This is a genomic window from Ruminococcus sp. AF17-1AC (assembly GCF_003461385.1).
Classification (GTDB): Bacteria; Bacillota; Clostridia; order Oscillospirales; family Ruminococcaceae; genus Hominimerdicola; species Hominimerdicola aceti.
Genome location: NZ_QTWZ01000008.1, coordinates 57,672 through 115,342, shown reverse-complemented (window position 1 = coordinate 115,342; position 57,671 = coordinate 57,672). Strand labels below are relative to the sequence as shown.

Sequence of the window (57,671 nt, the reverse complement as noted above, 5' to 3'; positions counted from 1 at the left end):
CAAGGGGAGGAGCGACTTTTTGTGGCTATGCCCAGCCGCCGTGACGACAACGGGGTTTTCCGTGATATCGTTCACCCCATCGACAGCGAGCTTCGCAATGAGATAGAGGAGGAGATACTTTCTGCTTATCGCATGGAGCTTGACAGGCAGGCAGCGGAACAGCAGGATCTAAGCTGAAAACGACAAAAAAAGCCGATAAAACAGGCACAAAAACCGGGCGAACAATGTGAAATGTTCGCCCTATTATTTTTTCGGCTTTTAGCCCCAAATTTTATCGCCCATGTTTGAGAGATAAGCTGTAAGATCCTCCGCCATTTCATACTGTTCAGGCAGTCTTGGGTGACCTGGGGTCGCCTTGCCTGTTCTTGTGAACATGAAATGTGTTATCTTCTGGTCATTAAGCTCGTTTGCTATCTCGTCAACGGCTTTATCCCACTCCTCACCGTGGCAGAGAACTGTCAGCAGAAGCACGAATGTTGCGTTTGGATACTTGCTTCTAAGGTCAAGGATAATGCTCTTGTAGGCATTTTTCCACTTTGCTCTGTAATCGGGGTCGGTGATATCGAAATCCTCGTGGCCCTCGTTATGCGGGTCGTTCTGACCCACTGCAAAAAGCACAACGTCAGGTGTATAAAGGTCAAAATCCCAAGGCGTTACGCCCTTTGCGCCCTCCGGGAAATAGCAAAGCTTGTCATAGACTGACTCCATGCCGATATAATTCGGGGCATGATAATAGCCTGTGTTGTCGAAAATTGCGATACCGCCCTGTGCGATATTATGGATCTGTGCACCGAGATTTCTTGATGTTATCATTGCATAGCTATGCCATGCGTTATCGTAAACTCCCTGATGATCCTCAGGGTCACAGCTTGCAACAAAGTCAACTGCCTCGCACACTGCGCCTGCAGAAACAGAGTCGCCATAGCATTCTATTTTTCTTGCAGGGGGAGGAGGATTTTCAAGAACTTCTCCGTCGGGGTCTATTTCAAAGCCCACGAACTCAAAGTAATGGGAAGCGTCCTGCCTTTTAAAAAGAGTAACGGTATGAGTGCCTTTTTCAAGGTCACAAGCGATATCAAGGGTGATATCCTCGTCATTTTTATCGAATGTCACCTTGCCCTCTTTGCCGTCCATAACAAAGCCAAGCTCCTGAATGTTGAAATACTTATGGTTTTTTATCACGGCGGATACGCTTGTGCCTGTGAAAGTCATTTTTACATTTGAGCCTGCGTAATAAAACTCAGGGCGTGTTTTTTCGGAAAAGTCTATTCTGCCCATATAAGTAAGAAAGCTGTTGTCTGCTGTTATAAGCTTTTTATTCTCTGCCATTTTTTCATATCCTTTCGATACTATGATTTTTTTGCATATGTTTATTTTAGCTTTTCAAGGCGTTTTTGTCAAGGATATAAAACGTTTTCAGAGAAATATTTTTACACGGAGCGAATATACATAGATAAGAAAAATATCAGGGGGTGCTTTTATGAATGATACTCAGGGCAGGCACAATGCCATTCTTGAAAACAGACAGCGTTTACAGCTTTCGGGCGTAACGGACGTTGACAGCTTTGACGAGGATGAGATAAGGCTTTTCACACAGCTTGGAGAGCTGACGATAAAAGGCAAAGACCTGCACATAAACGAAATAAGCGTTGAGTCGGGAGATGTTTCCGTGGAGGGGGATATCTGGGCTTTGGTTTATGGAGAAAAGGACAGAAAGAAAAAGCTCTCGGCGATAGGGAAGATATTCAGATAACATATGTAGGGGCTGAGGTCGCCCGCCTGTTTGCGGAGCTTTCGGCAAAATACGGATAGGCAGATAACAAATAGCGGTCAGCCAACGGGCGAACGCTGTTCGCCCCTACAAGTGGGGAATTGCATATTCAAGCGGTTTTTAAGCAAAAGGTTTGAGAAAGGGGAAAGAAAATGGAAGAAATGCAACTGGGGCTAGAGCTTGAAAGGGAGCTTTTTCTGCTGTCTGTGGTTCTGGGCTGCGGGCTGGGGCTTTTATATGATATTTTCAGGGTATTCAGGGCGGCTTTGCCACATGGGAAGATACTCACCTTTTTTGAGGATATCATTTACACATTTCTTTACGGCTTTGCACTTTTCACATTTTGCACCGGGCTGACGGGGGCTATAAGAGGGTTTGTTTTAGTGGGTATGCTAACAGGCTCTGTGATAGAACATCTTACTGTAGGAAACGCTGTTGTATCCGTGCTGAGAAGCCTTTTTTCGATCATCAGAAAACTATTTGCTAAAACGTTTTCGCCTGTGGTTAAATTTATTACCAAAAGAGCAGACGGTTTCAGGGACTGTTTTGTGAAAAAGTGCAAAATTTCCTCTCTGCAAAAAAAAACTTCTAAAAGCACTTGAAAACTCTCTTTTGATTAGTGTATAATAGAAAAGAGTATAGGTAACGCCTCATGACAGTTATTGGGGTATTGCTTATGGAAAGGTCGGTTTTGTAATCAAAAAAGGAGTACACAATGCTAGGTTTTAAAAATAAAACGTCCGAAACGGCTGACGCTGAAAAGGACGCTGCTAAAAAAAATCCAAAGCCGAAAAGATCAAGATTTGTTAAGCTTCTGACTATTTTTGCTGTTGCCGCTCTTTTTGTTTATTCGGGAGTGACTATCATCTCACAGCAGGCGCAGATAGCACAGCTCAGAAAAGAGTCAGACGCTATAAATAAAAAGATAACCGCCGCCAAGCAGCTCAATGATGAATACACAAGGCTGCTCAGTTCTGACGACGAGGCGGAGTATATGGAGAAGATAGCTATTGAAAAGCTGGGCTATGCTTATCCTAATGAGCGCAGATTTTATATTGTAAACAACAGCGACTAAGGCGGACACGGTCTTTTGACCGTTCGTATAGCAGAATTTTTATTGCAGAGAGGACACAAAGATCAAATGCAGCTTGAAGTAGGAAAAATTTATGAAGGAAAAGTAACAGGTATCACAAAATTCGGAGCATTTGTGGAGCTTGACAAGGATACGACAGGAATGGTCCACATCTCGGAGGTTGCGAACACATTCGTAAACGAGATAAAGGATCATCTTACCGAGGGTCAGACCGTCAAGGTAAAGGTGCTTAATTTAGGCGACGACGGAAAGATATCGCTTTCTATCAAGAAGGCTCAGCCTGCGCCACAGAGAAAGCCAAGAGAGAACGGTCACCAGGGTGGCAGAGAGGGCAGACCTAACGGTGGTCAGAGAAATTTCAACCGTCAGGGAGGCAATTCTCAGGGCAGACCTAGAAACGACTATAACAGGGATCACAACAGAGATAGAGCGCCACAGGATTTTGCTAAAAATCCGCCTCCGGTATACAATGCTGACAGCAATTCAGGAAACGCTGATTTTGAGGATATGCTCAGCAAGTTCAAAGCGTCAAGCGAGGAGAGATTTTCTGATCTGAAAAAAGTCATTGACAACAAGAGAAAATCTCCGTCAAGAAGAAAATAGATACCGATACATAAAACAGAGGATATTCAGTCATGAAAAATTTCAAAAAGACTTTTGCGTTTATATTTTTCATGCTGGCAGGAATAATACTTGGTGCGTTCATAGCTTACGTCTGTGAGGGCAAGGATTATGTGGGCTGGCTTGCATGGGGAAAAAATGTAGGCGTTGAAAGCTTTGCTATAGACCTGTATGTGATAAAATTCAATATAGGTCTTATGGTCCATGCAACTATCTCGCAGATATTCACTATCGCTGCGGCGCTTATAGTGTTCTCAAAGACCTGCAAGGGGCTTTAAGGAGAGTAAATTTTAAAATGAGATTTCTAAAAACAGCAGCAGTAGCTTTAACAGTGGCTGTCTGCCTTTTATGCACTTCCTGCGGTACGCCTGAGCTAAAGCATGACACGCTGGTTTATCAGGCAAGGGAGGACTATGCGACGCTCGACTCGGCAAAAGTCGTTATAACCAACGAGGACACTGGTGATATTGAGCAGGAGTTCACTTTCAAGTATGACGAAAAGGATGTGCTGACCTATTCTTACTACGGCAAGAACGGTGGAAAGGAATACGCTCAGTATAACAACGGAATCGAGAGCTACACCTATGACAACGGAGAATACTCACATTTGGTAAAGGGCGACAAGGACTTTTCAAAGTACACAAGAAAGGCAAAGCACCCACAAGCTGACGAGGGTATGCTGATGTTTGCACCGAAAGCTGTTGAGTCTGTTTCTGACATTATCGGTGATGACGGCTCTGTTACTGTGACGTATGTTTATGACGTTTCAAAGCTGGGAAAGGACGCTGAGGAGATAGGCACAAAGGGCTTTTCCACAACCTACTTTTTCGACAAAGACGGCGGTCTTGAATACTTCACGGAAAACACTGTCACCAAGAACGCTCAGTACAACTATCGTGTTGACATAACAGAAAGAAACTCTGTTGACAAGATAGAAAACAATGTTGAGCAATACAAAGACAAGTAATTTACTGCATACAAAATGTATTGGCGACCTGAGGTCGCCTGTTGATCTGATACTTTTTAAACATTCCAAACAGGCTGCAAAAACAGCCTGTTTTATTTTTGTCAAAAAGCATATTTACGCCATTATCAAAAAAACGCCCCAACTTAATGGGACGTTTTTATTTTTGTTATAATTTGCTCTCTGCCAGTATTCTCTGTGGCTCGGCAAGCATTTGCTTTGCTTCCACAAGGGTCTGCCTTATCTCGTCATTATCATAAACCATCATGAGCTGCTGAGCCTGATTGAGGGCTTCTCTGCCCATTTCCACCTGATACTGATAAAGGCTGTCGAGCCTTGCGGCTGCCTTTGTTTCAAGGTCCTGATAAACTGTCTTTATATCCTTGACGATATTATTTCTGATATCGTCATAGTTTTCAAGAGCGATATCAATTATATCGGTCTGCTTTTTCTTTTTAAGGATAAGGCTGAAAACTGACATTGTGGCAGGAGGAAAGGTTTCGCTGGTGCCGAAAAGCTGAACGCCCATAACAGAACGTGTTACATTCTTGTTCAGGGAGGTCATTATCATTTCCACTGACGGAGCCTTTGCCGCCTTTGAAAGATCGTCTATGCCAAGTGCGGAGGCAAGCTCTCTGCCTGTGCCTTCCACTATCTCGGCTATCCTGTCTCTATGGCTCTCAATACAGTTTCTATACGCCTCGCCCACCTTTTCCATAAGGAACGAATAGAAATGCTTTTCTATATCCTCAGAGCTGTAAAGGTCGTTTCCGTCTGCGTCTTTTCCACGGCAATCCAAAATGCTTGCTCTCAGCTTTGAGAAGAACTCATACATCCAAGCTTCGGCTTCCTGCTGCATTTCGATAATAGAAAGGTGCAAAGCAGGCTTTTTCTCCTCCAGAGCCTTTGAAAGCTTTTCACACTGCTCGTCAAACTCTTTTGCTCTGTCAGCAAGCTTCTGCTTGTCAAGCTCTGCCATATCGCTTATAAGTCTAAGCTTTGCGGCTGTTTCATCGCACATCTGCGAAAGCATTGTGAGCACACGCTTTGAACGGATAACGTCCTTCTGCATGATTATATCACGCTGCAAAGACAGCTCGAACTGGAAAAACTGTGTTTCGTAAAACTCTCTTGTACCCTTGTCCAGCGGTCTTTCTCTGCCAAGCTTTCTGCTCAGTTCATCAGCACCGCTTATGCCGTATACGATAGCGTTAGGCACTATCCTCTCGGATATGTTTCTCACACGCTTTAGTATTTTATCAGCGTCCTTCTGAGAATTCATTGCGTCTATCATATTCACGAGGATATAGAGCATACCAAATCGCTGAGGCTGGACATGGCTTGCAAGAAACAGCTGCTCGCTTTCAGAAAAAGGCAGCAGGCATGATGCCGCATACATGATAGCGTCGGCATTGACAATATAATCCATTACCTGCTTGTCAAGGCTCTCCAAGTCAGAAAGACCTGGGGTATCCACTATCCTTATCTCTTTGAGTATAGGGGCGTTGTCCTTTATCTGAACATAGCTTATTTTTGCAGGGAAAAGCTTCATTCTCTGCTCAAGCTTTTCTCTTGTAATATCCTCCAGCGACAGTGGCACTCTCATGCCGTTTTCAAGGATAGCCTCTACATACTGTGTATGACCGAAAGATATCTCGTTTATAGTATAAGTTTCAGGTGTAACGTTTATAGGTGCAAGCTCCTTGCCCAGCAGGGCGTTTATAATGGTGCTTTTTCCCCTTTTGAACTCGCCAAGTATGACCAGCGTGAAAGGCTCTTCGCTTTTTTTCTCGATAAGAGCTTCCCAATCGTTCATTTCGCTTACAAAATCCTTGCCGAGCATTTTCGCTATCTTTTCATTTTCAACAAAGGCTTTAAGAGCGGTCTTTACCTGTGCAATATTCTGCTCCGCTGTATTGATATTAGCACTATCCACCTATCACGCCTCCGTTTCCGATTATAATACTGCTGCGTACATCACATATCTGACCTGAAACAAGGTGTCTGTCAGAATCCTCTGCGTCGCCACGCCATTCATAAAGAACTGAGCAATACAGAAACTCAGTAGCTGCGACAACAAGCTTTTCAAGCTCGCTCATAGTATTATCTGTTTTCAGATTTCTTGAAGAAACTGCATGGACGCTTTCAGCCTTTTTGATAAGTCCGTCGGTATCCATATTCTTCTGCTGTCTGCCATAGAAGTCGATATAGCCCTTGTTATAAAGCCCTGTTATGACGCTTATGAACATTCCCGGCTTATCGAGGCAGATAATGCCTGCTCTGTTTGCAGTTATATCAGCATACTTCACCCACTGAACAAGCGCTGTATAAAGCTGATTGTTCACGGTCTGCTTATATGACCTTTCAACTGGTCTGTAAGTATACTTATTGTAATTGAGATATGTAAATGCCATATTATAGGCACAATGATTGTTCTGTATTCTTCCACACTCGCAGCCTATAAGGAACATAAGCTCCTCCTTGCTGCACATTTCCACTACCTGCTTTGAAAGCACGATACAAGGCTCGATGATATCGCTTGCCACAGAGTAGACCTGTGCTTTATCCATATCCCCTCTGACAAAGACGATAGGCACAACAAGCTCTAGCCGCTCGGCACACTTCTTCACAATGTCATAGATATCAGGATATTTCAGCGGGCCAACCTGCTCGCACTTAAGAAACAGGTGCTTTGCTTCGGCAGAAACGTCCTGCGAGCCTGCCGCCTTGACGAGCTTTCCCCAGCCCCCAAGTCCCATTATCTTCTGCCTTACGGCAAAGTCGGACTCAAAAGCATAGTCAAGCACGCCGTCAACTATATGGTTCTGATAGCTTCTTGTATAAGCGTTCAAATATGTGCGGAAGCTTGTGTCAATCTGTAGCAGCGGATTTTCCCTTTCCGTTGTATTTGTACTCATGACCTGTCCTCCCTTGATCCTAAAATAATATTTTTATATGACCGTCAGCTTTCCATAGCTTCGGTAAGCACACGTCTTACCTGATATGCTTCCTGAACTATAGCGCTTGCGCTCTCGGCAATATCATGGAGACGTTCCATTTCCTTCTGAGAAATGTTGCTCTTTTCTGTTTTAAGATCATTAAGATTATCAAGTGTTTCCTGAGTATCACGGAGGATTATCTCTGTTTCGCTCTCGATCTTGCCCTTCAGACCCTCAAATGCTGAGAATACCTGACGGCGGACAGTTTCAGTGAAGTCATTATTGAGCTTCATTTCGTGGAACTGCTTTCTCACCTGAGTTTTGAAGTTTGACTTATACTTATCTATTCTTTCCTTAACAAGTATCTTATCAACGGCAAAGTTTGAAGTAAAAGTACCTGCAATGCCTGCAAGAGCCATAAGGCAGAGGGTCACTGGCAGGGTAGCGGTGATGCCAAAGAACCCTGCAAAGAATATAGCGGTATAATAAGTAGCATAAAATCCTGCAAAGCCTGTTGCTCCGCCCAAAAGTGCGCCCTTTACGCCGGACTCTCTGAAGCCCAGGAACAATCCGCCGACGCCGTAAGAGCCGATAGCAACGCCGATTATCTTATCCATTACGCCGCCGTTCTTTGAAACTCTGTCGGAGATAGTGAACATCTGCTGTATCTTTGTAACGGACTCGAAGAACTCGTCCTCAAATTCCTGAAGTCTTTCAGCCTCACAGGAAACAGCGAAGTTGATGCTGTTCTGTATCTGCTCGCAGATTATCTGCGCTCTTGCCTCTATGCTCTCCTTTATTTTCTCGGTGAGCTTTGCGGTAACGAGCTTGAGCTGGTCTTTCTTGAAATCATCAGAGGACATCTGGAAGTTGTCTATAACCTCCATAGCTGTCTGCTCGATGTTTGTCCAATAGCTGTCCAGAACTGGCTGCAGGTCATTGAACACCTGATTTGCGGCGTCGTTGATCTTGACAAATTCCTGTCTTTTCTTATTTCTTATCTCGCCTATCTCTTTGATAGCCTCGTCATACTTTTCCATGAACTCATCGTTAGCCATCATGAGTGCGTTTTCCTGCATAACAACGCTTCTGAGTATCTCAGTACCCGAATTTGTTATCTTATTTGCAAGGATCTGCAATGCGATAACGCCACGCTCTTTTGTGAGCATGGTTTCAAGAGCCTTTTCAAACTCAGGGAAGTTACTCTTTTCAAGGGCTTCCTTATCCCCTGTTTCCTTGGCGGTAAGAGCCTGCTTTGCATAAACACCGATAACTCTCGGAGTTCCAATTTTTCTCTTATAGACCGCAAACTCACGGGAATCTTCGCCCATGACCTTTTTAGCCTTTTCCATAACGTATTTTCCGATACGTCCTCTTACAGTTTCGACGATCTTGTTCTCGTCTGCCTGTGAGAAAGTACCGAAGCAGTTTACTACAAAGATAATTCTTCCAACATCGGAGGTAAGCATTTTCTTTTCCAAAAACTCTTTCTCAAACTGTGAGAAAGGGGAATTTGCACTGATAACGAAAACGGCTGCGTCTATTTTCGGCAGGATAGACAGAGTAACGTTAGTCATCTGATCGTCGTCGTTAAGACCCGGAGTGTCTATGATATCCACGTTGTTCTTACAGAACTCGGTATCATAATAAACAGTTGCTTCCTTGACAGTTTCGGCTCTTTCCTCCGACTCTGCTGTAAGCTTTGTTACATAGTCCTCCAGCTTGTTTATATCCACCCTTTCACTTTTGCCGTTTTTGTATTCCACCTGCACATACGGCTCTTCGCTATAAGTAACTCTGTTAAGGGTAGCCGTTGCAGGCAGCACGTCAGCAGGAAGTACCTCCTGACCCAGCATTGCGTTGATAAGGGTGCTTTTTCCTCTCTTGAACTCGCCCACTATAGCGACCTCAAAATGCTCCTCGGCAGTTTTCTCCAATGTTTCCCGAATAGATTCCGCAGTATTGACAAGAGCGATCTCCTCGCTCAATCCAAGCAACGATTTCAGGTTCTCTGTAAGACCCTTTACCGTTTCCTTATAGGACGCATAGCTGCCGTAATCAATTTGCTTTTTCATTACAAGCCTCCGTTCCTCGTTTCTAAGGCAAACCTTCCATGGCATTGCCTTGAGGTAATATCTATACTATATTCCATTCATTTCCGCTGTGACACAATAAATATTACCGTGACATTATTTTAATTATAACATATTATTAAAACATAAGTCAAGAATTTACTTATAACAAGTACAAAAAACTACCCTTTTGTACAAATCAGCGTACACATAATATACATTTTGCACAATATAGGGGCAAAGGCGCAAAAAAACGCCCAGAAAATCGGGGCGCTATTTTATCGAGGATGTGCTAAACAAATCTTTTATATGTAGGGGCGAACAGTGTTCGCCCGTTATTTGACTCATTTTTTCAACGGACTTATATCATGCTTTTTAAGGCATTGACATCAATTCTGTCCGTAATATGCGTTCTTTCCGTGTTTTCTAAGGAAGTGCTTGTCAAGAAGTTCCTGCTGCATATGACCTATCTCAGGGTTCAGCATCATTGCGTGGAAGTTCATAAATGCGGCTTCTTCGAGAACCACTGCATTGTGAACGGCTTCTGCGGCGTCCTTTCCCCACGTGAACGGGCCATGGCTTTTTACCAAAACGGCAGGTATCTGAGTTGCGTCAAGACCTTTGAAAGCCTCGATTATAACAGAGCCTGTTTTCTTTTCATATTCACCTGTTATCTCCTCAGGGGTCATTGCTCTTGTGCATGGTATCTCGCCGTAAAAATAATCTGCGTGAGTTGTACCCATTGGTATAACACCTTTTCCTGCCTGAGCAAAAGATGTTGCCCAGCGGCTGTGGGTGTGGACTATTCCGCCGATATCAAAGGCTTTGTAAAGCTCCAAATGTGTTGGAGTATCGCTGGAAGGCTTATATTTTCCCTCCACAACCTTGCCGCTTTCAAGATCAACTACCACCATATCATCGGCTGTCATGCCCTCATAAGGCACGCCTGACGGCTTTATGACTACAAGGCCCTTTTCTCTGTCGATAGCAGAAACATTTCCCCATGTGAACGTAACAAGACCATATTTCGGCAGAAGCAGATTTGCTTCGCACACCTGTTGTTTTAATTCTTCAAGCATAAGATTCTCCTTTCTCTGATTTGGTAAATGCACCTTTTGTCTGCCCATTTTCCGTCCAAGTGAATAGCTCACCGACAGTTTTAGCAGACAGTTGGCTGGCAGGCGGCCTCAGATCGCCCCTACGATCTATCTATGAATTTCTATGATTTTTTTCAGAACTGTGCGTTTTTTTCTGCCGCCAATCCCTTTTTATATCTTTCCAGGAATGTTTTATAGCCCTCTGAGCCTGTCTGCTCAGGCTGAGAAGTTGTCACTTCCATATCTGCGAACACCTTTTTGCCAAGGAAGTCTGCAAGCTTTTCGCCATTTGAAAGCTCCATATATGCCGCAAGGATAGCCATGCCCCATGCTCCGCCCTCGCCTGCTGTTTTCATCACTGAAACAGGTGTGGAAAGTGCGTCTGCCATAAGCTGTGAAGCCACTCCGCTGACTTTGAAAAGTCCTCCGTGACCTGTTATCTTTTCAGCTTTTACCTGCTCTTTGTCAAAGAGGATATCCATGCCTATTTTCAGTGCGGTGAAAGAGGAATAAAGCTGTGCTCTGAAAAAGCTGCCCAAGGTCAAAGTGCTGTCGGGAGTGCGGAAATACATTGGTCTGCCCTCGTCAAGCTTTATAACAGGTTCACCCGAAAGACAGTTATAGGCTGTTACGCCACCGCATGAGCTGTCGGCTGTCATGGCGTTTTTATAGAGAGTTTCATAAAGCCTGCTCTTGTCTATCTCACTGCCTGTGAGCTTTGCGAACTCACCGAACATATTCACCCATGCGTCAAGCTCTGAACAGCAGTTATTGCAATGCACCATTGCCACAGGCGAGCCGTCAGGGGTGGTAACAACGTCTATCTCCTCGTAAACACCGTTAAGTGGCTTTTCTAGGACGAGCATTGCAAATATGGAAGTGCCTGCGGAGATGTTTCCCGTCTTTTTCAGCACGCTGTCCGTTGCCACCATGCCTGTGCCTGCGTCGCCCTCAGGCGGGCAAACCGGCACGCCTGCTTTGAGGCGTCCCTCCGGGTCAAGGAACTTTGCGCCCTCTTCTGTAAGAACTGCGCCCTTTTCTCCTGCATTTCTTACCGCTGGGAGGATATCTTTCAGCTTATGGTCAAAGCCTTTTTCTGCAAGGCTTTTTTCTGTAGGCTCGCAATACTCTTTTTTGTATCCTATGCCCTCCACAGGGAAGATACCTGAAGCTTCGCCAACGCCAACTTCAAAGCGGTCTGTGAGCCTTTTATGCACATATCCTGCAAGGGTATTGATATAAGCGATACAAGGAACATGGGCTTCTTTGTTAAGCACCGCCTGATAAAGATGTGCGATGCTCCAACGCTGTGGGATATTGAAGCCCAGAAGTTTTGTAAGCTCTCCTGCCGCCTGAGCTGTCATGGTATTGCGCCATGTTCTGAAAGGCACAAGAAGCTTGTCATTCTTATCAAAAGCCATATAGCCGTGCATCATAGCAGAAATGCCCATTGCACCGTATGTTTCAGGATAAATGCCATACTGTGCCTTTACGTTTTCTGCAAGGTCTTTATAGCAGGCTTGTATGCCCCCGTGGATATCATCAAGAGAATATGTCCAACAGCCGTTCTCAAAGCGGTTTTCCCACTGCTTCGACCCTGATGCGATAACAGAAAAGCTATCGTCTATAAGAACAGCCTTTATTCTTGTTGAGCCAAGTTCTATGCCAAGATATGTTCTTCCCTGCAAAATTTTATCTTTTACTGTCATTTTTGACTCTCCTTATAGTCCTTATCTCATTGTCACAACTACAACGGAGCATTTTGGCAATATTACCTCAAAGCCGTTCTCTGTCCATATTGCCCTATGCTCTTTCGGTGTTACTTTATCGCAGTTATCAAAATCATTATAGTCCCTTACTTCATTGTCAAGTATCCTGCACTCAATGTTCTGATAGTTTGAACCTGCGATATCACAGCAGATATGAGCGTCATCATCTATAGAGCAATTCGCTATAGTGACAGTTAAAACACCGTCCTTTACTGAGGCAGATTGTGATATCATCGGAATCTTTCCGCCTGCCTGACAGTTGTCGGCATAGCTGTAGCAAAGCTCGCCTCCCTGATGAGTTTTGAAAAGATCAAAGACGTGATAGGTAGGCGTCTTTACCATTTTCTCGCCCTCTGTGAGGATAAGAGCCTGCAAAACGTTCACAGCCTGCGCAAGGTTTGCCATTACTACCTTGTCGCTGTGGTTATTGAAGATGTTCAAATTGCAAGCCGCCACGATAGCGTCACGCATTGTGTTCTGCTGATAGAGGAAACCTGGGTTTGTGCCCTCCTCAACGTCATACCAACAGCCCCACTCGTCAACTATAAGACCTATCTTACCCTCTGGATCACGGCGTGACATTATCTCACTGTGACGTTTTATAAGCTCGTCCATATATAGAGTTTTTGATATAGTTTCGTAATACTCCTCGTCTGAAAACTCAGTTGCACTGCCCTTTTTGTTCCAATCTCCTGTAGGAACGGTGTAATAGTGCAAAGAGATAGCCTTTGTGTGCCACTCCCCAAGGTTTGACATTACAACGTCCGTCCAGTTATAATCGTTGGAATTTGGTCCGCAGGCAATTTTGTAAAGCTCATTGCCGCTGAAATTCTTGCAAAAGCTCTGATATCTTCTGTATTCATCGCAGTAATACTCAGGGCGCATCGAGCCGCCACAGCCCCAGTTTTCGTTGCCTATACCAAGATATTTAAGCTTCCAAGGCTTTTCTCTGCCGTTTTTTCTTCTCAGGTCAGCCATAGGGGAAACGCCGTCAAAGGTGATATATTCTATCCACTCGGAAAGCTCCTGAACAGTGCCGCTTCCGAGATTTCCTGCAAGATACGGCTCGCAGCCTATCTCTTCGCAGAGATCAAAGAACTCATTTGTGCCGAAAGAGTTATCCTCCGTCACGCCGCCCCAGTTTGTGTTTATCATTTTCTTTCTCTGGGATTTTTCGCCGATACCGTCCTTCCAATGATACTCGTCAGCAAAACAGCCCCCCGGCCAGCGGAGAACAGGCATTTTTATCTCCTTGAAAGCTTCGATAACGTCTTTTCTTACGCCTTTTATGTTCGGTATCTCAGAATTTTCGCCAACGTACATTCCGTTATAGATACATCTGCCAAGATGTTCGGAGAAGTGTCCGTATATCTCCGGGTTGATGTGGGAACGTTTGTCTGCGGTATTGATAAGCATTGAAATATTCTTCATTGTGACCTCCTTGATGTATATGATTTTAGTTTCAATTATATTTTATCACTTGACAAAAAAACAACAATGATATATCCTATTATTATACTGATACATCATACGAAATTAGAAAGGAAAAACCTATGGAACTTCACGCTTTGGGACTAAACTACAGCCATGACGGGTCTTTTGATATACGCCGTCCAAACGGTTCGGGGGATAATCTTCTGCTTATATTCAAATCCTCTGCGGTGGTGCGTTTGCACGGCAGGGAATACTCAGTTTCCCCTGACAGCGCAATACTATACAAAAAAGGCACTGAGCAGATATACCGTGCCTGCAAGGGTTTTTATATAAACCACTGGCTTCATTTCGATTGCGACGATATGCTCACCCGTGACTATTCACTCCCATATGATACGATTTTTATGTTATCAGACGCAGAGAAAACTGAGGATATCTTATCCGCCATAAGCAGACTCAGCTTATCTGAAAGCGGCAGGCGTGAGGATTATATCGAGCTTATGCTCAAAATGCTGCTCATAAGACTTGGAGAGGAATATTCTCTCAGCAAGAGCGGTCAGCCGCCAAGAAAGCGCAGTCACTACGCTGACGCACTTGAGCGGCTCAGGGCTGACATCTACAGCTCCCCCTCCGGGAGCAGGAACATTGCCGATATGGCGAAAACTCTCAGCGTAAGCCCCTCCCACTTTCAGTATCTTTACACCTCACGCTTCGGTGTGAGCTGTTATGAGGATATCCTCTGTGCGAGAATGAAAAACGCAGAATACTATCTTCTCAGCACTGACATGACAGTGAAAAACATTGCCACCGTATGCGGATACGAAAATGACGTGCATTTCATGCGCCAGTTCAAACGCAGATACAACATGACACCCTCCCAGTTTCGGCTAAAAAACAAGAAATAGGCATATGCAAAAAGCGGACGAAAAGAACTCGTCCGCTTTTATTCTGTCAAATATCTATTAAAAGGCCTGCGACCAAAGTCCGCCCCTACAAAACAGCTTAATCTTCGATCTCCGACTGATCCTCAATGACAACAGGGTGACCGTCCTCGGTCATTATCATATCCCCTGCACTGCACTGAACAGCCGTTTGCTCTGCGGTTATGTCATTGGGTTTGAGTTTGAATCTTATTGCCTGCTTGCAGTTTTCTATCTCAACATATGTATGCTTTCCGCCTGACTCTCCGTCCAGCGTCCAAGGCACTTCGTTCTCACTTGTGAATGTGACCCTTGAGGTCTTGAAAGTCACAAAATGCTTATCGTTGAGCTTATTAAGCACTGCCTCATTTATGGTGTTGCTCAGCTCAATAGCGTTCTTAGGTGTCTTTACCAGAACCACCTCGAAAAGTCCATCGTCAAAACACACGCCTGATGCGATAAGCTTTTTCATTCCGCCCACTGAGATAGTGTTTGAGATAAGACCCAGTATAAAGCTTCCTTCTACTACCTCGCCGTCATGCTCAACTCTCATTTGCTGACCTGTTATCTTTGAAAGCCTTTTTATCCCCTCTGCCACATATGCGGCATGACCAAACTTGTTTTTCATCGTTTGTGAGGTTTCATAAGAAACGTCAGTGAAAGCGCCAAAGCCTGCTACATACACAAAATACTGACCGTTGAACTTACCAACGTCATAGTCAAAATACACGCCGTCAACTATCTCCCTTGCGGCGTCAAGCATTTTTTTCGGTATGCTCAAAGACTGCGCACAATCATTTGTTGAACCGGCAGGAATATATCCAAGCGGTATTTTCTTATCAAATGTCATCATTGCCTTGACAGCCTCAGACAATGTTCCGTCACCGCCTGATGTGACTATCATGTCATAATCCTGACCGCACTGGCAAAGCTTGTTATAGCCGTCAAGCTTAGCCTGCGTAGGGTATGTGACTACCTCATAGCCGCCCTTTGTAAAAATATCCACAATGTCGCAAAGGTTATCTTTTATCTGTCCCTTGCCAGCATGGGGGTTGAACACAAAAAGCAATTTTTTCATTTTCCCAGCCCCTTTTCGTTTTTTCAAATTCCTATTATTCTACTTTTTATCTATCTTTCTTACACACTTTTTACATAGAGAATTATACCACAAATTTCACAAAAGTCAAGTATTATTGCGACAACCGTCAAAAAGTTCGTCAACAATCACAAACAAATTGTCAGCCAAACCACGAAGGTGACAAAGATAATAAGAGCAAAACATATAAAATAAGCAATACGGATAAACGGGTGATCGCTGTTCGCCCCTACATATAGAAATCAAGATCATCGCCGCAGGCGATACCTTAATTCCTCATTCCTCACTCCTCATTCCTCACTAAAAAAAATCAGTCTTTCGCCTCATACCAGCTCTTGCCGCTATTTACGTCCACTGTCATTGGCACAGCAAGCTTTACAGCGTTCTCCATTTCGTCTTTGAGTATCTTTTCGGCTCTATCCTTGTCTTTTTCAGCCGCTTCTATAATAAGCTCGTCATGCACCTGCAAAATAAGTCTTGCGTCAAGATCTTCTTCTCTGAGCTTTTTGTATACTCTTACCATTGCTATCTTTATGATATCAGCCGCCGCACCTTGGATAGGTGCGTTCATTGCCGCCCTCTTTCCAAAAGCCTGCAAGACCTTGTTTGAAGCAGAAAGCTCAGGGATATATCTTCTTCTGCCGAAAAGGGTGGTGACATAGCCGTTTTTTATGCCGTCATCAACTGTCTTATCCATAAATTCAGATACTTTCGGGAAGTTGTCAAGATAATTCTTGATGTATCTTTTTGCTTCCGCAACGGTCACGCCAATATCTTTCGACAAAGAAAATGCACCTATGCCATAGATTATACCGAAGTTTACAGCCTTTGCCGCACTTCTCATTTCAGGGGTGACAAAATCCTCGGGGATATCAAAGACCTGTGCCGCCGTTGAGGTATGGATATCTCTGCCCTCTGAGAAAGCTTCCTGCATATTTTTGTCACCGCACACGGAAGCAAGCACTCTAAGCTCGATCTGGCTGTAGTCAGCGTCAAGAAGAGTATAGCCGTCCTCGGCAACAAAGAATTTACGCATATTCCTGCCTATCTCTTTTCTCACGGGGATATTTTGCATATTAGGCTCGGTGGAGGATATCCTTCCTGTTCTTGTTTCGGTCTGCTTGAAAACAGAATGAACTCTGCCGTCAGGGTGGATAAGCTTCAAAAGTCCGTCAACATAGGTGGAATTGAGCTTTGTGAGTGTGCGGTATTCAACGATAAGAGGCACGATAGGGTGCTTGTCCATAAGGCTTTCAAGAACGTCCGCATTAGTGGAATAGCCCGACTTTGTTTTCTTCTTTGCAGGCAGGCCTAAGTCCTCGAAAAGCACCTCCCCAAGCTGTTTTGTGGAAGCTATATTGAACTCCTTGCCTGCATACATATATATCTGCGAAGTAAGCTCGTCTATCTTTATTTTCAAGTCCTCACCGAAAGCCTTTATGCCCTCTGCGTCAGCCTTTACACCGTAAAACTCCATTGAAGCAAGCACTTCGCAAAGTGGCATTTCGATATCGTCGAATAGCTTTGTCATTTCTGTCATTTCAAGCTGTTTTTTCAGATTTTCACTAAGAGCAGGCAGGCTTGAAAGATCTGCATATTCCCCCATATCAGAGCGGTAAAGGCACTTATATGAAAGACAAAGATTTTCCGCTGTATACTCGCTTGACTGTGAATTGAGAAGATATCCTGCAAGGTCACAGCAGAAGGTGAGGTTTTCAAGGTGAGTGCCATTTGAGAACGCAAACTTATGGGCAGTTTTGCCCTCAAAGGTTATTTTTTTGCAGGCTGTTCCCATGAAAGCTGTGATAATTGCATTGTCCTCGGTGGTGTAGATAACATCGTTACAAAGGATAGAAAGTTTATTGTCGGCAAAGATAAAATACACTGTTTTGTCCTTGTCGAGAACAGATATAACGCTCTCATCAAGTGGCTTGACCTCAAACTTAGGCAGGTCGGAAAGCTTGAGCTTGCTTTCCTGCACTGCGCTGTCAGCGCTTTCCACAGCTTTTCCGCTAAGGCCCAATCTGTCTATAAGGCGCATCATTTCAAGGTCGGCAAGGAGAGCCTTTGTTTTCTCGGTATCAACCTCGCCCAGCTTATAATACTCTGTAGCTTTATCAACAGGTGCTTCAAGACATATTTCCGCAAGGAAGCGGCTGTCTATGGCGTCCTGATGACCATTTTCAAGCTTTGTGCGCACAGACGGGGTAAGCTTGATATCTGCAAGGTGTTCATAAAGGGTCTTGACATCGCCCTCCTGCTTGATAAGGGAAAGGGCGGTCTTTTCGCCTATGCCCTTTACGCCTGAGATGTTATCAGAAGTATCTCCCATAAGAGCCTTTACCTCGATCATCTGACGAGGTGTAACGCCGTATTCTTCCATTATCCTGTCGGGGGTATATATCTTTGTTTCCTTTGTGGTGGCAAGGCGCACTGTCACACGGTCGGAAACGAGCTGAAAGCTGTCCCTGTCACCAGTGAGGATATAGCACTCGTTGCCTGAATCTGCGGCGGCTTTTGAGAGCGTACCAAGAATATCATCTGCTTCATAGCCCTCGCACTGTACTATCTTTATACCAAGGTCGCCCAAAAGCTCTTTTATGACAGGCATTTGCTGAGCAAGCTCCTCAGGCATACCCTTTCGGTTGGCTTTGTATGCGGCATTCGCCTTATGTCTGAAAGTAGGGGCTTTAAGGTCGAAAGCCACTGCCACGCAGTCAGGCTTTACCTCGCCTATCTCCTTGAGGTAAATATTCATAAACCCCATAAGGGCATTCGTGAACTGTCCCTTTGAATTTGACAGCAGCTTTATTCCGTAAAAAGCCCTGTTCATTATGCTGTTTCCGTCTATGGCTAGTAGTTTCATTCTATTCCAAGCACCTCCGCTTTATTGTTCTCATTTCTTGGATTATACTCGTCAACGTCCCACTTGATAGGGTTATTGTGTATATATTTTGAAATTGCTATATATTCTTTTTGGTTTCTGATGATATGGTCATAATATGAACGCTGAAAAATATTAAAACCAATATCCTTATTTATAAATCTTTTCAACATTGACACATACTGTGGAACTATCTCGTTTGTAGTGGACGGCGCCCTCGACGTCCCGCTGACTCCCGTACCGATTTTCAGTATAAAATGGATATGATTTGGCATTATGACATATTGCAATATCTTTTTGTCATCATAGACACTGTTTGCTCTGTGGATATTATCTCTGATAATTTTACCAAAGCTTGAAAGATAGACCTTTCCGACAGCGTGTGCGCAACATAACGGGACGTCGGGGGCGCCGTCCCCTACATCTGTTGCCCACAACAACTCGTTTTTGTGGACAGTACATATGGTAATAAAATAAAGTCCATTTTTTGAATAATCATAATTGTCAAGTCTTATGATTTTCCTTACGGGTTTATCCATAAGATTATTCCGAAATCTTATCCAGCGACAGCGTTGCAATGCCGTTAAGGCTTTCATCTGCTCGTCTGCCTGCAAGATAGTCAAAATATCCCTGACAGGCTATCATTGCACCATTGTCGCCGCAGTATTTGAACTCAGGCATATAAAGCTTATAGCCACGCTTGTCACAGACTTTCTGAAGCTTCTCTCTTACCCCTGAGTTTGCCGAAACACCGCCTGCAAGCCCTATGGTAGTATACCCAAGATCTTTTGCGGCAAGCATCGCTTTGTCTACAAGAATGTCAGATATGGTGTTCTGGAACGAAGCCGCCATATCGTTCACATTGACAGTTTCGCCCTTTTGTGCGGCATTATGCACAAGGTTTATAACGGCAGTTTTTAGTCCGCTGAAAGAGAAGTCATATTCACTGCCCTGCACCTTTGGGTGAGGGAGCTTATAGGCATCAGGGTCGCCTGACTTTGCGGCATTGTCGATAAACTTTCCGCCCGGGTATTCAAAGCCCAGCGTTCTCGCTACCTTGTCAAAGCACTCGCCTGCGGCATCATCTCTTGTTCTGCCTATAACATGATATCTTGAATAATCAAGCACCTCTACAATATGTGAATGTCCTCCTGACACGACCAAGCAAAGATAAGGCGGTTTAAGCTCAGGGTGGGAGATATAATTTGCGGCAATGTGTCCTGCGATATGGTGAACAGGCACAAGGGGCTTATTTGCACTCATTGCAAGTCCCTTTGCAAAGCTCACTCCCACGAGAAGTGCACCGATAAGACCAGGGGCATAGGTCACTGCAACAGCGTCGATATCGTCCATTGTGCAGTTTGCTTCTTCAAGAGCGGCCTTTGTTACCCATGTTATGTTCTCCGCATGGCGACGTGAGGCTATCTCAGGCACAACTCCACCATAAAGCCTGTGTTCGTCTATCTGACTTGCAACTATATTTGAAAGCACCGTTTTTCCGTCCTCCACAACAGAGCAGGCTGTTTCATCGCATGAGCTTTCTATTCCTAAAATCTTCATTATATTACCCTCTTTTTATTTCGTAAATATAAGCATATCATATACATTTAATAAGCAGACAAATTGGAGCAAGCTGGCGACCAAAGGTCGCCCCTACGAAAAAATAATCATCGCCGCAGGCGATACCTTAATTCCTCATTCCTCACTCCTCATTCCTCACTTTTCAAGGAAGTCCGTATATTCTCTTCATTTCAGCCGAGTTTCCCCCGTCTGCGGAACGCACATACAACGGCTTTTCTATCTGTACAAAAGGCTTTCCGCCCTTTTTGCCCTCAACGAGAATAAGCCATGGGGGACACTCCGGGTTTTTGTGAACTGTCCGCAGCCGCTTTGGCTCGATACCGTTCGCCCTCATTGCCGTCATTATATCGCAAAGCCGCTCAGGGCGGTTGCATATGCAAAGCCTGCCACCGAATTTCAGATTTTTCTTTGCACATCTGCACACGTCATCAATGGTGCAGAGCATTTCATGCCGTGCGATAGAAACCGCTTCGCTGTCATTCTTCGCACCTGTGTTGTTTATCTTGTAGGGCGGATTGCAGGTGATAAGGTCAAGTTCTTTTTCGCTTCGCCAATCATTCAAGTCGCCCAGAACAGGCAGGATAGTGTCTATTTTCGACCTCTCAAGAGATACTTTAAGCTGTTCGTGAGCCTTTTCCTGTATCTCAACAGCATATATCTTCTGCGGCTTGTAAAATTTGTGCAGAAGAAGCGCTATTATGCCGCTTCCTGTGCAAAGGTCTGCGCAGATATCCTTGTGCCGTCCTGCTGAAAAATCCGCAAGCAGAAAGGCGTCAGTACCAAAGCGGTGTTCGTCAGATATACATATCTCAATGCCCTCGCCCAAGGACTCAAATGTAAAATCGTTATATGTCATTTATTTCTCCATTTTCAGTGGGTTGAAGTGCCATTAAAACAGCATTTTCCGTGGGGGCGGTGTAGAAATTTTTTCTCATGCCTACCCTCTCAAAGCCCTGCTTTTCGTAAAATTGTATAGCCCCAAGGTTTGATTCCCGCACTTCAAGATACCATTTTTCGGCCTTTGCGGCATTGTATGCGCTGTCAAAAAGGGCTTTTGCAATGCCCATTCTGCGGAACTTCTCCAAAACGCCTATATTGTTTATCTCAGCTTCTCCGCAGACGCACCACACACTTATAAAGCCTACGGCTTCGCCATTACAAAGGGCAAGAAACGATATATCGTCAGGGTTTGAAAGCTGTTTTTTGTAGGTTTCAAAACTCCAAGCTTCGGGCAGAATTTTCGCCGCAGTTTGTGAAAAAAGCTGTACGTTTTCCTCTGAAAGAGGCACAATGGTCACATCTGCCACCTTATTCGCCCTCTATTTTCGTGCCAACAAGGCAATATGCTTTGCAGTCGCTCAGAATTTTGACTTTCACATCATGGAAGCCACGCTCTCTAGCCATTGAACGCACCTGCTGAGGAGTGAACTTGCCAAAACCTGTGTCGCAGTACGGGAGCTTATCAAGATAGCCCTTTGTATAGAATGTGCAGATAAAATTGCCGCCGTCTTTGAGAACTCGCCTTACCTCGTCAAGAACTTTTGCGGTGTCCTCCCAAAAATAGATGGTGTTTACAGTGTAAACAGTGTCAAAAAAATCGTCGTTATAAGGAAGCTCCTCAGCCTTTCCCTGCTGTAAGATCACCTTGTTGGTATTCACTCCGTCACGGTTTTTTCGCTTGGCTTTTTCAACCATATCCGCAGAAATATCGACTCCATAGAACTTAGCGTTTATATTCTTGCTAAGCTTTTTGATAGTCACACCGTTTCCAAAGCCTATATCCAATATCCTTGCACCGTCAAGCTTGCAGACAAATTTTTTCACCGCTCTGTAGTGCTCTGCATTGAAAAAATTCATGAATTTTGCACAGGCTATACCGCCCAATCCCTCTGGGTCAGCACACTGTCCGCCTATGTATTCTTTTATGCTCATAAAATCACCTCAAAAAATCTAAATTGATATATAATACAAATGAGAAAAAACAAGAAATAAACATCGCCGCAGGCGATACCTTAATTCCTCACTCCTCATTCCTCATTTAAACAAGCGTCCGTAAAGCTCCCCCTTAGAAAATCCCGTCGCCTTTGCTATCTCACGACAGGCGTCAGCTCCACGCATACCCTTTTCCACAAGGGCTTTTACTTGTTCCAAAGCTTCCTCTATGTTCTCCGCAGGGCAAAGCTCGTCCTCTTTTGCACCCTCGATAACAAGCACAAATTCGCCCTTTGGCTTGTTGGCTTCATAATACTCCACAGCCTGTGCAAGGGTGGTGCGGAAAACTTCTTCGTGTATCTTTGTAAGCTCCCTGCAAAGAGATATTCTTCTGTCACCGAAATATTCCAGCATATCTTTCAAAGTGTAGATGAGCTTGTGGGGCGCTTCATAGAAAATAAGAGTGTTCGTGCAGTTTTTCACCGAGGCAAGATGATTTAATCTTTGCTTCTTGGTGGTTGACAAAAAGCCCTCGAACTGAAATCTTGCAGTGTCAAGTCCGCTTATGGCAAGTGCTGATACCACCGCTGACGGACCTGGTACTACCTCCACTTTCACACCGTTTTCAGCGCACAGCTTCACAAGAAGCTCCCCAGGGTCTGAAATGCAGGGCATACCGGCGTCTGTGACGATAGCGGCGTTCGCGCCTGCCATTATCCTGTTCAAAATGCTTTCGCCCACCTGCTTTGCATTGTGTTCGTGATAGCTCACAAGTGGCGTTTTTATGTCAAAATAATTGAGAAGCTTTGCGGTAACTCTTGTGTCCTCGGCACAGATAAAATCAGCCTTTTCCAGAGTCTCAACTGCACGGTATGTCATATCTCCAAGGTTGCCTATAGGCGTTCCTACTACGGATAAAATTCCCATTTTTATTCTCCTAACTCGTTTGCAAGTATGTGGTCTATCATCTCATAAAGGTCAGAAATGGTATTAAGCCCACCGCACTGTGCTCTTAGCTTTGCAGAGCCTTTCAGCCCTTTAACATACCATGCGCAGTTTTTTCTGGCTTCTTTCATGCCCTGACGTTCGCCCTTGTATTTGCATATAAGCTCGCAGTGCTTTTTCATCACTGCCATTTTTTCTTCTATGGTCACCTCAGGAAGCTTTTCCCCTGTTTCAAGATAATGCTTCACTTCACGGAAAACCCATGGTCTGCCGTAGCTTCCTCTGCCTATCATCACAAGGTCACAGCCAGTCTGCTCATACATTGCCTTTGCGCTTTCTCCGTCAACAACGTCGCCGTTGCCTATAACGGGTATCTTAACAGCCCCTTTTACCTGCTTTATTATATCCCAATCGGCTTTGCCTGAATAAAACTGCGTTCTCGTCCTGCCGTGACAGGTGACGGCGCTTGCCCCTGCCTGCTCCATGAGCTTTGCGAACTCCACTGCATTTATGCTGTTTTCGTCCCAGCCTGCACGGAATTTCACTGTAACAGGGCAGTTTGCGTTTTTTACCACCTCTCTGCATATCTCTGCCGCAGTGTCAGGAAGCTTCATAAGTGCAGAGCCGCTGCCGTTGCCTACTATCTTAGGCACAGGACAGCCCATGTTTATATCAATGATATCAGGGGAATAATCGTTGAGCTTATAAGCCGCTTTTCCCATATAATAAGGGTCTTCCCCAAAAAGCTGCAAAGCATAGGGGCGTTCCTCGCTCTCTATCTCGCAAAGACGTGCAGTCTTTTTGTCGCCAAAGCACAGACCCTTCGAGGATATCATCTCGCTCACAAGATATGAAGCACCATACTCTTTGCACATAAGGCGATATGATTTATCTGCCACCGATGCCATGGGTGCTAATGCGGCGGTCTTTTCTATTTCAACGTTTCCGATATAAAAACTGTTCATCAAGTCAAATTCTCCTAATATGTTCCAATACATGAATAGTCATAGCGATACTATTTTATTATAACACAATGGGTGATTTTTTGCAACGATAAAAAGCTATATAACCACACAAAGTAATAAATCGCTGAAACGCCTTGACATTTGCGGAATTTTGCTATAAAATATAATGGTAGTATTATATTTTGTATAAGGAGAATGTTTCATGAATAATTCTGAAAAAACCATGGATAAGATCGTGGCTCTCTGTAAAAACAGAGGCTTTGTATACCCTGGAAGCGAGATCTACGGCGGTCTTGCAAACACTTGGGACTACGGTCCGCTTGGCGTTGAGCTGAAAACTAACATCAAGAACGCTTGGAGAAAGAAGTTCATTCAGGAGAACAAGTACAACGTTGGTCTTGACTCCGCTATCCTTATGAATCCGCAGACTTGGGTGGCTTCAGGTCATATCGGCGGATTCTCTGACCCTCTTATGGACTGCAAGGACTGTAAGACACGTCACAGAGCGGACAACCTTATCGAAGATTTCGACGGCACTAACGTTGCAGGCTGGACAAACGAGCAGATGATGGACTACATCAAGGAAAAGCAGATCCCATGCCCAGATTGCGGCAGCCACAACTTCACTGACATCCGTCAGTTCAACCTTATGTTCAAGACATTTCAGGGTGTAACTGAGGACTCAAAGTCTGAGCTTTACCTGCGTCCTGAAACTGCACAGGGCATCTTTGTAAACTTTGCAAATATCCAGAGAACAACAAGAAAGAAAGTACCTTTCGGTGTTGCACAGGTAGGTAAGTCATTCAGAAACGAGATCACTCCGGGTAACTTTATTTTCCGTGTTCGTGAGTTTGAGCAGATGGAGCTTGAGTTCTTCTGCAAGCCGGGTACAGACCTTGAGTGGTTCAATTATTGGAGAGGCTTTTGTAAGGATTGGCTCCTTAGCCTTAACATCAAGGAAGAAAACCTTCGTCTGAGAGATCATTCACCTGAGGAGCTTTGCTTCTATTCAAAGGCTACAACTGACTTTGAGTATCTCTTCCCATTTGGCTGGGGCGAGCTTTGGGGCGTTGCCGACAGAACTGATTATGACCTTAATCAGCACATCAAGACAAGCGGCAAGAGCCTTGATTACTTTGACCCTGAAACAAACGAGAGATACGTTCCATACGTTATCGAGCCTTCCCTTGGCGTTGAGAGATTGTTCCTGACAGTTGTTTGCGAAGCATACGACGAGGAAAACATCGGCACAGAGGAGAAGCCTGACGTTAGAACTGTTATGCGTTTCCACCCTGCACTTGCTCCTTTCAAGGCTTGCATTCTTCCGCTTTCCAAGAAGCTCAGCGAGCAGGCAGGCGAGCTTTATGCAGAACTTTCAAAGCACTTCCTTGTTGACTATGACGAGGCAGGTTCTATCGGTAAGAGATATCGCCGTCAGGACGAGATCGGTACACCATTCTGCATCACATATGACTTCGATTCTGTTGAGGACGGCTGTGTAACAGTAAGAGACAGAGATACAATGGAGCAGGAGCGTATCAAGATCGACGAGCTGGTAGCTTATATCGAAAAGAAGATAGCTTTCTAGTAAAATAAAGATCTTTGCGGGCGAACGGTTTGTTCGCCCGTTTTTTATGCCCGTTTTTACAATAAAAAGCTTTACAAAATTGGCGAGTTGTGATATAATATGTTTGTATATTTTTACGAAAGGACGTCCTTGCCATAAAAAATATATTTGACTCACATTGTCACTATGACGATCACGCTTTCGATGAGGACAGATACGAAGTCCTTGACAGGCTTCTTTGCGACCCTGACTCTCCTGTAGACAAGGTCTGCCACGCCGCAACGGACGAAAGATCGTCTTTGTTCGGCATCGAAACTGCGAAAAAATATGAGAATTTCTATACCTCTGTGGGCTTTCACCCTGAGTGTATGGATACTCTTCCTGAAAATTATATGCAGGTGCTTGACGAGCTTTATTTGAAAGCCTGCTCTACTCACAAGCTTGTTGCTGTTGGTGAGATAGGGCTTGACTATCATTATGAGGGATATGACAAAGAAAGACAGATAAAGCTTTTTGACAAGCAGGTGGAATATGCTGTGAAGAAAAGTCTGCCTGTTATAGTTCACTGCCGTGAAGCCACTCAGGACTGCCTTGACGTGCTGAACAAATATGCGCCGTCAGGTGTAGTTCACTGCTTTTCAGGCTCGGCGGAGACCGCAGAGATAGTGCTTGGGCTTGGTATGTACATCGGGTTTACAGGTGCGCTTGCTTTTAAAAACGCTAAAAAAGCCAGACGTGCTCTTGAAGTTGTCCCAATGGACAGGCTTCTTCTTGAAACGGACTGCCCTTACATGGCGCCCCCTCCTTACAGAGGACAGAGGTGCGAAAGCCCTATGATAGAAGAAGTGGCAAAGGTCGTGGCTGAGATAAAAAAACTCGATCCGCAGGAAGTGCTTGACATTACAAATAGAAACGCTTGCCACCTGTTCGGGATCGAATACGAGAAAGGATAAGAGAACAAAATGACAGAAACTATGTATGTAGTGATACCATGCTACAACGAAGAACAAATGTTGCCTATCACAGCGAAAGCGCTTCTAAAAAAGCTCGATGAGCTGAAGGCAGAAGGTCGTATCGCACAGAACAGCAAGGTCATGTTCGTTGACGACGGCTCAAAGGACAAAACGTGGGAGATAATACAGAAACTCCACGAAGCAAGCCCTGTTTTCACGGGTCTTAAGCTCTCAAGAAACAAAGGTCATCAGAACGCACTGCTGGCTGGTCTTATGACGGCGAGAAACTATGCTGATATCGTTGTTTCCATGGACGCTGACTTGCAGGACGATATAAACGCTATTGACGGCTTCCTTGATAAGAGGGCAGAGGGCTGTGATATTGTTTACGGTGTTCGTTCATCGAGAGAAAAGGATACCGCTTTCAAGCGTGGAACTGCTCAGGCATATTACAAGCTTTTGGAGCATATGGGCGTTGAGATAACATATAATCACGCTGATTACAGACTTATGAGCAAAAGGGCTATAGACGCTCTGGCAGAGTTTAAGGAAGTAAATCTGTTTCTGAGAGGTCTTGTGCCTATGGTTGGCTTCAAGAGCGACATCGTTAAGTATGTAAGAAACGAGCGTGTGGCGGGCGAATCTAAATATCCGCTGAAAAAAATGCTTTCCTTTGCAGTTGAGGGAATAACCTCACTTTCTGTAAAGCCTATAAGATTTATCACCACTATCGGTATAATAGTATTTTTAGTATCACTTATAATGCTTATATATTTCCTTATAACATGGGCAGTGGGGCACACTGTTCAGGGCTGGGCTTCAACTATCACGTCTATATGGGCGATAGGCGGACTTCAGCTTTTGGCTATAGGCATTATCGGAGAATATATAGGCAAGATCTATTTGGAAACAAAGGCTAGACCTAAATTTATAATCGAAACAAATCTTGAAGAAACAGACAAGGAGTAATTAAAAATGGCAGAACTCAAGGCTAACAATCAGAAACCAAATTTCGACAACAACCCTAAGCTTATAGAAGCTATCGCAGAAATGAGAAAGAATTTCTGTGCCGAAACTCAAAACAAGGTAATAAACACAGCACTTGCCTGCACATTTCTCGTGCCTGCAATGGTAGAAAAGACAACAGAGCTTGTTGCCGACGCTGAAAACCATGTTAATTTTGAGGACAAGAGCAAGGCTAAGTTCATTCTTCTCAACAACAACAAAACAAACGGCACGTTTTTCCCTGTTTTCACTTCCCCAGAGGAAGCTAAAAAACTCCAGTATGACAAGCCATTCCAGAGCTTTGCAATGAGATTTCAGGATATAGCTGCTCTCACTGAGCAGACGCCAAAGGTACAGGGCTTTGTTGTAAACCCATTTGGCGAGAACCTTCCTTTCACTCAGGAAATGCTGGAGTCTATCAAGCAGACCCTTATAAAGGTAGCAAAGGAGCGCAAGGCGGCTAGAGAAGCTGCTGAAAATGGCGAAGCTACTGACATTGCTGTTACAAACAACGAAACAGCAGAGTAAGATACTTAAGCATATCGGAGGACGGACTGTGTTCGTCCTCTTTTTTGTTCCCATATTGGCATTTTACAGAGTAAAACAGCGTAAGATACATGGGATTTCATTTTACAAAAATCAAGTTGAATATGGTTGACAAAAGACGTACTGTGTGTTATAATTGTAGTAATATGGTGGGAAATATAGCGTGTTATTTGTGCAGTGTTCACTATCACGCACCACGCAAAAGACTAAAAGGTTCTGCTTTTAGAAATTTTTTCGTGATCTGAGGGAGTATATATGGCTAACGAAACTGAGCTTGAAAAAATTGACCGTGCTGCCGAATACTTTGAAAGATATTTTGAGTTTGAGGACGCTGTAACGGTCAGCAAGGAAAATAAAGAATACCTCAAAACTTATATCCATGACAACGATTATGTTGTTAAAAACTTCAATATAAAAAATAAAATAATCAAGTCTTTAGGCATAAGCATCGGCATTGGATTGGTGGCTTTTCTGCTGCTGTGGCTGCTCCTTGGCACAAAGCTTATTATAGTGGGCATTATTGCAGGTGCACTTATTTTTATCGGTGCAGGCGTTTTCAGTATCGCACTGAACAAATACAGACTTACTGCTGCTGAACAGAAGCAGGTTGAAGTGAACGAGGGCATAAACGAACAGATAATAATGCTTGATGACAGAATAAAGCAGGTAGAACGTCAGAGAGATGATTACTACAAGGCTCTTGAAAAGAGAGTGCCTTTCATGTCACTTGACTATATGAAGAACGTTCAGCAGATAAAACAGTTTCTTGTGGACGGCAAGGCTGACACCTGCGAGGAAGCTGTGGATATGTTCGAGGAGTCGATGCTTTTACAGCAAATGACGGATATCATGACAAAGAGCGAAACTATCGAACCTGTCAAGGACGATAAGGAACGTTTCGGCGACCCTTTGAAGATAATAAAGGAAAACAAGAAGAAACGCAAAAAGGAAAAGAAAGCAAAAAAAGACAAAAAGTAACTTTCGACCGCAGCAGCATTTTACGCCGCTGCGGTCTTTCTGTGAAGATCCACAATTTGCTATAGATAGGATAATGTATGAACGAGAAAAAAGATATTCTGACAAAAACATGGGTAGTAGCTGTCCTTGCGTCCATATGCTGTATGCTGTGGGGAAGTGCATTTTCCTGCGTGAAAATAGGCTACAGCCTTATGAACATAACCACCAATGACAGCGGCTCTCAGCTTGTGTTTGGGGGCATAAGATTTTTTGTGGCAGGGCTAATGGCTCTTGCCATGGGAAGCGGAGCTGAGAGAAAAATTCTCCTGCCAACAAAGACGTCCATACCAAAGATCATGATAATAAGCCTCTTTCAGACAATTTTGCAGTATTTTTTCTACTACATAGGTCTTGCCCACACAACGGGGGTAAAGGCAGCGATAATAGTTGGGGCGAACGTTTTTATTGCGATACTGGTGTCCTCGCTTTTATACAAGCTTGAAAAGCTCACCGCTGTGAAAATAGCAGGCTGTATACTTGGTTTTTCGGGGATAATCATTATAAATCTCGGGGGACTTTCGGGGGTAAGCTTCAATTTTCTCGGGGACGGATTTATTTTTCTTTGCACCTGTGCATACGCTTTTTCATCGGTGTATATGAAGCGCTATTCCGAAACAGAAGACCCTGTTATGCTTAGCGGCTGGCAGTTCGTTTTCGGTGGAGCAGTTCTCACTGTCATAGGCTTTTTAATGGGCGGCAGGCTTGGTCACATGAGTGCAAAGGCTTTTTTGATGCTTTTGTATCTTGCCTTTGTATCAGCGGCGGCATATTCGCTGTGGGCAGTGCTTTTGAAGCACAACCCTGTTTCAAAGGTGGCGATTTTCGGCTTTATGAACCCTGTGTGCGGAGTGCTGCTTTCAACTATCCTGCTTGATGAAAAAGGCATTTTTGGCGTTCAGGGGATAGCCGCACTTATCCTTGTATGCTCGGGTATCTTTATTGTTCAGAGAAAAGGGAATAAATAATATTGTAACTATGCTCATATGCTTTTGCATATTCACGTTGTTTGTATGTAGGGGCGAACAGTGTTCGCCCGTTGATTTGACATTTTTGCAACAGACTGGCTCATGTGCTTATTGCATATGAGCTTTTTTTATTCAAAATCGTTCTAAAGACTGTTTAAAATGTTGATTTTTATATGTAGCTGTGTTATAATGAATTGTGTATGGTTTTTTACCAATATATTATCAGTAAAGAAAAAGAGGACAAGACAATGTTTAAGAAAAACGGACTTCTAAAAAGCCCTGACAGCAAGCCAAAAGAAAAGTATCTGCTGCTGTTTGCGGTGGCTTTTATCGGCATGATGATCTCGTTCATACCGTCTATGATAGTGAACAAGGGCATCTTTCTCTACTATGGCGACTTCAACTCACAGCAGATGATGTTCTATCAGCACTGTCATGACGCTGTTCGCAGCGGAAACATGGGCTGGGATTGGGGAACGGACTTAGGCTCGAGCTTTGTTGGCTCATATGCTTTTTATCTCCTTGGCTCGCCATTTTTCTGGCTCACTACACTTTTCCCGTCAGGTGCAGTGCCTTATCTGATACCATGGCTCCTTGCGCTGAAAACGGCTATCGCCGCAATAACAGCCTACGCTTATATCAGATTTTTTGTTGACAACACAAGCGCCTGCTTTATAGGCGGTCTGCTTTACGCTTTCTCAGGCTTCCAGACCTACAATGTGTTCTTCAACCACTTCCACGACGCAACTGCGTTTTTCCCTCTAATGCTTTTGGGATTTGAACTGCTGGTTCAAAAGAACAAGAAGGGTCCGTTTGCGGTAGCGGTAGCTATATGTGCGACCATAAGCTATTTCTTCTTTGCCTGCGAGGTCGTATTCATTGTTATCTACTTCTTCCTGAGATGCCTTGACAAGGACTTTGAAATCGACATGAAGAAGTTCGGTCTGCTTATCCTCGAGGCTGTTATCGGTGTGATGATATCCGCTGTTATATTCCTGCCGTCAGCGCTGAGCGTAATGGGCAACTACCGTGTAAACGAAAGACTTTATGGACTTGACCTTGTTATATACGGTGAAAATGTAAGAATACCAAGAATTATCCAATCGTTCTTTATGCTTTCCGATATGCCTGCAAGAATAAATATCCTTAACTCAGACAAGGCAAGATGGGCTTCAATGGCAGGCTATCTGCCTATGTTCTCAATGGCAGGCGTTATAGCGTTTATGAGAACAAGAAAGAAAGGCAAAGACAGCTGGCTTACAAAGGCTATCGTCGTGTTTGGCATAATGGCTTGCGTGCCTATACTGAACTCCTCTTTCGTCCTTTTCAATGCGTCATATTATGCAAGATGGTATTATATGCCTATACTACTTATGTGCCTTATGACAGCAAAGGTCATCGCAGAAAACAAGGACGATCTGAAAAAGGGATTTGTGCCTGTTTGTGTAGTATGTGCGATATTTATTGGCATCGGTCTGCTTCCGACAAACGAAAACGGCGTTGTATCCTATGGCAAAGTGCCTGAATATATCGAGCTTTACTACATTCAGGCTATCGTTACCATAGTAATGATAATAATGTTGGGCGTGCTTATTTATGTGGTCGCAGAGAAGAAGCTCGACTACATGAAGATCGCTTCTGCAATGACGGCGGTTGCGGTGGTCATCTGCATGACTTCTTCTATCGTATACGGCGTAACCCAGGGTACTGACAACACCGACTACATCAACAGAGCAATAAACGGTGGCGACAGCATCAACATGGATAAGCTGGAGTCTGGATCAGAGAACTACAATGCTGACAACAATTTCTACAGGATAGATACCTCAGAAAATGTTGACAACTGGTGTATGTTCTGGAAGCTTTCATCAATGAGATGCTTCCACAGCGTTGTTTCAACATCTATCATGGATTTCTACAGCTCTATCGGACAAACGAGAGATGTTGCATCAAGAATGGAAACTAAGGTCTATCCGCTAAGAAGCCTGTTTTCCGTAAAATACTATTTCAATGAACTTACCGAAAGCGAGAGAAAAGGTATCACAGAGGTATCGAAGCCTGAAACTCTTGCAAATCTCTACGGCTTTGAATATGTTGATACTCAGAACGGTTTCAACATTTACGAAAACAAATATTATGTACCAATGGGCTTCACATATGATTACTACTGCCTTGACAGCGACATTCAGAAGGCTTCAGAGGTAGACAAGACATCAATGCTCATGAAAGCCCTTGTGCTTACCCCTGAGCAGGCTGCAAAATACAATAATATTCTCAGCTACTACAGCTTTAAGGGTACTGACTACTCAACAGATCAGTATTATCAGAACTGCCTTGAAAGACGTGCAAACAGTTGTTCATCATTCAGTTATGATTCTTACGGTTTCAACGCCAAGATCGACCTTGACAAGGATAACCTTGTGTTCTTCTCAGTTCCATATGATGACGGCTGGAGCGCAAAGGTGAATGGTCAGGACGTGGAGATAGAAAAGGTGGATTACGGCTTTATGGCTGTGCTTTGTCCTGCCGGATCAAACGACATCCAGTTCACCTACGAAACAAAGGGACTTTTCTGGGGCAAGGTGATAACAGCCATTGGCTTCGGCTCGCTTATCGTTTACCTTGGCGCAGTGAGATTTACAGGCAGAAAGAAAAAAGAAGAAGCTCAGCCTGTTGAAAAGAACGCATAACCTGAAAGGGAGGATATAAAATGTATCAGAACGAAAAAACTATCAGTGAAAAAGAGATATACAAGGGCAGGGTCGTTCACCTGACTTGTGATGAAGTGGAGCTTGAAAACGGCTACAAGACGCTTAGAGAGGTCATTCATCACCCTGGCGGAGTTTGCATCGTTGCTCTTGACGAGGACGAGAATGTTTATTTTGTGAAGCAGTTCCGCTATCCTTTCAAGACCGCACTTATGGAGATACCTGCAGGAAAGCTTGAATACGGTGAAGATCATTTGGAGTGCGGAAAGCGTGAGCTTAAAGAGGAGATAGGTGCAACTGCAGAGAAAATGACTTATCTTGGCTGCATTTATCCAACAGTAGCTTATGATACCGAGATAATCCATATGTATATGGCAGAGGGACTTGATTTCGGTGAGCAGCACCTTGACGAAGGCGAGTTCCTTGACGTAACAAAAATGCCTCTTGAAGAAGCTTACAAAATGGTCATGGAAAACAAGCTCCCTGACGCAAAGACAACTGCGGCTATACTGAAAACTTATCTTATCAAAAAGGATATGTAGTCCATAATATTTTAACCGTGCGATAAAAGAAATGGTCGAACGCTGTTCGCCACTGCATATATAAAGGGTACTGTCAACGTGGCAGTACCCTTTTTTTGTGGTGAAAAAAGAGCGCCCACGCACCGAAGTGCATGAGCGTCTTTTTTATAGTAACTTAGATTACTTTTCCTCAGTATTGTAAAGCTTAGCGTATCTGAGCAGATAATCATATCTGTCCTTAGCGTTCTGAACAGCCTTACCAAAGAGCTTCTCAGCTCTCTCAGGATTCTGTCTAGCAAGTGCGTTGTAACGTACCTCGCCCATGATGAAGTCCTTATAGTCAGCTGTTGGAGCCTTAGAATCAAGGATAAATGGATTCTTGCCCTCTGCCTTAAGACGTGGGTCGAATCTGTACAGATGCCAGTAACCAGCCTGAACAGCCTTCTTCTCCTCTGTCTGAGCAATTGACATACCACCCTTGATACCATGGTTGATACATGGAGCATAACCGATGATGATTGAAGGACCGTGATAAGACTCTGCCTCGTGGATAGCCTTGATGCACTGATTGTAATCAGCACCCATTGCAACGTGAGCTACATATACATAGCCGTAAGACATTGCGATACCTGCGAGATCCTTCTTCTTAACTTCCTTACCAGCTGCTGCGAACTGAGCGATAGCACCTGTTGGAGTTGACTTAGAGGACTGTCCGCCTGTATTTGAGTAAACCTCAGTATCGAATACGAAGATGTTTACGTCCTCGCCCTGAGCGATAACGTGGTCAACGCCTGAGAATCCGATATCGTAAGCCCAGCCGTCACCGCCGAAGATCCACATTGACTTCTTTCTCAGATAGTCAGCGTCCTTAAGGATCTCCTCAGTAGCCTTATTCTTTGTCTTCTTAAGAGCAGCGATAAGGTTATCTGTAGCTGGTGAGTTCTTCTCGCCGTCATCTACTGTTTCAAGATACTCTTCGCAAGCCTTCTTGAGAGCTGCAGCCTTAGTTGTCTTAGACAGCTCAAGAACCTTAGCGATAGTTCTGTTTCTGATAGTGGACTGTGCAAGGAACATACCGTAACCATACTCAGCGTTATCCTCGAACAGTGAGTTAGCCCAAGCTGGACCCTTGCCGTCCTTGTTTACTGTGTATGGAGTTGAAGGAGCTGAACCACCCCAAATTGATGAACAGCCTGTTGCGTTAGCAATGTACATTCTGTCACCAAAGAGCTGTGTGATGAGCTTAGCATAAGGTGTTTCACCGCAGCCTGCGCAAGCGCCTGAGAATTCAAGCAGTGGCTGCTTGAACTGTGAGCCCTTAACTGTTGTTGCCTTGAACTTCTCGAATACTTCTGGCTTTTCAGCAAGTGTAAGACCATAGTTGAATACTTCCTGCTCAGCGAGCTGAGTTTCAAGTGGCATCATGCTGAGAGCCTTGTTGCCCTTCTTACCAGGACAAACATTTACGCAAGAACCGCAGCCTGTGCAGTCCAGAGCAGACATTGTCATTACGAAGTTGTAACCAGGCATACCTGTCATAGCTACCGCCTTCTCCTGAGCAAGCTTAGGAGCCTTCTTCAGCTCAGCGTCTGTCATTACAACAGGTCTGATAACTGCGTGTGGACATACATATGAACAGAAGTTACACTGGATACAGTTGTCGCCATTCCATGCAGGAACGTCAACAGCGATACCTCTCTTCTCAAATGCAGCAGAACCCTGTGGGAATGTACCGTCTGCCATACCTGTGAATGTTGAAACAGGGAGCTTGTCGCCCTCCTGAGCGTTGCAAGGGATCTGAATGTTGTTTACGAAGTCCTGAAGAGTCTTATCTGCGCACTTAGCGGCAGGCATACCCATTGGAGTATCCTTGCACTTCTTCCAAGATGCAGGAACCTTAACTTCGTGAACCTGCTGACATCCAGCGTCGATAGCGTCATGGTTCATCTTAACGATAGCGTCGCCCTTCTTAGAATAAGAAGCTGTAGCAGCGTCCTTCATATACTTGATAGCGTCGTCGATAGGAATGATGTTAGCAAGCTTGAAGAATGCAGACTGAAGAACAGTGTTTATTCTGTTGCCCAGACCGATCTCCTTGCCGATCTTAACGCCGTTGATAGTATAGAACTTGATGTTGTTCTCAGCGATATATCTCTTTACCTGACCTGGGAGGTGCTTATCCAGCTCTTCATGCTCCCACTGGCAGTTCAGAAGGAATGTTCCGCCTGGCTTGATATCCTGTACCATGTTGTACTTAGTGATATAAGACTCGTTATGGCAAGCAACAAAGTCAGCCTGATTGATAAGGTATGTTGACTTGATAGGTGTCTTACCGAATCTCAGGTGAGAAACTGTTACACCGCCTGACTTCTTAGAGTCATATGCAAAGTATGCCTGAGCATACAGATCTGTATGGTCACCAATGATCTTGATAGAGTTCTTGTTTGCACCAACAGTACCGTCAGCACCAAGACCCCAGAACTTACAAGCAGTTGTGCCTGCTGGAGCAGAGTCAAGCTTGCCCTCAGTTTCGAGAGAGAGGTTTGTAACATCGTCTTCGATACCGATAGTAAATCTTGGCTTATATGTATCCTTCCAGCTTGCATTCCAGTAAACAGCCTTGATCTGTGCAGGAGTTGTATCCTTAGAACCAAGACCATATCTGCCTGAAGCGATAGCTACATCATGGAACTGTGTACCCTTAAGAGCAGCAACAACGTCAAGATAAAGAGGCTCGCCCTCAGAACCTGGCTCCTTAGTTCTGTCAAGAACTGAGATCTGCTCACAAGTTGAAGGGATAGCTTCAACGAGCTTGTCAGCACAGAAAGGTCTGTAAAGTCTAACCTTAACAAGACCGAGCTTTGTGCCTTCCTTCTCGTTGAGGTAATCAATTGTTTCTTCGATAGTGTCACAAACAGAACCCATAGCTACGATAACGTGTGTAGCGTCTGGTGCGCCGTAGTAGTTGAACAGCTTGTAGTTTGTGCCGATCTTTTCGTTTACCTTGTTCATGTAATCCTCTACGATGCCAGGGATAGCGTCATAGTATGGGTTACAAGCTTCTCTTGCCTGGAAGAAGATATCAGGGTTCTGAGCTGTACCTCTAAGTACAGGATGCTCAGGATTAAGAGCTCTCTTTCTGAACTCCTCAACCTTTTCAAAGTTTACCATATCTCTTACGTCTTCCATATCCCATGTCTCGATCTTCTGAATCTCGTGAGATGTTCTGAATCCGTCAAAGAAGTGGATGAATGGTACTCTGCCCTCGATAGTTGAGAGGTGAGCAACTGTACCCAGGTCCATTACCTCCTGTACGTTTGAAGAACAAAGCATAGCAAAACCTGTCTGACGGCAAGCATAGATGTCAGAATGGTCGCCGAAAATATTAAGTGCGTGTGAAGCTACACATCTTGCAGATACATGGATAACGCAAGGGAGAAGCTCACCTGCGATCTTATACAGGTTAGGGATCATAAGAAGAAGTCCCTGTGATGCTGTATATGTTGTTGTGAGCGCACCGGCTGCAAGTGAGCCGTGTACTGTACCTGAAGCACCTGCCTCAGACTGCATTTCTGCAAGCTTTACAGGAGTGCCAAACAGGTTTTCCTTACCCTTGGCAGCCCACTGGTCTGTTACTTCTGCCATAACAGATGATGGTGTGATTGGATAGATAGCAGCAACTTCTGTAAATGGGTATGACGCCCAAGCAGCAGCGTTGTTTCCGTCCATGGTTTTCATTTTTCTTGCCATTTTAGAATCATTCCTTTCTCGATATTTCAAGCAAAAGCTCAAAACTCAAATTTCCTTTTTAGCGTACTTTTTCAAGCACGTCTGTTTAAGGACAGCAGATATTTTCTTCAAAAGTAAGCTGTAACAAACTTTCTCAGGATACATCTGTTTTAACTCTTATAGTATACCACTTATTTTTCAATTTGTAAAGACCTTTTACCACATTTTTTCTTGATTTATACGCTGTAAACCCCCTATTTTCGGTTAGTTATGACTTCCTTATATTTCAGACGTGCTGTATTACGGATATAAAAAAATGCCTGCCGAAACAGACATTTTTCATATATATAAAGTATAAAACTAGCAGTTCATAAGAAGTTCGGCGAGGGCATTGAGTATCTTATCCACATCAACATCAGAGCTGAATTTTACATCAAGCTTTGAGCCGCCTTTTTTATCCTCGCTTAAACTTACACGAAGCTTATCAGTAGCTTGATTTACTCTTATCTCAAACTCAGTATACATAGGATTTGTGATAGTACGCTTTATTTTCTTTTCAGCTTTTTTCTTTGTTTCCAAAGCGGCGATAGCTTTTTCAAGCTCTCTTACCGTCCAGCCCTTTTCTATACACTCTGTGGCAAGCTTTTCCTGAGTATCCTTATCCGCAACGCCTGCAAGCACCTTTGCGTGACCCTCGGTAAGCTTTTTGTCACGGAGCATTTCCTGCACATTTTCGCTAAGGGAAAGAAGTCTGATAGAGTTTGCCACAGCGGAACGTGAACGTCCAACAGCTTCTGCCACCTGTTGCTGAGTAAGACCATAGGTTTCCATAAGAGTCTGATAAGCTGCCGCCTCCTCAAGAGGTGTAAGGTCTTTACGCTGGATATTTTCAATAAGGGATATCTCAGCGGCTTCAAGATCTGTAAGCTCCTTTATATAAACAGGTATCTCATCAAGTCCAGCCAGACGTGCCGCACGCCACCTGCGCTCGCCTGCAACTATCTTATATCCCCCATTGTCAAGAGGTCTTACAAGTATAGGCTGCAAAACACCATGCTGTCTGATATTTTCCGCAAGCTCATTAAGAGCGTCCTCATCAAACTCAGAACGTGGCTGATTTTTGTCAGGCTCAATAAGAGATATCCTTACTGTGGAAATACCATTTTCGCCATCATCATTTTTTCCCGATTCACTATCAGATCGTGTGACCTCATCTATAGAATTATCAAAGAACAGGCTATCCAAGCCTCTGTCCATTTTGCTTTTTTTAGCCATTGTATTTTCCTTTCACATTATAAGATACAATGTTCCATGTGGAACATTATTTTTTTCTTTATTTTTCTTTATTCTTTGCCGCTTTTTTCTTTTCTCTTTTAGCTATTTCTTTTGCAAGATTTTCATACGCCTTTGAGCCTTTTGCCTTCTTATCATAATAAATAGCCGGCTCACCAAAGCTTGGGGCTTCCGACAAAGCAACGTTTCTCGGTATGGTAGTTTCAAAGACTTCCTTTGCAAAGTGCTTTTTGACCTCGCTTATTATCTGACCTGTTATCTTGTATCTTTCAACGCACATTGTAAACAAAATGCCTTCAATATCAAGGTCAGGATTGAAAGAAACTTTTACTCTGTTGATAGTATTGTGAAGCTCAACAAGACCCTCCAAAGAAAGAAACTCGCATTGGAGAGGAATAAGTACAGAATCAGCCGCCGCAAGTGCATTTATTGTGAGCATATCGAGAGTTGGGGGACAATCTATAAATATGTAGTCATAAAATTCTTTTGCAGGCATAAGGGCGTTACGAAGCTTCATTGCTCTGTCCTTTTCATTCACAAGTGATACAGACGCACCTGAAAGATCCTGAGTTGTCGGCACAACTGAAACTCCACGGCAGGAAGTTGGCACGACAGCTTCAAATATCGAACATTCTTCAAATATTACATCAAACACTGTATTTCTGATACTTTTTTTCTTTATACCAAAGCTTGTGGTAGTATTGCCCTGTGGGTCAAAGTCAACGATCAGGACTTTTTTGCCCTTTAGTCCAAAAACCGCTGCAAGATTTACAACAGTAGTAGATTTTCCAACGCCGCCTTTCTGATTTGAAACGGCAATTATTTTCCCCATATTCTTGACCTCTTTTCTTAGTAGAATTATATCATATTTATTATACTACAATTTTTCACTTTTGAAAAGACCCTTTTACAAATTTTCTTGAAAATGTTCCACATGGAACAAATCAGATTTTTACTTTATCCGACAAAGCCTATGACAATTTAGAAAATAATACAAAGAATAAAGTATCAATATCGAAATCAAGGTCATAAAGAGCAGAAAAGTTTTCTGAATAAAATATAGAATTGAGGATTGTGAAGTGTTATGATTGTTTTAAAACGAAACGGAGGTATAAAATATGAGCATTTTCCCAAAAACATTAACAAAAGCTTTCAGCGAAGAAACTGATGAATCACAAAGTGCTTCACCCTATCAGACGTTAGGCAAAATAATCGACATTTCCATAGGAGAGATAAGACCGAACCCTGTTCAGCCAAGGCGATATTTCTCATCTGCCGAACTAACAAGCCTTGCAAAAAGCATTTCTCAGGACGGGATCATACAACCTCTCACAGTGCGGCGTGTAAAAGGCACTTTTGAGCTTGTGTCAGGTGAGCGACGTTTGCGTGCGGCAAAGCTTGCAGGATTAAGGTCAGTGCCGTGTATACTTATCAATGCCACAGAGGAACGTTCGCAGGTCATTGCACTTATAGAGAATATCCAACGTTGTGACCTGAACTTTTTTGAAGAAGCCGAAGCGATCTCACAGCTCATCACAAAATATGGCATGACTCAGGAATCTGCGGCTATTCGTCTGGGACTTGCTCAATCCACAGTTGCAAACAAGCTTCGTATTCTGAAACTTAACGCTGAGGAACGCAAAATAATTCTCGATAACAATATGTCAGAACGTCACGCAAGGGCTTTGATAAAGATCACAGATAATGACCGCAGGCTTGCTGTGTTGAACAAAGCGGCTGAAAGTGGTTGGACAGTTGACACATTGGAAAAATACATTGCAAAGCTTCTCAAAGATGATGAAAAGCGTGCAAGCTATCACAAAAGAGCGGCTATGTTAAAAGATGTTAGATTGTTTTTCAACAGTGTCAATAAGGCAATAGATGTTATGAGAATGGCAGGAGTGAACGCTGACGCAAAACGTATCGACCACGAGGATTATATCGAATATATTATAAAGATACCATCGGAAAAGCAGGCAGAATAAAATGTTCCACATGGAACAAAAAATTGGACAGGCTCTGAAAGTCTGTCCAAATTTTTTTATATATCGCTGTAAAAAAGCTGTTCCCAATAGGTATATTCCCCGTTGTCTGACTTTGTTGCTTTTGCGCACGCCATGTAACGCACATCAGGGTTGAGGATATTTTCTCTATGAGGCGGTGAATCCATCCATGCGTCGAAAGCCTCTTTCACAGTGCTCATGCTGTTCATTCCGTATGCGATATTTTCAGCCACCGCACGCCATTCAGGAAGGTCAGTTTCTTCTATAGCTGTGATATATGAATTGCCGTCAGGTCTGTCATGAGAATAATTTTCCAAAAGCTCGTTTGCTCGCACATCTGCCGCAGAGTCGAGAAGCTCAAGTCCCTCAAGCTCTCTTAAACCATACTGTTTTCTGACTTCATTTACATAGCCAAGCATTTCAGATGTTTCAGCAGAAAGATTTCTATTTGACATATTCGTGCTTGAATCAGGTTCAGTAGGCTCGGCAGGCTGAGGAGCAGAGGGCTGTTCTTCCTGCATAGGCTCGGTAACAGTTTCAGTTTGCGTTTCTGTTTTCTTTTCAGTTTTCTTTGAAGTCGTTGTGGTAGTAGCAGCCGTTGTCGTTGTTGTAGTAACAGTTGTAGTCACAGCTTTTATATCTGCACTGTGAGGTGGCCGCATGGTCTTTCCGTTTATGATAACCTTATCCCCTGACACGCTTATGTAGTTATTGCCTACCACTATGGATTCCATAAGCTCATTATCAGTGTTTGTTATCTCCATGCCCTTATCCATGGCTTCAAGCACATACTTTGAGCCGTTCACATCTTTTACAGTAGCTTTCTTTACTGTCTTGCCGTCTTTTACAATTTCAAACTTGTTCTCTGCGATACACCTTATAATCACCTTGTCAGTTACGTTAAAGCTGCTGAAGCTTTCATCAACATATGTCACCTTTGTGTTTGCATAGTAGACCTCGTTGGCTGATATTATTATCCTTGTGCCTTTATAGCTGAACGAGTTGACCTTTTTTCCGTTCTTAGTGACAGTGACAGTATTTTCGTCACAAGTCAGTACAAGCTTATCACCGTTATCATCAGTTATCTCAAAAGAGTTCACTATCTCATTTGAACTGTTTATAAGAGTATATCCCCCCTGCACATTTGCAAAAAGGGTATAGCCGCCATCAAAAACTATCTTTGTACAAGTCGCTGCTGTTTGTATAGTAGTCACTGAACCCGTGATAGTTTCGGCAGACTTTTTATTTGTGGTCACAGTTGTGGTGACTCCTGTGCTGACGCTTGAAAGCTTTTTGGGCTTTTCTTCCCCTGTGCTTCCGCAAGAGAAAAGACAACAGCCTGCCGCACAGACAACACATAATATTTTAACTAACCTATTGCTTTCCATGATATCTTAGCTCTCCTGTTATATCAAATGTTCCACATGGAACAATACAAAAAAGGCAGCCCTGGGACTGCCTTTGTGAGTTTATTTTGTGTTTGAAAGTGTCCATCTGAAAGGTGCTATTCTCTTTGCCCTTGTGTTGTCTATGTTCCAGTTGTTGAATGTGATAGATGGGTCAAAATAGCGATAATCAGTTTTCATCTTACCTTTGTTGATGCTTATTCCCATTCCAGGTGATTTCTGGATAACTGCACCTATGCGGTGATGTTCCTTTTCATAATCAATTATCTCTTTTGCCGTTATCAGCCTTGAATCAGCAAGATTGTAGATTCCCTCATATCTTCCTGTCGGCACATTGATGATACCATTTATAAAGTCGATAAGATTGAATACACAACAGAATGAAAAGCCGTATTCTCCATCATTGAATATGTATGCAACATTTTCCTTTGCGTCAAATACTCTGTCTCTCAGATTTTGTGTATACTCAGCGTCATAAATAGGAGCTACTCTGGCAATAACAGGTATAGTTTCAGACTTTTTAAATTCCTTCTGCATTATCTTCTCAGATGTCATCTTAAGATCTGCATAGTTTGAATTTCCCTTTTCAGGAGCAGTTTCCCTTATTGGTTCTCTGCCTTTCTGTACACCATATATTGCTGTTGTGCTGAGCAGGATAAAGCTCCTTACCTCAGCCTTGTTTGCAGCCGCATATATGAACTTATCACATATCTTGCTCTTTTTCATCTCAGCGTCTGTTACATATGGATCTATATCGTTATCTACAGAATTTGCCAGATGTACGACAACGTCGATCTTGTTGCTATCGATTACATTTGTAATAGCGTCCTTATCTGTAATATCACACTGGATAAAAGTATAGTTTGGATCAGTTCCAATAAACTCATTTTTGCGTGTATCTATACCGAATACACGATGCTTTTTGTGCAGTAAGCTGGATGTAAGGTACAAGCCTATCATTCCGCTTGCTCCTGTAACTAAAATTGAAGCCAACTCTGCCACTCCTTCCCCAAGTAGAATTGCACATTTATTTACTATAATTATACCACAGTTTTTATTAATTGCAAATACTTTTTGAAGAAAACTGAAAAATTTAGATTTTCTTTATAATTTTGCTTGCTATATTTAGTGAATTGTGATAAAATTATAGGTATAAATCATAAGTAAAAAAATATAAAAATATTTTAACACATAAAAATATTAAGGAGCAATTTATTTTGGTTTATTCCGATCTTATATTTATACTGGGAATGTTCCCGATAATGACCATTATTTCGCTTTTCGACAGAAGCGCAGAATATAAAAACCTCATTCTGATAGTTTGTTCCCTGCTGTTTTTCAGTTGGGGCAGACCTTTTGTGTTCTGTCTTATTTTCCTGTCGGTTATCCTTGATTGGATATTTGGTCTTATTATTTCAAAAAACCGTGAGAACAAAGCCCTTTGCAGAATATTATTGGTGCTGGATATTATAATGAACGTATCTCTTATGCTGATATTCGGTCAGAATATCCTTTATAATAAGGTAAAAAAGCTCAGTTTTGACGCTGCCATACTTCCACTTGGTATGGGTTATTATATGCTCAGAGGAATTTCTTATGTCTATGACGTTTTCAAGGGCAGCTGCAAAGCAGAAAAAAACATTTTCTGCCTTCTGACTTATATGGTGTCACTGCATTTCATGCTTGTGGGACCTCTTGTGAGATACGGTGATATTGAGCCACAGATAAGGCATCGTGAGATCACAGGAGCAAAGCTCAACCAGGGACTTAATAAGATAGTTTTCGGTTTTGGCAAGGTGGTGCTTCTTGCAGGCGTTTTTGAACAGATAAAGCTTGCAGGACTTAACGGCAAAGAGATAACTACCCTTGGCTGTTGGCTTGGTATGCTGTCATTCTTGGCACAGTATTATTTTCTTTTCACAGGGCTTTCGGATATGGCAAAGGGTCTTGGTCTTACAAACGGCTTTGTTTATCCCGACAACTACACAAACATTGAGGCTGACGGACTTTTCACTGGTATGATAAAAAGCTTCAATACAACTGTTGTTGACTTTTTCAGCGAGGTTTTCTGCTGCAAAAAAAACATGAACAAGGTCTTTACTTTTGTATGCTATATACTTTGCGGACTGGCACTTTCTATATGGTATCAGGCAAAGGTGAATTTCATTATCGTCGGACTTTGTGCGGCTGTGCTTTGTATCCTTGAAAAGCTGTTTCTTGAAAGACCGCTTTCAAAGCTGCCTGACCTTGTGAAGTATATCTATCTTGTCCTCACTGCTCTCGTTATTTTTGGCGGACTTTATTTTGACAGCTTCTATGGCTACAAAAAATGGCTCTTTGCACTTGCAGGAGTAAATGTGAAATACACCTTGAGCGTGTCTGTAAAAAGTGCAGTGCTGAAAAATATCACCCTTATAGTAATATCGTTCTTTATTGTCTGCCCACCTGCAAAAAGGGCTTTCTGCAAGATTTTTAAAAAGCTTTCACAGAAGTCTCAGGCGGCTTATGGCAGAGTTATGATAACAAAGACCATTATGACAGTGCTTGTTTTTGCAGTGAGCGTTATAACACTTGCGGCGGAATACGCAGCATAAAAAGAGGAAAATACTAATGGATAAGAAAACTACACGATTCAATATCGTTCATGATGACAATGAATATGAAATACCGGAGGAATGCGAGGCTGCGGAGGAAGCGGCTGAAGAGCTTGCCAAAACGAATTTGGAGGAGCATTACAGCTTTATAAATCTTCTCTCCATAGCGGTCATAATGCTATTTGCCTGCATATTCTTTATTTCAGTTTCAGGAAGCGACATTGTTGAGGACAACAATCTGTCTTTAACATTCAAGACTTTCTTTTCAGGGGATTACACTCAGGCATTGGAGGACTCTTATAATAACAGTATACCTTTTCCTAACGCCATGAAAGCTGTTGAGGAGCGTATCTCTCTTATTTATGGCATCGGCAATAAGGTCACTGACCCTATAAAGGAAACTCCTGACAATACTGATTCTAATCACAACAGCTTCGATCATCCGACTAATAATGACAGTGATGATCCTGACGAAAATGTTATCACCACCACTGCAAAACCGCAGGACGGTGAAGTAACTACCACAAAGAAAAAAGAGGACAAGAAAAAAACAACAACTACCACTGCTATTGACAGACCGGAGGAAACTAAAAGCACCACAACGACTTCAACGGCTTCCACTACCACAAATAATGACAAGCCTTACTATACTGTCACCGAAACTGAGCCTATAGTACAGCCTGGTCCTACTACTACCACGACCACAACAAAGGCAACTGAGACCACAACTCGGCCGACAGAAACTACAGAACCTACCACCGAGCAAACTGAGGGACCGTCAGATGAATAGCAGATTTGATAACCCTTTTCCCTATTCTGATGACAATAAAAGATATCATACCTATAATTATTATTTAAGGCACAAGTTCGGCACTAAGGTTTTCAAGATACCGCTTAATATTGACCTTGGCTGTCCGAACAGAGACGGCACAAAAGGTGTGGGGGGCTGTGTGTTCTGCTCTGCAAAAATGAGCGGAGATTTTGCAGGCGACCCTCATGAGGATATCCTTACTCAGTACAGAGAGATAAGGGAGAAAATGAGCAAGAAGTGGAGCAAGGGTCTGTGCATACCGTATTTTCAGGCAGGCTCAAATACCTATGCTGACGTTGAAACGCTGAGAAAAATGTTTTATACAGCCCTGTCATTTGAAAATACGGCAGGGCTTTCTATCGCAACAAGGGCAGATTGCATCAACGAAGAAAAAGCCGACCTGCTCGGTGAGCTTGCGGAAAAGACTTTTCTTACTGTAGAGCTTGGCTTACAGACTATCCATGATGAAACGGCTTTGAAAATGAACCGCTGTCATACTTTTGCGGATTTTCTCAAAGGCTATGAAATGCTGAGAAAACGCAATGTGAATGTGTGCGTGCATATCATCGACGGGCTTCCCGGTGAAGATAGGGATATGATGCTTGAAACGGCTAAAACTCTCGGTCAGCTTGATATACAAAGCATAAAGATACATCTTCTGCACGTTTTAAAAGGCACTGTGCTTGCGCAGATGTATGAGCGTGGAGAGTTCAGAGCACTTGAAATGGACGAGTATGTTAATATCGTCTGCGACCAGTTGGAGCTTCTGCCTGCGGAGATAGTAATACAGCGTGTGACAGGTGACGGTGCAAAGGACGACCTTGTTGCACCTTTGTGGAGTTTGAAAAAATTCTGCGTTATGAACGAGATAGACAAGGAAATGGGAAGAAGAAATTCATGGCAGGGAAAGGCTCTGTCGGAGTAAAAAGAGGTAAAAATGAAAGATATATGTGCAGTTTCGACACCACTCGCTGAGGGCGGTATATCTGTAATAAGAATAAGCGGAGAAAATGCCATAAGCATAGGTGCAAAGGTTTTTAAACCGCTGTCATGCAAAAGTGTTGAAAACATGGCAGGCTATACCTGTGCATACGGAAAAATAGTTGACAAAAACGGCAGAGAAGTCGATGACGGCGTTCTGACGGTTTTCCGTGCGCCTAAATCATACACCGGTGAAAACGTCTGCGAGATATCATGCCATGGCGGAATATATGTTACAAAAAAAGTTCTCAGACTTTGCATTGAACAGGGTGCAGAGCTTGCTCAGAGGGGCGAGTTCACAAAGAGGGCTTTTCTCAACGGAAAGCTTTCACTTACTCAGGCTGAGGGCGTAATGGAAACTATCTCCGCTCAGGGAGAATATGCACTTAATTCTGCAAATCTTACAAAAGAGGGCAGGCTTTTCAGGCTGATTTCTGATATGTCAAGAAAGTTTGTCACAATACTAGGCGAACTTGCGGCATGGGTGGATTATCCAGAGGAGGACTTGCCTGAGATATCTGAGGATAATCTCAGAGAGAGCCTTAAAAACGCTTTGGCAGGGCTTGATAAAATAATAGCAGATCATGACAGCGGTATGATACTGAAAAACGGTGTTGACACTGTTATCGCAGGTAAGCCGAACGTTGGAAAATCGACCCTCATGAATATGCTGTTGGGATATGACCGCTCCATAGTCACAAATGTGGCAGGCACAACACGAGATGTTATTGAAGAAAGTGCAAAGCTTGGCGAGCTTATTTTGAAGCTTTCCGACACTGCAGGAATACATGAAACTGATGATGAGGTTGAAAAAATAGGCGTTGATATTGCAAAGAAAAAGCTTAAAAACGCTATGCTTGTGATAGAAGTTTTCGACATTTCAAGAAAGCTTGACGAGGAAGACTTGGAGCTTCTTGAATATGTGAAAAAGCTTGGAAAGAAAGTTATCATAGTTCTCAACAAGTCTGACCTTGAAAATGTTGTTGAAAGGTCGCAGCTTGAAAAATATTCAGACTATGTGATAGAGATTTCTGCGAAGCTTGACGAGGGCAGAGAAGAGCTGCAAAAAGCCACAGAGAAGCTTTTGGGCATTGGCGGATATGACGCTGACAGCACGATTTTTGCAAACGAGCGTCAAATAGCCTGTGCAGAACGTGCAAGAAAATATCTTGCCATGGCTCTTGAAAGCCTTGATATGGGAGAGACTTTGGACGCTGTTACTGTGATGATAGATAATGGCGCAAATGCACTTTTGGAGCTGACAGGAGAAAAAGCTACAGAAGCGGTGGTAGACGAGGTATTTTCAAAATTCTGCGTAGGAAAGTAATTTATATGGTCTTATTTTTAGACAGGTGGTTTTATTATGCAAAAGGAATATTTTGATATTATTGTGGTAGGTGCAGGTCACGCAGGCTGTGAAGCGGCTTTGGCGGCGGCACGCCTTGGATTAAAGACGGCACTTTTTACCATAACACTTGACGGTGTTGCCAATATGCCATGCAACCCCTCTATAGGCGGAACTGCAAAGGGACATCTTGTTCGTGAGATAGACGCTTTGGGCGGAGAAATGGGCAAGGCGGCGGATAAAACTTTTCTGCAAAGCAGGATACTCAACCGTGGAAAAGGTCCTGCCGTTCATAGTCTGAGGGCGCAGATAGACCGTGTTGAATATCATAAGCTTATGAAAAAGACTATTGAAGATACTGACGGGCTTTATCTGAAGCAGGCTGAGATAACTGATATTTTATTTGAGGAGGACGGCAAGACTGTCCGTGGTGTGCGTACAAAGCTTGGCACTGAGTATGACTGCAAGGCTGTTGTCATCTCAACGGGAACTTACCTTGGCGGCACTGTCCATGTGGGTGCAGTATCATATTCAAGCGGTCCTGACGCAACTTTGCCTGCACTTAGTCTGACAGAATGTCTTAAAAAGGCAGGAATGACAATAAGACGTTTCAAAACAGGCACTCCTGCCCGTGTACACAAGCGTTCCATAGATTTTGACAAGCTTGAAGTTCAGTGCGGTGACGATGATATAACGCCATTTTCTTTTGATAATCATGAAAAGCTTGAAAATAAAGTCAAATGCTATGTGGCTTATACAAATGAGGAAACACACAAGGTAATAAGAGATAACATACATCTTTCACCTATATATTCGGGTAGGATACACGCTATTGGCCCAAGATACTGTCCGTCTATCGAGGACAAAATAATGAGATTTTCGGATAAGCCAAGGCATCAGCTTTTTATTGAGCCAATGGGTCTTGACACTGACGAATATTATCTGCAAGGTATGTCGTCATCACTGCCTGAGTTCGTTCAGCTTCAATTTTTGCACACTATAAAAGGACTTGAACACGTTGAGATAATGCGAAACGCCTATGCCATAGAATATGATTGCTGTGACCCTACAGAGCTTTCTGCTACGCTGGAGTTCAAGGCTTTTGACGGTCTTTACGGCGCAGGTCAGTTCAACGGCACTTCGGGATATGAAGAAGCCGCCGCACAAGGTCTTATCGCAGGCATAAATGCCGCACTGAAAATTCTCGGCAGAAAACAGCTTATTCTTGACAGAGCGTCTTCATACATAGGCACTCTTATTGACGACCTTGTGACAAAGGGTTGTTCAGACCCTTACAGAATGCTCACATCAAGAAGCGAATACAGACTTTTGCTAAGACAAGATAATGCTGACATAAGGCTCACGCCTATAGGACATGAGATAGGGCTTATCTCAGACGAAAGATATCAGCATTTGCTTGACAAAAATGAACAGATAGCCGCTGAGATAAAGCGTGTTTCAAAAATAAATATTGCACCAGATCCTGAGATAAATGCCTATCTTGAATCTGTAGGCACTGACCCTCTCAACAACGGCATAAAGCTTGCTCAGCTTATCCGCAGACCACAGGTGTCATATGACGGTCTTGCTCCTTTTGATAAGGAACGACCTGAGCTTTCAGCAGAAGTAAAAGAGCAGGTAGAATTGCAGATAAAATATGACGGCTATATAAAGATACAGCTTGAACAGGTGGAGGCTATGCGAAAGCTGGAGAAAAAGGCTTTGCCTGCGGATATTGACTATAATGATATAAAAAGTCTTAGACTTGAAGCAATTGAAAAGCTCAATAAAATAAAGCCTGTATCAGTTGGTCAGGCAAGCCGAATCAGCGGAGTAAACCCTGCTGACGTGGGTGTGCTTTTGGTATGGCTCTCATCAAAGAATGACCATAGGGAGGGATAGTATGTCAAAGCTTATTTCTAAGGACGATTTTATAAAGCTTTTTGATAATTATGATATAACAATATCTGACAGTGATTATTCACGCTTTGAAGCTTATGCAGATCTGCTTTGTGAATGGAACGAGAAAATAAATCTTACTGCTATCACTGACCCTGAGGGAATTTCAATAAAGCATTTTTTTGACAGCGTTTATCCTTTCACACTTTTCGAGGTAAAAGAAAATGCAACGGTAATAGATGTCGGCACAGGGGCAGGATTTCCGTCTTGTCCGCTGAAAATCGTCCGTGACGATATAAAGCTTACACTTTTGGATAGCCTTAACAAGAGGATAAATTTTCTTGCACAGCTTTCAGAAAGTCTTGACCTTGGTGCGACCTGCATACACGGCAGAGCAGAGGAGCTTGGCAGAAGTATGGAGTGCCGTGAACAATTTGACATTGCCACAGCAAGAGCAGTGGCAAACCTGAGCGACCTATGCGAGTATTGCCTGCCTTTTGTAAAAGTCGGAGGATATTTCGTTGCATTGAAAGGCTCAGGAGGAAATGACGAGCTGAAAGAGGCTAAGAATGCTATTAAGATACTGGGAGGAAAGGTCGAAGAGGTCTTTGACTATGAGCTTCCAACAGGCGACGGCAGAACGCTTATCCTCATAAGAAAAGTATCTGAAACACCTGAGAAATATCCACGCAACAAGGGTCAAATGAAAAAGAAAAAATTATAATACAAACTAAAGCAAAATACAAAGCGGTGTCGGAGAACAAATCTCTGCACCGCTTTTGTAGTTTCTTATACAAAGTAAAATCCGCAAAGAGCGACAGCGATTTTGCGGCGGACAAACTGTAGACACAAATGTGTAGGGGCTGGCGCCCTCGACAGCCCGACATCGAAGCGGCTGGACTTGGATTGGTCACGAATGAAAAGAAGCAGACAATATTATAAATTTTTGCGCCGAACATTGTGTAAAAAATACAAATGATATTGAAACCGAAACATCGATAAGCGGGACGTCGGGGGCACCGTCCCCTACAATAAAAAACAAGCAAAATAGCAAAAAAACACGCTGAATTTTTGTTCAGCGTGTTTTCTTATTGTCATTTTTAATTTAGAACTCTATCTTTGAGTAAAGACCTGAATCCTTCATTGTGTCCTCCGGCTTTGGCTTCTTGTAGTCCTTTTCAAAGCTTGTTGTTATGTCAAAACCCTTTGAGCGGCGATTATTATTGTTTCTTCTTCTGCCACCGTTCTTCTTGTAGCCGCCTCTGTTGTCATACTTTCTAGGTGTTGTAGAGCTGATTATTACCTTTCTCCATGGCTCTTCACCCTTTGACTGAGATGTTACACCCTCGATCTCTGATACAGCAGCGTGAATGATTCTTCTCTCATATGGATTCATTGGCTCGAGAGCTGATGAACGACCGCTTCTCTTTACGTTGTTTGCTATCTTTCTTGCAAGCTCTTCAAGCTGAGTCTTTCTTCTTGCCCTGAAACCATTGCAATCTGTGGATATTCTGAAATATTCTCTGTCTATCCTGTTGCATATAAGTGATGCAAGATACTGAAGTGAATCGAGGATATCGCCCTTCTTGCCGATAAGCTTCTCGAACTCTTCGCTCTTTATCTCAAAAAGTGCGCCGTTTTCAAGCTTTGTTACCTCGATCTCTGTGTCTTCTATGCCCATTGCCTTTATAACATTGAGTATATATTCCTTTGCACAGTCAGCCTTTTTCTGCAAAGTGTCGCTCCACTCTGCCTCTGCCTTGACTTCTTCCTGAACTTCTGCCTTTTCTTCAACAGCCTCTGTTTTTTCAGTTACAGTTTCTACCTTTGTTTCAGGCTCATATTCAGCTTCTACCTTTGCCTCACCCTTGATCTTTCCGAAAAAGCCCTTTTTAGGCTCTTCAAGAACTGTGAAAGTGATCTTTTCTACTTCTGTTCCAAATTCAACTGCCGCCTTGTTCTTTGCTTCGTCTACAGTTGCGGCTGTAAAGATCTGTTTCATTTTTTTCTGCTCCTCTCGCTAAAAAAGTTTAGTCAACAACAGGTCAATCCTGTGAATCGTCATATTCGTCGCCGTATTTCTCAGCCATTCTCTTTCTGGCTTCGTTAAGACGTCTTCTCTGCTCGTCTTTAAGCTCCGTCTTCGTTTTCTTCTTAGGCTCATCGTAATCCTCATCGTCAGAAAGTGACTTTCTGATCTCAGCAGGATCCTTACCAGCCTGTATCATCTGAGCCTCAGCCATTTTCTCCATAAGAGTAGGCTTGCCCTTCTTTTTCTGCTTTGCTATATCCTTCTGAACAAGCTCTGCAACGTGTTCAGGTGTATAGATCTTATTGAGTACGATAGTCTGTCCCAGTGCAAACAGTGAAGAATAGCACCAGTAAAGACCAAGACCTGCCGGATAGCTGAAACCGATCCACAGTGAGAAGATAGGCATACCATAAAGCATTATCTTCATTCCCATTCCGCCCATATTAGCAGCGTCAGGATTGTTCTTCTTTGCAAAATGCTGTGAAACGAATGTCACTATAAGCTGCAAAAGTGCTGATACAATAGGGATAATGCAGGAAAGATCCTTCATTGTTGGTATCTTTCCAAGGAAAAGTCCGAAAATGCTGTAGTTGAAATCTTCAGCCGCAGCCTTTACGCTTGTTGGAAGCACATCTGCATACTGTCCGCCCTCTTTTTCAGTGAAAACGAAAGTCATAAGCTCAGGTCTTGACTGAATGAGGTTTGTGGAGAAGTAATTCTCATTAAGAATAAAAGTATCTATATCATTATGAGCCTTAATAGCATTCATAACGTTAGATATCTTGTTGTCATTAGAAAGTGCCTTTGCAGACTTTGGATACTTGTCCTTGTCTGTAAAAAGCTTTTCAAGCTTATCATAAGCTTCGTCCTCAGTAGCACCGTCTTTCTCAAACTTTTCAATAAGCTTTTCTATTGTAGTATCCTTGCTTTTTACCTCAGCACTGACAACATAAAGATTCGATATCATGTTGTTTGAGTCTGTAAGCTCCTCTTTATCTGCGTTTGAAACGTAGGTAAGAGGTCCGTAAATAACAGGGATAAGAGCAAACAGAATTACCATTGTGATGACCATTGGCAAACAGCTTGCCATAGGGTTTACGCCTGCCTTGGCGTAAAGGTTCATCTGCTCTTCCTGCATCTTCTGCTGGTTTTTAGCGTATTTCTTCTTTATCTTTTCAAGCTCAGGCTGAAGCATGGTCATTCTTGCCGTGCTCTTCTGCTGCTTGACGTTAAGCGGAAATACTATAAGTCTTGTAAGGATAGTGAAAAGCAGCAGTGCTATTCCGTAGTTCTTGCATACAAAATAGCAGCCCTTCATTATCCAGCCCAAAGGGGTCGCAATAATACCCATTTAATATCCTCCAGATCAATTATTTGTCATATTGATAACCTATATATCTGATTAAGCTCTCAGGCTTATTTTTTTCTGATTTTAAAATACTCAGTGGTAAGCTTGTCAGGAACATAGTCAACCCCTCCCAGACTCCACGGGTTGCACCTAAGCAATCTCCATACAGTGAGCAGCGTGCCTTTAAAAAAGCCGTGCTTTCTGTAAGCCTCCAGCGCATATGCCGAACAGCTTGGATAATACTTGCACCTTGGTCCGAAAAGAGGACTTATAAATCGCTGATAAAACCTTATCAGCAGCTGAGCCAGTTTACTCATTTTACTTTCTCTTTGCCCTGCCTGACCTGTTATTCTTTGGAACAGGCTTATTCATCTCTTTTATGAGTCTTTTTTTTATAAATCTTTCAATATCCTGAGTTTTCTTTTCCCCTATATCGTTTCTTCCCACAAAAACTATATCATAGCCCAGCGGAAATTCCGCCTCGTTAAGTCTGTAGGCGGCTCTTACTATTCTCTTAATTCTGTTTCTTGTTACCGCGCAGCCCTGCTTTTTGCCCGCCGTTATTCCAAGCCTGTTATACGGGCTACCGTTGGGATAAAAATATGCTGCTACAAAACTGTCTGCACAAAATCTTCCCTTTTTATAGCATCTTAAAAATGCCTTGTTATCCTTTAAAACCGTTGTGAACAGCATCTTCATTTCCCCATTGTGTACTGTTTTTACTCTTTTCGCCTTTTCACGGCAATTTTGCCAAAAAAAGATAAAGACCCAATACCATGCAAATCAATGAATGGTATATAGGTCATCTGAGGCAGCGTCCAACGACGCTTAAATACAACTGCCTAGGGACATCGATTCAGGCGTAACTAACCGCCTGAATAATGCCTGTCAGACTTATCATCAGAAACTGCCTGTATCTCTTAGTAGCTGAGTCTAGCTCTGCCCTTTGCTCTTCTTCTTGCGAGTACCTTTCTGCCGTTAGCAGTAGACATTCTCTTCATGAAGCCGTGAACTTTCTTTCTCTGAAGCTTTTTAGGCTGATATGTTCTTTTCATCGAATTCTCCTCCTTCCGCTTTCAACACTCCGTCATTTTATACAAAAAAACGTCCTCGGAGATGTTTAAACTTATAGGGTCACAGCAAATTACAATATCGCTATGAAAAAAGCCCTTGTAATTTAATATTATAGCTCATTCACACACCATTTGTCAAGCCTGTTCATAATATTTTTATATTTTTTTTGATATTATTTTTCTTTGCTTTGAGGGGCTTACTGTCCGAAAAACCTGCCGCTTACGTCCTCATTTTTTATGAGCATACAATATATTGTGTGCCAAATATAAATTTTATCTGTATTAAGTGTTTTTTCTTATCTTTGAAAAACATACTTTTTATCCTTATTTCTTTCCTTATATATAATATATAGGACTTGAAATTTTAAGTCAAGTGTGCTATAATAGTATAGAATTGATTAATTATGCCTGTTTATATTTTTTTTAAAACTCTGACCTGCCGTCTGTTTGACAGGGGTCACGGCGGACAGCGGAAACACCGCACAGGCAGAGCTATTTTCTAGGAGGTTATGGAGAAACAATGGATTCCTTTAATGACGTATTTCAGGAGGTCCTGAAATATTGCCGAAACTGCAAAAGTATCAGCGAGCCGGGATATAACAAATGGATAAAGATACTTGAACCGATGAAGCTTGAAAACAATGTGGCTTATTTGCTCACTGATTCTGATTTTTCAAGAGATATCACTATGAACGCCTATGAGAATCTTTTAAAAGAAGCTTTTCTCAACACTTTGGGCTTTGAGGTAGATATAAAAATACTTGTTAAAGACAAAGAAGAAGTTAATGAAACTGAGGAAAAGGATATAGAAGTCAAGGTGGCTGACTTTTCTGATGAAGAAAACAACAATCTTACCTTTGATAACTTTATCAAAGGTAAATCGAATGATCTTGCCTATGCTTTCAGCACGGCTGTCGCACATAAGTATGACGAAGATCAGAAAACGCCGTCTAACACAAATACTATATTCAACCCACTTATCATATACGGTGATTCTGGACTTGGAAAAACTCACCTTATGAAAGCTATCGAGCATGAGGTAAAGAAAAATCACCCTGAGCTGAAAATTATTTACACCACAGGTGAATCCTTTATAAACCAGCTCGTTAAAGCTATCGAGTCAAAGGAAACTAATAAATTTCATGATAAATACAGAAATGCCGACTATCTTATGGTAGACGATATACAGACCATTGCAGGCAAGGAGCGTATGCAGGAGGAATTTTTCCATACCTTCAATGATCTTTACAATGCGGGCAAACAGATAGTTCTCACATCGGATATTGCACCGTCAAAGATATCGAAGCTTCAAAACAGGATACTTACCAGATTTTCACTTGGCGTTCAGGTAGACGTTACACCGCCTGATTTTGAAACAAGAATGGCTATCGTAAAGAAAAAGGCTGATATGCTGGACTTACAGCTTTCTGACAATGTCGTAAGGATAATAGCAGAGAAGATAAAGACGAACATACGTCAGCTTGAGGGAACTGTAAACAAAATAAAGGCTCTTACCATTTATACGAATGAAAGCCCGTCCATATCTATGGCTCAGAGGATAATCAAAGAAATAATCATTGAAAATCACCCTGCTGAGATAACGGTTGACAGGATACTTCAGGAGGTAGCGGCAGCATTTGACGTTACTGCTGACGACATAAAATCAACAAACAGACGTGCAAACGTATCCCTTGCAAGAAAAATAGCTATCTATATCTTCAAGGACGTAAAGGGCATGACCTTTATACAGATAGGAAATGTGCTTAACAAAAACCATTCAACTATGACCATACACTATCAGGACGTTGTTAAAAATCTTAAAGAGAACAAACAGCTAAAAGATACCGTTGACGACATAATCAAAAACCTCAAGGACAATTAAACGGACTATTTCAACATTTTCAACATAGTTTTCAACAATTTTGTTGAATATCCGGACTTGGATATATAAAGCTTTGCGGAATGTTTTTCAAAACTTTGCACAATGAAGTTTAAACCATGGTGTTATAAAATAAAACACCGATTTTCAGGTTTCAACATTTTTTGCGATAATAATAAACATTCAACAAACATTTTTTCAACTTTTCAAACACAAAAAAAGTTTTTGAAAACACAGTTGAAGTGATGTTAAAATAAACTTGAAAAGCAAAACAAGTCTGTAAAAGGCTTTGAATGACTTTTCAACCATTTCAACACACTCTACTACTAATACTAATTTAATATTGATTTATTTATATATTATCAAAGCAAAAAATATAAGTTTGAGAAATTCATATGTTGAAAAAACAAAAGTCAGATAAATGTAATTTTTTAGAAAGGAAATTGCTATGAAAATTCTGTGTAATAATGCTTCACTTTGCGGAGCAGTAACAAATGTTTCAAAAGCAGTGTCAGAACGTGCTGCACTTAAATCTCTTGAGGGAATAAAATTCAAGCTTGAAAACTCAGTGCTGGAGCTTACCGGCTATGACCTTGAGATAGGTATAAAAACTGTTATTCCGGTAAAGAGCGACGATTCGGGAGAATTTATACTTAATGCAAGACTTTTTGCTGAAATGATAAGAAAAATGCCTTCTGAAGAGATCCTTATAGAGGTTTCTGAAAATTTTCAGGTAACGATCTCAGGAGGAGTTACCACATTCAATATCCCTGCAACATCAGCAGAGGAATATCCTGCACTGCCTAAGAAAGAGGAAGAAAACAAGATAACTATCTCTCAGCCTGTTCTTAAGGATATGATAAATCAGACAAAGTTTGCCGTGGCTGTTACAGACCTTAAGCCTGTTCTTAAGGGCGAGCTTTTTGAGATCGAAAACGGTACTCTTACTCTTGTTGCCCTTGACGGATACAGACTTGCTGTGAGATATGAGCCTATAAAGTATGACGGAAGTCTTAAATTCGTCGTGCCTGCAAAAACTCTCTCTGAGATAGCAGCACTTCTGGGAGATAATGACGAAGAAACAGCCTCCGTTTATCTCTCAAAAAATCATGTTGTGTTTGAATTAAACGGCTATCTTGTTTATTCAAGACTTATCGAGGGCGAGTTCCACCCTTATAAGTCAGCTATACCAACTACTTGCACAACTGAGGTCATTGTTGACAGGAAAGAGCTTATTGCCGCTCTTGAAAGAAGTTTGATACTTATAAGTGACAGAACACCGTCACCTGCAAGATGCTATTTTGAAAATAATTCTATAAAAATAAACTGCTCAACAAGCGTTGGAAAGATAACAGACGAGATAAAGGCTGATATAGCAGGTCCTGTTATCGAGATAGGCTTCAAGTGCAAATATCTTCTTGACCCTCTGAAGGTCATAAAGGAAGATAAGGTCAAATTGCAGATGAGCGGAAGTCTGCTGCCTATGAAGATAGTTCCGTGTAAGGGCGACGCTTATACTTACCTCGTTCTCCCTGTAAGACTAGCAAAGGAATAAGAATATGAAATATCAACAGATAGATGTAAATATAAAATCAGAGTTTATAAAGCTCGATTCTCTGCTTAAATATGCAGGCGTTGTGGAAACAGGCGGCATTGGCAAGGAGATAATCCTCGAGGAGAGAATCAAAGTAAACGGTGAGGTCTGCACTATGAGGGGAAAGAAGATCCGCCCCGGGGATAAGGTGCAGATAGACGAGATAGCTACAGAGATAGTGGTAAAATAAAATGGTGATAACCAAAATTTCCGCAGACGGATTTAAAAATCTCAAAAAAGTCGAGATATATCCTCATGAGAAAATGAATATTTTCTGCGGAAAGAATGCTCAGGGCAAAACAAATCTTATAGAAGCTAT

53 protein-coding genes (2 of these 53 cut by a window edge) are annotated in these 57,671 nt (G+C 42.9%); 27 read left to right on the top strand and 26 right to left on the bottom strand.

The annotated features are described in order from the left end of the window. Window positions 1-177, top strand: partial view of a septation regulator SpoVG gene (spoVG, locus tag DWW81_RS07430; RefSeq protein WP_117877422.1) — the 3' portion only. It extends 111 nt beyond the left edge of the window; the window shows 177 of its 288 coding nt (coding positions 112-288); its start codon lies beyond the left edge, outside the window; the stop codon is at window positions 175-177. Between the two features lie 81 nt (window positions 178-258). On the opposite strand, the gene DWW81_RS07425 is transcribed toward spoVG, so the two are convergent. Further along, window positions 259-1,329 (bottom strand): electron transporter RnfD, encoded by a 1,071-nt coding sequence (locus DWW81_RS07425; RefSeq protein WP_117897146.1) that lies wholly within the window; start codon window positions 1,327-1,329, stop codon window positions 259-261. A 151-nt stretch (window positions 1,330-1,480) separates the two neighbouring features. On the opposite strand from DWW81_RS07425, the gene yabP reads away from it, so the two are divergent. The 6 genes from yabP to DWW81_RS07395 all read left to right on the top strand — a co-directional run bounded on the left by yabP (window position 1,481) and on the right by DWW81_RS07395 (window position 4,452). Beyond that, window positions 1,481-1,753 (top strand): sporulation protein YabP, encoded by a 273-nt coding sequence (yabP, locus tag DWW81_RS07420; protein ID WP_022287142.1) that lies wholly within the window; start codon window positions 1,481-1,483, stop codon window positions 1,751-1,753. Window positions 1,754-1,923: 170 nt separating this feature from the next. Further along, window positions 1,924-2,373: a spore cortex biosynthesis protein YabQ gene (gene yabQ / locus DWW81_RS07415; protein WP_117897145.1), complete on the top strand. Its 450-nt coding sequence runs from the start codon at window positions 1,924-1,926 to the stop codon at window positions 2,371-2,373. 113 nt (window positions 2,374-2,486) lie between these two features. Then, window positions 2,487-2,846 carry a septum formation initiator family protein gene (locus DWW81_RS07410; RefSeq protein ID WP_117897144.1) on the top strand — a complete coding sequence of 120 codons (360 nt, stop codon included), beginning with the start codon at window positions 2,487-2,489 and terminating at the stop codon, window positions 2,844-2,846. 66 nt (window positions 2,847-2,912) lie between these two features. Continuing rightward, window positions 2,913-3,467, top strand: coding sequence for a S1 RNA-binding domain-containing protein (locus tag DWW81_RS07405; protein WP_022287145.1), 555 nt, complete (start codon window positions 2,913-2,915; stop codon window positions 3,465-3,467). A 32-nt stretch (window positions 3,468-3,499) separates the two neighbouring features. After that, the gene (locus DWW81_RS07400) at window positions 3,500-3,763 is read left to right on the top strand and encodes a DUF4321 domain-containing protein (RefSeq protein WP_038672732.1); all 264 of its coding nucleotides are present in this window, start codon (window positions 3,500-3,502) and stop codon (window positions 3,761-3,763) included. 17 nt (window positions 3,764-3,780) lie between these two features. Continuing rightward, on the top strand, window positions 3,781-4,452 hold the full coding sequence (locus DWW81_RS07395) for a hypothetical protein (protein ID WP_117897143.1): 672 nt from the start codon (window positions 3,781-3,783) through the stop codon (window positions 4,450-4,452). Between the two features lie 166 nt (window positions 4,453-4,618). Here the strand turns inward: DWW81_RS07395 and DWW81_RS07390 are convergent, their stop codons facing one another. The 6 genes from DWW81_RS07390 to DWW81_RS07365 all read right to left on the bottom strand — a co-directional run bounded on the left by DWW81_RS07390 (window position 4,619) and on the right by DWW81_RS07365 (window position 13,757). Continuing rightward, window positions 4,619-6,385: a dynamin family protein gene (locus DWW81_RS07390; RefSeq protein ID WP_242989576.1), complete on the bottom strand. Its 1,767-nt coding sequence runs from the start codon at window positions 6,383-6,385 to the stop codon at window positions 4,619-4,621. Next, complete coding sequence (locus DWW81_RS07385) at window positions 6,378-7,367, bottom strand: M48 family metalloprotease (protein ID WP_022287149.1); 990 nt, start codon at window positions 7,365-7,367, stop codon at window positions 6,378-6,380. Before DWW81_RS07385 ends, DWW81_RS07390 begins: the two co-directional genes overlap by 8 nt. Before the next feature lie 44 nt (window positions 7,368-7,411). Then, a complete protein-coding gene (locus tag DWW81_RS07380; RefSeq protein WP_117877434.1) occupies window positions 7,412-9,463 on the bottom strand; it encodes a dynamin family protein in 2,052 nt (683 codons plus the stop codon). A gap of 386 nt (window positions 9,464-9,849) precedes the next feature. After that, window positions 9,850-10,539: an L-ribulose-5-phosphate 4-epimerase gene (araD, locus tag DWW81_RS07375; protein WP_117897155.1), complete on the bottom strand. Its 690-nt coding sequence runs from the start codon at window positions 10,537-10,539 to the stop codon at window positions 9,850-9,852. Window positions 10,540-10,691: 152 nt separating this feature from the next. Then, entirely contained in the window at window positions 10,692-12,266 is a 1,575-nt protein-coding gene (locus DWW81_RS07370; RefSeq protein WP_117897142.1) for an FGGY-family carbohydrate kinase, read from the bottom strand. A gap of 21 nt (window positions 12,267-12,287) precedes the next feature. Further along, window positions 12,288-13,757 (bottom strand): alpha-L-arabinofuranosidase C-terminal domain-containing protein, encoded by a 1,470-nt coding sequence (locus DWW81_RS07365; protein ID WP_117897141.1) that lies wholly within the window; start codon window positions 13,755-13,757, stop codon window positions 12,288-12,290. Between the two features lie 122 nt (window positions 13,758-13,879). Between DWW81_RS07365 and DWW81_RS07360 the strand changes: the two genes are divergently transcribed. Next, on the top strand, window positions 13,880-14,665 hold the full coding sequence (locus tag DWW81_RS07360) for an AraC family transcriptional regulator (protein WP_117897140.1): 786 nt from the start codon (window positions 13,880-13,882) through the stop codon (window positions 14,663-14,665). Between the two features lie 97 nt (window positions 14,666-14,762). Here the strand turns inward: DWW81_RS07360 and DWW81_RS07355 are convergent, their stop codons facing one another. The 9 genes from DWW81_RS07355 to dusB form a co-directional block, all read right to left on the bottom strand. Beyond that, window positions 14,763-15,758 (bottom strand): YegS/Rv2252/BmrU family lipid kinase, encoded by a 996-nt coding sequence (locus tag DWW81_RS07355; protein ID WP_117897139.1) that lies wholly within the window; start codon window positions 15,756-15,758, stop codon window positions 14,763-14,765. 328 nt (window positions 15,759-16,086) lie between these two features. Then, window positions 16,087-18,642: a DNA polymerase I gene (polA, locus tag DWW81_RS07350; RefSeq protein WP_117897138.1), complete on the bottom strand. Its 2,556-nt coding sequence runs from the start codon at window positions 18,640-18,642 to the stop codon at window positions 16,087-16,089. Next, the gene (locus DWW81_RS07345; RefSeq protein WP_181982699.1) at window positions 18,639-19,199 is read right to left on the bottom strand and encodes a transposase; all 561 of its coding nucleotides are present in this window, start codon (window positions 19,197-19,199) and stop codon (window positions 18,639-18,641) included. Before DWW81_RS07345 ends, polA begins: the two co-directional genes overlap by 4 nt. Window positions 19,200-19,203: 4 nt before the next feature. After that, window positions 19,204-20,220, bottom strand: coding sequence for a tRNA (adenosine(37)-N6)-threonylcarbamoyltransferase complex transferase subunit TsaD (gene tsaD, locus DWW81_RS07340; protein WP_117897136.1), 1,017 nt, complete (start codon window positions 20,218-20,220; stop codon window positions 19,204-19,206). Between the two features lie 163 nt (window positions 20,221-20,383). Continuing rightward, the gene (locus DWW81_RS07335; RefSeq protein ID WP_117897135.1) at window positions 20,384-21,097 is read right to left on the bottom strand and encodes a methyltransferase; all 714 of its coding nucleotides are present in this window, start codon (window positions 21,095-21,097) and stop codon (window positions 20,384-20,386) included. Further along, window positions 21,087-21,548: a ribosomal protein S18-alanine N-acetyltransferase gene (rimI, locus tag DWW81_RS07330; protein WP_242989575.1), complete on the bottom strand. Its 462-nt coding sequence runs from the start codon at window positions 21,546-21,548 to the stop codon at window positions 21,087-21,089. Before rimI ends, DWW81_RS07335 begins: the two co-directional genes overlap by 11 nt. Before the next feature lies 1 nt (window position 21,549). Further along, window positions 21,550-22,173, bottom strand: a complete 624-nt coding sequence (locus tag DWW81_RS07325; protein ID WP_117897134.1) for a class I SAM-dependent methyltransferase — start codon at window positions 22,171-22,173, stop codon at window positions 21,550-21,552. 102 nt (window positions 22,174-22,275) lie between these two features. Beyond that, the gene (gene rsmI, locus DWW81_RS07320; protein WP_117897133.1) at window positions 22,276-23,100 is read right to left on the bottom strand and encodes a 16S rRNA (cytidine(1402)-2'-O)-methyltransferase; all 825 of its coding nucleotides are present in this window, start codon (window positions 23,098-23,100) and stop codon (window positions 22,276-22,278) included. A gap of 2 nt (window positions 23,101-23,102) precedes the next feature. Beyond that, window positions 23,103-24,083 carry a tRNA dihydrouridine synthase DusB gene (gene dusB / locus DWW81_RS07315; protein WP_117897132.1) on the bottom strand — a complete coding sequence of 327 codons (981 nt, stop codon included), beginning with the start codon at window positions 24,081-24,083 and terminating at the stop codon, window positions 23,103-23,105. Window positions 24,084-24,285: 202 nt separating this feature from the next. Here dusB and DWW81_RS07310 point away from each other — a divergent pair, with 202 nt between their 5' ends. From DWW81_RS07310 to DWW81_RS07275, 8 genes are all read left to right on the top strand, one after another. Continuing rightward, the gene (locus DWW81_RS07310; protein WP_038672759.1) at window positions 24,286-25,671 is read left to right on the top strand and encodes a glycine--tRNA ligase; all 1,386 of its coding nucleotides are present in this window, start codon (window positions 24,286-24,288) and stop codon (window positions 25,669-25,671) included. A gap of 107 nt (window positions 25,672-25,778) precedes the next feature. Next, on the top strand, window positions 25,779-26,603 hold the full coding sequence (locus DWW81_RS07305; protein WP_333634267.1) for a TatD family hydrolase: 825 nt from the start codon (window positions 25,779-25,781) through the stop codon (window positions 26,601-26,603). Between the two features lie 9 nt (window positions 26,604-26,612). Then, window positions 26,613-27,572 carry a glycosyltransferase family 2 protein gene (locus DWW81_RS07300; protein ID WP_117897130.1) on the top strand — a complete coding sequence of 320 codons (960 nt, stop codon included), beginning with the start codon at window positions 26,613-26,615 and terminating at the stop codon, window positions 27,570-27,572. 6 nt (window positions 27,573-27,578) lie between these two features. Continuing rightward, window positions 27,579-28,136: an SseB family protein gene (locus DWW81_RS07295; RefSeq protein ID WP_117897129.1), complete on the top strand. Its 558-nt coding sequence runs from the start codon at window positions 27,579-27,581 to the stop codon at window positions 28,134-28,136. Between the two features lie 273 nt (window positions 28,137-28,409). After that, complete coding sequence (locus tag DWW81_RS07290) at window positions 28,410-29,132, top strand: hypothetical protein (protein ID WP_117897128.1); 723 nt, start codon at window positions 28,410-28,412, stop codon at window positions 29,130-29,132. Window positions 29,133-29,209: 77 nt separating this feature from the next. After that, complete coding sequence (locus DWW81_RS07285; protein ID WP_117897127.1) at window positions 29,210-30,136, top strand: DMT family transporter; 927 nt, start codon at window positions 29,210-29,212, stop codon at window positions 30,134-30,136. Between the two features lie 248 nt (window positions 30,137-30,384). Continuing rightward, window positions 30,385-32,826 carry a YfhO family protein gene (locus DWW81_RS07280; RefSeq protein WP_117897126.1) on the top strand — a complete coding sequence of 814 codons (2,442 nt, stop codon included), beginning with the start codon at window positions 30,385-30,387 and terminating at the stop codon, window positions 32,824-32,826. Between the two features lie 20 nt (window positions 32,827-32,846). Next, window positions 32,847-33,386: an NUDIX hydrolase gene (locus DWW81_RS07275; protein ID WP_038672772.1), complete on the top strand. Its 540-nt coding sequence runs from the start codon at window positions 32,847-32,849 to the stop codon at window positions 33,384-33,386. A gap of 159 nt (window positions 33,387-33,545) precedes the next feature. On the opposite strand, the gene nifJ is transcribed toward DWW81_RS07275, so the two are convergent. The 3 genes from nifJ to DWW81_RS07260 form a co-directional block, all read right to left on the bottom strand. Beyond that, window positions 33,546-37,115: a pyruvate:ferredoxin (flavodoxin) oxidoreductase gene (gene nifJ, locus DWW81_RS07270; protein WP_117897125.1), complete on the bottom strand. Its 3,570-nt coding sequence runs from the start codon at window positions 37,113-37,115 to the stop codon at window positions 33,546-33,548. Between the two features lie 339 nt (window positions 37,116-37,454). After that, window positions 37,455-38,369: a ParB/RepB/Spo0J family partition protein gene (locus DWW81_RS07265; protein WP_117897124.1), complete on the bottom strand. Its 915-nt coding sequence runs from the start codon at window positions 38,367-38,369 to the stop codon at window positions 37,455-37,457. A 58-nt stretch (window positions 38,370-38,427) separates the two neighbouring features. Continuing rightward, entirely contained in the window at window positions 38,428-39,219 is a 792-nt protein-coding gene (locus DWW81_RS07260) for an AAA family ATPase (protein WP_046439576.1), read from the bottom strand. Between the two features lie 286 nt (window positions 39,220-39,505). On the opposite strand from DWW81_RS07260, the gene DWW81_RS07255 reads away from it, so the two are divergent. Further along, complete coding sequence (locus tag DWW81_RS07255) at window positions 39,506-40,372, top strand: ParB/RepB/Spo0J family partition protein (protein ID WP_117897123.1); 867 nt, start codon at window positions 39,506-39,508, stop codon at window positions 40,370-40,372. 56 nt (window positions 40,373-40,428) lie between these two features. On the opposite strand, the gene DWW81_RS07250 is transcribed toward DWW81_RS07255, so the two are convergent. Further along, window positions 40,429-41,778, bottom strand: coding sequence for a CAP domain-containing protein (locus tag DWW81_RS07250; protein ID WP_117897122.1), 1,350 nt, complete (start codon window positions 41,776-41,778; stop codon window positions 40,429-40,431). Between the two features lie 81 nt (window positions 41,779-41,859). Continuing rightward, a complete protein-coding gene (locus tag DWW81_RS07245) occupies window positions 41,860-42,789 on the bottom strand; it encodes an NAD(P)-dependent oxidoreductase (RefSeq protein WP_118163735.1) in 930 nt (309 codons plus the stop codon). Window positions 42,790-43,013: 224 nt separating this feature from the next. On the opposite strand from DWW81_RS07245, the gene DWW81_RS07240 reads away from it, so the two are divergent. From DWW81_RS07240 to rsmG, 6 genes are read left to right on the top strand one after another with little or no spacing between them, the layout of a single operon-like run. After that, a complete protein-coding gene (locus DWW81_RS07240) occupies window positions 43,014-44,390 on the top strand; it encodes an acyltransferase (RefSeq protein ID WP_117897121.1) in 1,377 nt (458 codons plus the stop codon). Between the two features lie 16 nt (window positions 44,391-44,406). Beyond that, on the top strand, window positions 44,407-45,180 hold the full coding sequence (locus DWW81_RS07235) for a hypothetical protein (protein WP_117897120.1): 774 nt from the start codon (window positions 44,407-44,409) through the stop codon (window positions 45,178-45,180). Continuing rightward, window positions 45,173-46,126 carry a TIGR01212 family radical SAM protein gene (locus DWW81_RS07230; RefSeq protein WP_117897119.1) on the top strand — a complete coding sequence of 318 codons (954 nt, stop codon included), beginning with the start codon at window positions 45,173-45,175 and terminating at the stop codon, window positions 46,124-46,126. The genes DWW81_RS07235 and DWW81_RS07230 overlap by 8 nt, the downstream gene beginning before the upstream one ends. A 12-nt stretch (window positions 46,127-46,138) precedes the next feature. Then, a complete protein-coding gene (mnmE, locus tag DWW81_RS07225) occupies window positions 46,139-47,509 on the top strand; it encodes a tRNA uridine-5-carboxymethylaminomethyl(34) synthesis GTPase MnmE (RefSeq protein WP_117897118.1) in 1,371 nt (456 codons plus the stop codon). A 36-nt stretch (window positions 47,510-47,545) separates the two neighbouring features. Then, entirely contained in the window at window positions 47,546-49,429 is a 1,884-nt protein-coding gene (gene mnmG, locus DWW81_RS07220) for a tRNA uridine-5-carboxymethylaminomethyl(34) synthesis enzyme MnmG (RefSeq protein WP_181982698.1), read from the top strand. Window position 49,430: 1 nt separating this feature from the next. Beyond that, a complete protein-coding gene (rsmG, locus tag DWW81_RS07215) occupies window positions 49,431-50,150 on the top strand; it encodes a 16S rRNA (guanine(527)-N(7))-methyltransferase RsmG (protein ID WP_117897116.1) in 720 nt (239 codons plus the stop codon). A gap of 381 nt (window positions 50,151-50,531) precedes the next feature. Here rsmG and jag read toward each other — a convergent pair whose 3' ends face one another. The 5 genes from jag to rpmH all read right to left on the bottom strand — a co-directional run bounded on the left by jag (window position 50,532) and on the right by rpmH (window position 53,861). After that, entirely contained in the window at window positions 50,532-51,428 is an 897-nt protein-coding gene (gene jag, locus DWW81_RS07210) for an RNA-binding cell elongation regulator Jag/EloR (protein WP_117897115.1), read from the bottom strand. Window positions 51,429-51,471: 43 nt separating this feature from the next. Further along, window positions 51,472-52,809: a YidC/Oxa1 family membrane protein insertase gene (locus DWW81_RS07205; RefSeq protein ID WP_117897114.1), complete on the bottom strand. Its 1,338-nt coding sequence runs from the start codon at window positions 52,807-52,809 to the stop codon at window positions 51,472-51,474. A 65-nt stretch (window positions 52,810-52,874) separates the two neighbouring features. Continuing rightward, window positions 52,875-53,123 carry a membrane protein insertion efficiency factor YidD gene (yidD, locus tag DWW81_RS07200; RefSeq protein WP_022287185.1) on the bottom strand — a complete coding sequence of 83 codons (249 nt, stop codon included), beginning with the start codon at window positions 53,121-53,123 and terminating at the stop codon, window positions 52,875-52,877. A 1-nt stretch (window position 53,124) separates the two neighbouring features. Then, window positions 53,125-53,499: a ribonuclease P protein component gene (gene rnpA, locus DWW81_RS07195; RefSeq protein WP_038672794.1), complete on the bottom strand. Its 375-nt coding sequence runs from the start codon at window positions 53,497-53,499 to the stop codon at window positions 53,125-53,127. Window positions 53,500-53,726: 227 nt separating this feature from the next. After that, window positions 53,727-53,861 carry a 50S ribosomal protein L34 gene (gene rpmH, locus DWW81_RS07190; protein WP_022287187.1) on the bottom strand — a complete coding sequence of 45 codons (135 nt, stop codon included), beginning with the start codon at window positions 53,859-53,861 and terminating at the stop codon, window positions 53,727-53,729. A gap of 538 nt (window positions 53,862-54,399) precedes the next feature. On the opposite strand from rpmH, the gene dnaA reads away from it, so the two are divergent. The 4 genes from dnaA to recF form a co-directional block, all read left to right on the top strand. After that, window positions 54,400-55,761 (top strand): chromosomal replication initiator protein DnaA, encoded by a 1,362-nt coding sequence (gene dnaA / locus DWW81_RS07185; RefSeq protein ID WP_117877494.1) that lies wholly within the window; start codon window positions 54,400-54,402, stop codon window positions 55,759-55,761. A 445-nt stretch (window positions 55,762-56,206) separates the two neighbouring features. Beyond that, entirely contained in the window at window positions 56,207-57,313 is a 1,107-nt protein-coding gene (gene dnaN / locus DWW81_RS07180; RefSeq protein WP_117897113.1) for a DNA polymerase III subunit beta, read from the top strand. A 4-nt stretch (window positions 57,314-57,317) separates the two neighbouring features. Further along, the gene (locus DWW81_RS07175; protein WP_022287190.1) at window positions 57,318-57,542 is read left to right on the top strand and encodes an RNA-binding S4 domain-containing protein; all 225 of its coding nucleotides are present in this window, start codon (window positions 57,318-57,320) and stop codon (window positions 57,540-57,542) included. 1 nt (window position 57,543) lies between these two features. Next, window positions 57,544-57,671, top strand: the beginning of a protein-coding gene (recF, locus tag DWW81_RS07170) for a DNA replication/repair protein RecF (protein WP_022287191.1). It continues 1,003 nt past the right edge of the window; 128 of the gene's 1,131 nt are visible here — the first part of the coding sequence; the start codon lies at window positions 57,544-57,546; its stop codon lies off the right edge, out of view.

Bases quoted from the DNA above. Each gene is read 5' to 3' on its own strand.
- polA (WP_117897138.1), bottom strand. From the start codon at position 18,642: ATGAAACTACTAGCCATAGACGGAAACAGCATAATGAACAGGGCTTTT.
- rpmH (WP_022287187.1), bottom strand. From the start codon at position 53,861: ATGAAAAGAACATATCAGCCTAAAAAGCTTCAGAGAAAGAAAGTTCAC.
- DWW81_RS07325 (WP_117897134.1), bottom strand. From the start codon at position 22,173: ATGAGCATAAAAGAATACATAGGCGGACAGTGTGCTGACCCAGAGGGA.
- DWW81_RS07425 (WP_117897146.1), bottom strand. From the start codon at position 1,329: ATGGCAGAGAATAAAAAGCTTATAACAGCAGACAACAGCTTTCTTACT.
- DWW81_RS07230 (WP_117897119.1), top strand. From the start codon at position 45,173: ATGAATAGCAGATTTGATAACCCTTTTCCCTATTCTGATGACAATAAA.
- jag (WP_117897115.1), bottom strand. From the start codon at position 51,428: ATGAAACAGATCTTTACAGCCGCAACTGTAGACGAAGCAAAGAACAAG.
- yabQ (WP_117897145.1), top strand. From the start codon at position 1,924: ATGGAAGAAATGCAACTGGGGCTAGAGCTTGAAAGGGAGCTTTTTCTG.
- DWW81_RS07395 (WP_117897143.1), top strand. From the start codon at position 3,781: ATGAGATTTCTAAAAACAGCAGCAGTAGCTTTAACAGTGGCTGTCTGC.
- DWW81_RS07280 (WP_117897126.1), top strand. From the start codon at position 30,385: ATGTTTAAGAAAAACGGACTTCTAAAAAGCCCTGACAGCAAGCCAAAA.
- rnpA (WP_038672794.1), bottom strand. From the start codon at position 53,499: ATGCTGTTCACAACGGTTTTAAAGGATAACAAGGCATTTTTAAGATGC.
- DWW81_RS07370 (WP_117897142.1), bottom strand. From the start codon at position 12,266: ATGACAGTAAAAGATAAAATTTTGCAGGGAAGAACATATCTTGGCATA.
- DWW81_RS07275 (WP_038672772.1), top strand. From the start codon at position 32,847: ATGTATCAGAACGAAAAAACTATCAGTGAAAAAGAGATATACAAGGGC.
- dusB (WP_117897132.1), bottom strand. From the start codon at position 24,083: ATGAACAGTTTTTATATCGGAAACGTTGAAATAGAAAAGACCGCCGCA.
- dnaN (WP_117897113.1), top strand. From the start codon at position 56,207: ATGAAAATTCTGTGTAATAATGCTTCACTTTGCGGAGCAGTAACAAAT.
- DWW81_RS07290 (WP_117897128.1), top strand. From the start codon at position 28,410: ATGGCTAACGAAACTGAGCTTGAAAAAATTGACCGTGCTGCCGAATAC.
- dnaA (WP_117877494.1), top strand. From the start codon at position 54,400: ATGGATTCCTTTAATGACGTATTTCAGGAGGTCCTGAAATATTGCCGA.
- nifJ (WP_117897125.1), bottom strand. From the start codon at position 37,115: ATGGCAAGAAAAATGAAAACCATGGACGGAAACAACGCTGCTGCTTGG.
- tsaD (WP_117897136.1), bottom strand. From the start codon at position 20,220: ATGAAGATTTTAGGAATAGAAAGCTCATGCGATGAAACAGCCTGCTCT.
- DWW81_RS07300 (WP_117897130.1), top strand. From the start codon at position 26,613: ATGACAGAAACTATGTATGTAGTGATACCATGCTACAACGAAGAACAA.
- rsmI (WP_117897133.1), bottom strand. From the start codon at position 23,100: ATGGGAATTTTATCCGTAGTAGGAACGCCTATAGGCAACCTTGGAGAT.
- DWW81_RS07295 (WP_117897129.1), top strand. From the start codon at position 27,579: ATGGCAGAACTCAAGGCTAACAATCAGAAACCAAATTTCGACAACAAC.
- DWW81_RS07205 (WP_117897114.1), bottom strand. From the start codon at position 52,809: ATGGGTATTATTGCGACCCCTTTGGGCTGGATAATGAAGGGCTGCTAT.
- mnmE (WP_117897118.1), top strand. From the start codon at position 46,139: ATGAAAGATATATGTGCAGTTTCGACACCACTCGCTGAGGGCGGTATA.
- DWW81_RS07360 (WP_117897140.1), top strand. From the start codon at position 13,880: ATGGAACTTCACGCTTTGGGACTAAACTACAGCCATGACGGGTCTTTT.
- DWW81_RS07345 (WP_181982699.1), bottom strand. From the start codon at position 19,199: ATGGATAAACCCGTAAGGAAAATCATAAGACTTGACAATTATGATTAT.
- DWW81_RS07175 (WP_022287190.1), top strand. From the start codon at position 57,318: ATGAAATATCAACAGATAGATGTAAATATAAAATCAGAGTTTATAAAG.
- DWW81_RS07265 (WP_117897124.1), bottom strand. From the start codon at position 38,369: ATGGCTAAAAAAAGCAAAATGGACAGAGGCTTGGATAGCCTGTTCTTT.
- DWW81_RS07250 (WP_117897122.1), bottom strand. From the start codon at position 41,778: ATGGAAAGCAATAGGTTAGTTAAAATATTATGTGTTGTCTGTGCGGCA.
- DWW81_RS07235 (WP_117897120.1), top strand. From the start codon at position 44,407: ATGGATAAGAAAACTACACGATTCAATATCGTTCATGATGACAATGAA.
- DWW81_RS07285 (WP_117897127.1), top strand. From the start codon at position 29,210: ATGAACGAGAAAAAAGATATTCTGACAAAAACATGGGTAGTAGCTGTC.
- DWW81_RS07260 (WP_046439576.1), bottom strand. From the start codon at position 39,219: ATGGGGAAAATAATTGCCGTTTCAAATCAGAAAGGCGGCGTTGGAAAA.
- rsmG (WP_117897116.1), top strand. From the start codon at position 49,431: ATGTCAAAGCTTATTTCTAAGGACGATTTTATAAAGCTTTTTGATAAT.
- yidD (WP_022287185.1), bottom strand. From the start codon at position 53,123: ATGAGTAAACTGGCTCAGCTGCTGATAAGGTTTTATCAGCGATTTATA.
- DWW81_RS07335 (WP_117897135.1), bottom strand. From the start codon at position 21,097: ATGACATATAACGATTTTACATTTGAGTCCTTGGGCGAGGGCATTGAG.
- DWW81_RS07310 (WP_038672759.1), top strand. From the start codon at position 24,286: ATGAATAATTCTGAAAAAACCATGGATAAGATCGTGGCTCTCTGTAAA.
- DWW81_RS07355 (WP_117897139.1), bottom strand. From the start codon at position 15,758: ATGAAAAAATTGCTTTTTGTGTTCAACCCCCATGCTGGCAAGGGACAG.
- mnmG (WP_181982698.1), top strand. From the start codon at position 47,546: ATGCAAAAGGAATATTTTGATATTATTGTGGTAGGTGCAGGTCACGCA.
- DWW81_RS07400 (WP_038672732.1), top strand. From the start codon at position 3,500: ATGAAAAATTTCAAAAAGACTTTTGCGTTTATATTTTTCATGCTGGCA.
- araD (WP_117897155.1), bottom strand. From the start codon at position 10,539: ATGCTTGAAGAATTAAAACAACAGGTGTGCGAAGCAAATCTGCTTCTG.
- DWW81_RS07410 (WP_117897144.1), top strand. From the start codon at position 2,487: ATGCTAGGTTTTAAAAATAAAACGTCCGAAACGGCTGACGCTGAAAAG.
- DWW81_RS07380 (WP_117877434.1), bottom strand. From the start codon at position 9,463: ATGAAAAAGCAAATTGATTACGGCAGCTATGCGTCCTATAAGGAAACG.
- DWW81_RS07365 (WP_117897141.1), bottom strand. From the start codon at position 13,757: ATGAAGAATATTTCAATGCTTATCAATACCGCAGACAAACGTTCCCAC.
- DWW81_RS07255 (WP_117897123.1), top strand. From the start codon at position 39,506: ATGAGCATTTTCCCAAAAACATTAACAAAAGCTTTCAGCGAAGAAACT.
- DWW81_RS07405 (WP_022287145.1), top strand. From the start codon at position 2,913: ATGCAGCTTGAAGTAGGAAAAATTTATGAAGGAAAAGTAACAGGTATC.
- yabP (WP_022287142.1), top strand. From the start codon at position 1,481: ATGAATGATACTCAGGGCAGGCACAATGCCATTCTTGAAAACAGACAG.
- DWW81_RS07385 (WP_022287149.1), bottom strand. From the start codon at position 7,367: ATGAGTACAAATACAACGGAAAGGGAAAATCCGCTGCTACAGATTGAC.